Annotated in this window: 48 protein-coding genes and 1 tRNA gene (1 of these 49 running past the window's edge); 22 read left to right on the plus strand and 27 right to left on the minus strand. The window is 73.2% G+C overall.

Annotated elements, in window-relative coordinates; translation table 11 throughout:
* Positions 1-52: 52 nt before the first annotated feature.
* From ACFQ79_RS16930 to ACFQ79_RS16940, 3 genes are read right to left on the minus strand one after another with little or no spacing between them, the layout of a single operon-like run.
* Positions 53-280 (minus strand): hypothetical protein, encoded by a 228-nt coding sequence (locus tag ACFQ79_RS16930; RefSeq protein ID WP_355966457.1) that lies wholly within the window; start codon positions 278-280, stop codon positions 53-55.
* Positions 281-300: 20 nt separating this feature from the next.
* The gene (gene malQ, locus ACFQ79_RS16935) at positions 301-2,421 is read right to left on the minus strand and encodes a 4-alpha-glucanotransferase (protein ID WP_383583952.1); all 2,121 of its coding nucleotides are present in this window, start codon (positions 2,419-2,421) and stop codon (positions 301-303) included.
* A gap of 1 nt (position 2,422) precedes the next feature.
* Entirely contained in the window at positions 2,423-2,620 is a 198-nt protein-coding gene (locus ACFQ79_RS16940) for a hypothetical protein (RefSeq protein WP_187624474.1), read from the minus strand.
* A gap of 238 nt (positions 2,621-2,858) precedes the next feature.
* Here ACFQ79_RS16940 and ACFQ79_RS16945 point away from each other — a divergent pair, with 238 nt between their 5' ends.
* Positions 2,859-6,143 carry a beta-N-acetylglucosaminidase domain-containing protein gene (locus tag ACFQ79_RS16945; RefSeq protein WP_383583954.1) on the plus strand — a complete coding sequence of 1,095 codons (3,285 nt, stop codon included), beginning with the start codon at positions 2,859-2,861 and terminating at the stop codon, positions 6,141-6,143.
* A 79-nt stretch (positions 6,144-6,222) separates the two neighbouring features.
* On the opposite strand, the gene ACFQ79_RS16950 is transcribed toward ACFQ79_RS16945, so the two are convergent.
* The gene (locus ACFQ79_RS16950; protein ID WP_383583956.1) at positions 6,223-6,786 is read right to left on the minus strand and encodes an HNH endonuclease; all 564 of its coding nucleotides are present in this window, start codon (positions 6,784-6,786) and stop codon (positions 6,223-6,225) included.
* Positions 6,787-7,023: 237 nt separating this feature from the next.
* On the opposite strand from ACFQ79_RS16950, the gene ACFQ79_RS16955 reads away from it, so the two are divergent.
* The 14 genes from ACFQ79_RS16955 (at position 7,024) to ACFQ79_RS17020 (ending at position 26,103) form a co-directional block, all read left to right on the plus strand.
* Positions 7,024-8,103, plus strand: coding sequence for a mechanosensitive ion channel family protein (locus ACFQ79_RS16955; RefSeq protein WP_383583958.1), 1,080 nt, complete (start codon positions 7,024-7,026; stop codon positions 8,101-8,103).
* Positions 8,104-8,322: 219 nt separating this feature from the next.
* Positions 8,323-9,537 (plus strand): ROK family protein, encoded by a 1,215-nt coding sequence (locus ACFQ79_RS16960; RefSeq protein ID WP_383583960.1) that lies wholly within the window; start codon positions 8,323-8,325, stop codon positions 9,535-9,537.
* Positions 9,538-9,608: 71 nt separating this feature from the next.
* Entirely contained in the window at positions 9,609-10,952 is a 1,344-nt protein-coding gene (locus ACFQ79_RS16965; RefSeq protein ID WP_383583962.1) for an ABC transporter substrate-binding protein, read from the plus strand.
* A gap of 19 nt (positions 10,953-10,971) precedes the next feature.
* Positions 10,972-11,931, plus strand: a complete 960-nt coding sequence (locus ACFQ79_RS16970; RefSeq protein WP_383583964.1) for a carbohydrate ABC transporter permease — start codon at positions 10,972-10,974, stop codon at positions 11,929-11,931.
* Positions 11,932-11,934: 3 nt separating this feature from the next.
* On the plus strand, positions 11,935-12,831 hold the full coding sequence (locus ACFQ79_RS16975) for a carbohydrate ABC transporter permease (protein ID WP_383583966.1): 897 nt from the start codon (positions 11,935-11,937) through the stop codon (positions 12,829-12,831).
* Between the two features lie 8 nt (positions 12,832-12,839).
* Positions 12,840-14,105, plus strand: coding sequence for a 6-phospho-beta-glucosidase (locus ACFQ79_RS16980; protein WP_383583968.1), 1,266 nt, complete (start codon positions 12,840-12,842; stop codon positions 14,103-14,105).
* Positions 14,096-15,085 (plus strand): N-acetylglucosamine kinase, encoded by a 990-nt coding sequence (locus ACFQ79_RS16985; protein ID WP_383583970.1) that lies wholly within the window; start codon positions 14,096-14,098, stop codon positions 15,083-15,085. The genes ACFQ79_RS16980 and ACFQ79_RS16985 overlap by 10 nt, the downstream gene beginning before the upstream one ends.
* A 306-nt stretch (positions 15,086-15,391) precedes the next feature.
* Entirely contained in the window at positions 15,392-16,828 is a 1,437-nt protein-coding gene (locus ACFQ79_RS16990; protein ID WP_383583972.1) for a hypothetical protein, read from the plus strand.
* Between the two features lie 11 nt (positions 16,829-16,839).
* A complete protein-coding gene (locus ACFQ79_RS16995; RefSeq protein ID WP_383583975.1) occupies positions 16,840-17,877 on the plus strand; it encodes a glutamate ABC transporter substrate-binding protein in 1,038 nt (345 codons plus the stop codon).
* Between the two features lie 53 nt (positions 17,878-17,930).
* Positions 17,931-19,208, plus strand: a complete 1,278-nt coding sequence (locus ACFQ79_RS17000; RefSeq protein WP_383583978.1) for a hypothetical protein — start codon at positions 17,931-17,933, stop codon at positions 19,206-19,208.
* Positions 19,209-19,287: 79 nt separating this feature from the next.
* Complete coding sequence (locus ACFQ79_RS17005; protein WP_383584091.1) at positions 19,288-21,804, plus strand: tetratricopeptide repeat protein; 2,517 nt, start codon at positions 19,288-19,290, stop codon at positions 21,802-21,804.
* 2 nt (positions 21,805-21,806) lie between these two features.
* Complete coding sequence (locus tag ACFQ79_RS17010) at positions 21,807-23,249, plus strand: PP2C family serine/threonine-protein phosphatase (RefSeq protein ID WP_383583982.1); 1,443 nt, start codon at positions 21,807-21,809, stop codon at positions 23,247-23,249.
* Between the two features lie 60 nt (positions 23,250-23,309).
* Positions 23,310-24,641, plus strand: a complete 1,332-nt coding sequence (locus ACFQ79_RS17015) for a VWA domain-containing protein (protein WP_383583985.1) — start codon at positions 23,310-23,312, stop codon at positions 24,639-24,641.
* Between the two features lie 40 nt (positions 24,642-24,681).
* Entirely contained in the window at positions 24,682-26,103 is a 1,422-nt protein-coding gene (locus ACFQ79_RS17020) for an FHA domain-containing protein (RefSeq protein WP_383583988.1), read from the plus strand.
* Here the strand turns inward: ACFQ79_RS17020 and ACFQ79_RS17025 are convergent.
* On the minus strand, positions 26,084-27,058 hold the full coding sequence (locus tag ACFQ79_RS17025) for a methyltransferase domain-containing protein (RefSeq protein WP_383583991.1): 975 nt from the start codon (positions 27,056-27,058) through the stop codon (positions 26,084-26,086). The genes ACFQ79_RS17020 and ACFQ79_RS17025 overlap by 20 nt on opposite strands.
* An 85-nt stretch (positions 27,059-27,143) precedes the next feature.
* Between ACFQ79_RS17025 and ACFQ79_RS17030 the strand changes: the two genes are divergently transcribed.
* From ACFQ79_RS17030 to ACFQ79_RS17050, 5 genes are all read left to right on the plus strand, one after another.
* Positions 27,144-27,548 carry a globin gene (locus ACFQ79_RS17030; protein ID WP_383583994.1) on the plus strand — a complete coding sequence of 135 codons (405 nt, stop codon included), beginning with the start codon at positions 27,144-27,146 and terminating at the stop codon, positions 27,546-27,548.
* 221 nt (positions 27,549-27,769) lie between these two features.
* Positions 27,770-31,126: an FtsX-like permease family protein gene (locus tag ACFQ79_RS17035; protein WP_383583996.1), complete on the plus strand. Its 3,357-nt coding sequence runs from the start codon at positions 27,770-27,772 to the stop codon at positions 31,124-31,126.
* Between the two features lie 89 nt (positions 31,127-31,215).
* Positions 31,216-34,047 carry an FtsX-like permease family protein gene (locus ACFQ79_RS17040; protein WP_383584093.1) on the plus strand — a complete coding sequence of 944 codons (2,832 nt, stop codon included), beginning with the start codon at positions 31,216-31,218 and terminating at the stop codon, positions 34,045-34,047.
* Positions 34,044-35,030 carry an ABC transporter ATP-binding protein gene (locus ACFQ79_RS17045; protein ID WP_383583998.1) on the plus strand — a complete coding sequence of 329 codons (987 nt, stop codon included), beginning with the start codon at positions 34,044-34,046 and terminating at the stop codon, positions 35,028-35,030. The genes ACFQ79_RS17040 and ACFQ79_RS17045 overlap by 4 nt, the downstream gene beginning before the upstream one ends.
* Before the next feature lie 111 nt (positions 35,031-35,141).
* Positions 35,142-35,765, plus strand: a complete 624-nt coding sequence (locus tag ACFQ79_RS17050) for a hypothetical protein (RefSeq protein WP_383584001.1) — start codon at positions 35,142-35,144, stop codon at positions 35,763-35,765.
* Here the strand turns inward: ACFQ79_RS17050 and ACFQ79_RS17055 are convergent.
* The 8 genes from ACFQ79_RS17055 to ACFQ79_RS17090 all read right to left on the minus strand — a co-directional run bounded on the left by ACFQ79_RS17055 (position 35,671) and on the right by ACFQ79_RS17090 (position 45,318).
* Complete coding sequence (locus tag ACFQ79_RS17055) at positions 35,671-36,093, minus strand: GNAT family N-acetyltransferase (RefSeq protein ID WP_383584004.1); 423 nt, start codon at positions 36,091-36,093, stop codon at positions 35,671-35,673. The genes ACFQ79_RS17050 and ACFQ79_RS17055 overlap by 95 nt on opposite strands.
* The gene (locus ACFQ79_RS17060; protein WP_383584007.1) at positions 36,090-36,764 is read right to left on the minus strand and encodes a hypothetical protein; all 675 of its coding nucleotides are present in this window, start codon (positions 36,762-36,764) and stop codon (positions 36,090-36,092) included. The genes ACFQ79_RS17055 and ACFQ79_RS17060 overlap by 4 nt, the downstream gene beginning before the upstream one ends.
* Entirely contained in the window at positions 36,761-37,183 is a 423-nt protein-coding gene (locus ACFQ79_RS17065; protein WP_383584010.1) for an acyl-CoA thioesterase, read from the minus strand. The genes ACFQ79_RS17060 and ACFQ79_RS17065 overlap by 4 nt, the downstream gene beginning before the upstream one ends.
* Before the next feature lie 2 nt (positions 37,184-37,185).
* Positions 37,186-38,850, minus strand: a complete 1,665-nt coding sequence (gene ettA / locus ACFQ79_RS17070) for an energy-dependent translational throttle protein EttA (protein ID WP_383584012.1) — start codon at positions 38,848-38,850, stop codon at positions 37,186-37,188.
* Between the two features lie 297 nt (positions 38,851-39,147).
* The gene (locus ACFQ79_RS17075; RefSeq protein WP_383584015.1) at positions 39,148-40,593 is read right to left on the minus strand and encodes a Cys-Gln thioester bond-forming surface protein; all 1,446 of its coding nucleotides are present in this window, start codon (positions 40,591-40,593) and stop codon (positions 39,148-39,150) included.
* A gap of 227 nt (positions 40,594-40,820) precedes the next feature.
* Positions 40,821-41,393 carry a single-stranded DNA-binding protein gene (locus ACFQ79_RS17080; RefSeq protein ID WP_383584018.1) on the minus strand — a complete coding sequence of 191 codons (573 nt, stop codon included), beginning with the start codon at positions 41,391-41,393 and terminating at the stop codon, positions 40,821-40,823.
* A 195-nt stretch (positions 41,394-41,588) separates the two neighbouring features.
* Complete coding sequence (locus ACFQ79_RS17085) at positions 41,589-43,706, minus strand: GTPase (protein ID WP_383584020.1); 2,118 nt, start codon at positions 43,704-43,706, stop codon at positions 41,589-41,591.
* A 1-nt stretch (position 43,707) separates the two neighbouring features.
* On the minus strand, positions 43,708-45,318 hold the full coding sequence (locus ACFQ79_RS17090) for a dynamin family protein (RefSeq protein WP_383584095.1): 1,611 nt from the start codon (positions 45,316-45,318) through the stop codon (positions 43,708-43,710).
* Between the two features lie 302 nt (positions 45,319-45,620).
* On the opposite strand from ACFQ79_RS17090, the gene ACFQ79_RS17095 reads away from it, so the two are divergent.
* Positions 45,621-45,693, plus strand: a tRNA-Arg gene (locus ACFQ79_RS17095).
* Positions 45,694-45,860: 167 nt separating this feature from the next.
* On the opposite strand, the gene ACFQ79_RS17100 is transcribed toward ACFQ79_RS17095, so the two are convergent.
* The 7 genes from ACFQ79_RS17100 to ACFQ79_RS17130 all read right to left on the minus strand — a co-directional run bounded on the left by ACFQ79_RS17100 (position 45,861) and on the right by ACFQ79_RS17130 (position 51,373).
* Positions 45,861-47,261: a tyrosine-type recombinase/integrase gene (locus ACFQ79_RS17100; protein ID WP_383584023.1), complete on the minus strand. Its 1,401-nt coding sequence runs from the start codon at positions 47,259-47,261 to the stop codon at positions 45,861-45,863.
* A complete protein-coding gene (locus ACFQ79_RS17105) occupies positions 47,261-47,458 on the minus strand; it encodes a helix-turn-helix domain-containing protein (RefSeq protein ID WP_328487240.1) in 198 nt (65 codons plus the stop codon). Before ACFQ79_RS17105 ends, ACFQ79_RS17100 begins: the two co-directional genes overlap by 1 nt.
* A gap of 73 nt (positions 47,459-47,531) precedes the next feature.
* Positions 47,532-48,926 (minus strand): phage/plasmid primase, P4 family, encoded by a 1,395-nt coding sequence (locus ACFQ79_RS17110; RefSeq protein WP_328487241.1) that lies wholly within the window; start codon positions 48,924-48,926, stop codon positions 47,532-47,534.
* Positions 48,923-49,132, minus strand: coding sequence for a hypothetical protein (locus tag ACFQ79_RS17115; protein ID WP_383584027.1), 210 nt, complete (start codon positions 49,130-49,132; stop codon positions 48,923-48,925). Before ACFQ79_RS17115 ends, ACFQ79_RS17110 begins: the two co-directional genes overlap by 4 nt.
* Positions 49,129-50,031 carry a bifunctional DNA primase/polymerase gene (locus ACFQ79_RS17120; RefSeq protein WP_383584029.1) on the minus strand — a complete coding sequence of 301 codons (903 nt, stop codon included), beginning with the start codon at positions 50,029-50,031 and terminating at the stop codon, positions 49,129-49,131. The genes ACFQ79_RS17115 and ACFQ79_RS17120 overlap by 4 nt, the downstream gene beginning before the upstream one ends.
* Positions 50,032-50,507: 476 nt before the next feature.
* A complete protein-coding gene (locus ACFQ79_RS17125) occupies positions 50,508-51,173 on the minus strand; it encodes a hypothetical protein (protein WP_383584032.1) in 666 nt (221 codons plus the stop codon).
* 11 nt (positions 51,174-51,184) lie between these two features.
* Positions 51,185-51,373, minus strand: coding sequence for a hypothetical protein (locus ACFQ79_RS17130; RefSeq protein ID WP_383584035.1), 189 nt, complete (start codon positions 51,371-51,373; stop codon positions 51,185-51,187).
* A gap of 281 nt (positions 51,374-51,654) precedes the next feature.
* On the opposite strand from ACFQ79_RS17130, the gene ACFQ79_RS17135 reads away from it, so the two are divergent.
* Positions 51,655-52,281 (plus strand): DUF6000 family protein, encoded by a 627-nt coding sequence (locus tag ACFQ79_RS17135; RefSeq protein ID WP_383584038.1) that lies wholly within the window; start codon positions 51,655-51,657, stop codon positions 52,279-52,281.
* 13 nt (positions 52,282-52,294) lie between these two features.
* Here the strand turns inward: ACFQ79_RS17135 and ACFQ79_RS17140 are convergent, their stop codons facing one another.
* The 7 genes from ACFQ79_RS17140 to ACFQ79_RS17170 all read right to left on the minus strand — a co-directional run.
* The gene (locus tag ACFQ79_RS17140) at positions 52,295-52,891 is read right to left on the minus strand and encodes a hypothetical protein (protein WP_383584041.1); all 597 of its coding nucleotides are present in this window, start codon (positions 52,889-52,891) and stop codon (positions 52,295-52,297) included.
* A gap of 215 nt (positions 52,892-53,106) precedes the next feature.
* Entirely contained in the window at positions 53,107-54,870 is a 1,764-nt protein-coding gene (locus ACFQ79_RS17145; protein WP_383584043.1) for an FtsK/SpoIIIE domain-containing protein, read from the minus strand.
* A gap of 698 nt (positions 54,871-55,568) precedes the next feature.
* Complete coding sequence (locus tag ACFQ79_RS17150; protein ID WP_383584045.1) at positions 55,569-55,892, minus strand: hypothetical protein; 324 nt, start codon at positions 55,890-55,892, stop codon at positions 55,569-55,571.
* 33 nt (positions 55,893-55,925) lie between these two features.
* A complete protein-coding gene (locus ACFQ79_RS17155; protein WP_383584048.1) occupies positions 55,926-57,122 on the minus strand; it encodes a hypothetical protein in 1,197 nt (398 codons plus the stop codon).
* Positions 57,119-57,361 carry a hypothetical protein gene (locus ACFQ79_RS17160; RefSeq protein WP_383584050.1) on the minus strand — a complete coding sequence of 81 codons (243 nt, stop codon included), beginning with the start codon at positions 57,359-57,361 and terminating at the stop codon, positions 57,119-57,121. The genes ACFQ79_RS17155 and ACFQ79_RS17160 overlap by 4 nt, the downstream gene beginning before the upstream one ends.
* A complete protein-coding gene (locus ACFQ79_RS17165) occupies positions 57,358-57,546 on the minus strand; it encodes a hypothetical protein (protein ID WP_383584052.1) in 189 nt (62 codons plus the stop codon). Before ACFQ79_RS17165 ends, ACFQ79_RS17160 begins: the two co-directional genes overlap by 4 nt.
* Positions 57,543-57,671, minus strand: partial view of a hypothetical protein gene (locus tag ACFQ79_RS17170; RefSeq protein ID WP_383584055.1) — the 3' portion only. Its footprint extends 141 nt past the window's final position; 129 of the gene's 270 nt are visible here — the last part of the coding sequence; the start codon falls outside the window, past its right edge; its stop codon occupies positions 57,543-57,545. The genes ACFQ79_RS17165 and ACFQ79_RS17170 overlap by 4 nt, the downstream gene beginning before the upstream one ends.

Consider the following 57,671-nt stretch of genomic DNA (forward strand, 5'->3'; position numbering starts at 1 on the left):
GCACGGTACGTCGTACCGTGCGGCGCCCTCGGCGGAGCGGAGGAGGAGGCGGTCAGGCCTTCTTGGACTTGTCGAGCAGCATCACGAGACCGGCGATCACCAGGAACAGCACCAGCGGTGCGGCCACGAACAGGCCGAGGGTCTCGATGACCGACAGCTTGGGGGCCGGGTCGTCGCCGTCGTCGCGAGTGAGCGCGAGCGCGGGGGACGACATGAGCAGCATCATCAGCGTCGTACCGGCCGCGAGCGAGCCGGCGCGCAGTGCGTTCTTCTTGTCCACGGTGCAAACGTAGCGAACACCTAATCGGACCGCGCGCCCGGGGGTGCCGTACGGGCGTCGGACGGGGTGGTTCGTGTCTCCGGGAGCGCCGTGCGCGCGTGGAGTTCACGCAGCAGGGCGTGCGCCCGGGGCGAGGCGGCGAGGCGCTCCAGGGTCATCGGCTGCCCGTCCGCGTCCGCGAGCGGCAGCCGCCAGTTGGGGTACTCGTCCCAGGTGCCGGGCAGGTTCTGCGGTCTGCGGTCGCCCACCGCGTCCGGCAGCCAGACGCCCACCATCCGGGCGGGCGTGTCGAGCAGGAACCGGTGGACGGCCCTGATCTCGGCCTCCTCGGCTCCCGGGCCCTCCGGGAGCAGCCCGAGCCGCTGGAACAGGCCGAGCCACTCGGCGGTCTCGGCCGCGTCCGCCGCCCGCTCGCGCGCCAGGTCTCCGGGGAGCAGGCCGAGGCGGTGCCGCAGGGTGACGTGGTCGCCGGAGAGCCGGGCGGCGGTCGGGGGCAGGTCGTGGGTCGTGGCGGTGGCCACGCACTCCGCACGCCAGTCGGCCGGGGCCAGCGGACGGCCGGAGGCCGCCCAGTCCCGCTCGAACCAGAGCACGGAGGTGCCGAACACCCCGCGGGCGGCCAGCTCCTCCCGTACGCCGGACTCGACCGTCCCGAGGTCCTCGCCGATGACGAGGGCGCCGGCGCGGTGGGCCTCCAGGACGAGGACCGCGAGCATCGCCCCGGCGTCGTACCGGACGTAGGTGCCCTCGGTGGGCTCATGGCCCTCCGGCACCCACCAGAGCCGGAACAGGCCCATCACGTGGTCGATGCGCAGCGCGCCCGCGTGGCGCAGGAGTTCGCGCAGGAGACCGCGGTACGGGGCGTAGCCGGCGGCGGCCAGGGCGTCGGGACGCCAGGGCGGCAGGCCCCAGTCCTGGCCGCGGGAGTTGAAGGCGTCGGGCGGGGCGCCGACCGACATGCCGGCCGCGAAGGCGTCCTGCTGGGCCCAGGCGTCGGAGCCCTCCGGGTGGACGCCGACCGCCAGGTCGTGGACGATCCCGACCTCCATCCCGGCCGCGCGGGCGGCCGCGGCGGCGTCGGCGAGCTGCCGGTCCGTCAGCCAGGCGAGCCTGCAGTGGAAGTCGACGCGGGCGGCGAGGGCCGGGTCGTCGCGGACGACGGCCTCCGCCGCGCGCGGGGAACGCAGTTCCTCGGGCCAGGCCCGCCAGTGGTGGCCGTGCCGCTCGGCGAGTGCCTGGTAGGTGGCGTGGTCCTCCAGGGCGCGGCCGCGGGCGGCGAGGAAGTCGTGGAAGTCGGCGCGCCTGCCGGGGCCGGGTTCCACGCCGCCGACGACGATTTCGAGCGCGCGCCGCTTGACCTCCCACACGGCGTCCCGGTCGATCACCGCGCCCTTGCCTAGGACCCGTTCACGCAGGTCGGCGGCCTCGGCGAGGATCAGGTCGAGCTCCTCGCGGTGCTCGGGGCCGACCAGGGCGTACTCGGGGATCTCCTCGATCCGCAGATGGACCGGGTCGGGGAAGCGGCGCGAGGAGGGGCGGTACGGGGAGGGGTCGCTCGGCGCTCCGGGCACGCCCGCGTGGAGCGGGTTGACCTGGACGAAGCCGGCGCCGTGCGTGCGCCCGGCCCAGGTGGCGAGTTCGCGCAGGTCGCCGAGGTCGCCCATGCCCCAGGAGCGGGTGGAGAGCAGCGAGTAGAGCTGGACGAGCAGCCCGTACGCGCGCCGCTCGGGGGCGGGCACGCGCGCGGGGGCGACGATCAGGGTGGCGGTGGCGGTGCGCCCGTCGGGGGCCTGCGCCTCGGCCGCGTGGACGCCGAGCGGAAGGCGCTCCCAGTCCTCGCCGGTGACGACGGCGCCGTCCTCGGTCGTGACCCGGAGCAGGGTGCCGGACGGCAGGTCCGCCGGCGGGTGGGCGGGCTCCGCGCCGCGCCACCGGACCAGGGTCGGGGGCAACAGGCGCTCCCGGTCGGCCCGTTCGGCCGCGTCGAGGGCGGCGGCGACCGCTTCCGGCGTCGCCGCGTCCACGCCGAGGGCGCCGAGGACGGCCACCACGGTGGCGTCCGGCACGGGCACGGTGACCCCCGCGGAGGGGCTGTAGGCGGTAGCGACGCCGTGACGGGCGGCGAGACGGGCCAGGGTCACTTCACACTCCGGGGGACTCCGTGCCCGCACTTCCTGGGGCGGTGGGCTCGCTGGTGAGGGGGGCCGCCACGGTCAGCGGCGGCTCGCTGGTGAGGGGCGCGGCGTCGGGGAGCGGCGGTTCGCTGGTCAGCGGTTCGTCCGTCCTGGCCGGCTGCTGCGGAATCCGTATCCGTCCGAGGTGCGGGGCGGTCGTGGTCACGGGGGTCTCCCGATTCGTCTCGACTGGTGGGACCTGGGTAACGACAGAGGCCTACCCACCGCACCTCGTTTTACCGGCGGAAAGTGGCGAAGTGACGTCACCTCGCCGACGGCTCGCCGGGCAAAGCCGACACATCGGCCATGTGCATTGACACCTCAGTGCGACGGGTGGTGGGCTCGTGACCCACTCGTTACCGAACCGGCGAGCGGCCGGCGGCCCCGGCCGAAGGGAGAACCCCGTGCACCTCGGTCACCTCGGGCGCAGCAGGCGCACCGCGACGGCCGTCGCCGCCGCCGTCATCGGCGGCCTTCTCGGCGGCGCGGTGCCGGGTTCGGCGCAGGCGGTCCCGGGGGCGGCTCCGAACGAGCGCCCGAAGGCCGCGCCGTTCACCCCGACGACGCCGTTCGCCCCGGCAGCACCGTTCGCCCCGGGAGCGCCGGACTCTCCGGCGGACCCGGTCGCTCCCACGGCCTCCTCCCCCACGGCCTCCTCGACCTCGGCCCCCTCGGCCACGGCCTCCGAGACCTCGGCCTCCTCGCCCTCGGCCCCCTCCGCCGGATCCGCGGACAACGCCTCCGCGCGCGTGCCCGCCGTCTGGCCGCGCCCGCAGTCCCTGACCGCTGCCGGGCCCGCCGTACCCCTCGGGGACGAGGTGACGCTGCTCGCGGACGCCGACGCCGATCCGTACGCCCTCGCCGCCCTGCGCGAGCTGCTGCGGGCCGCCGGGGTGCGGACCGTCCACACCGGGCTCCCGGGCCGGGGGCCGCTCTTCCGGGTGGCGGGACCCTCCGGCGAGGCCGCCGAGGACGCCCTGAGCGCCCTGCGGGTGCCCGACCGGCTCGATCTGCCGCGCGGCGGCTACCGGCTCGCCACGGGCCGCCTCGGGGGCCGGGACACGGTCGTCCTGGACGGGGTGGGCGGCGACGGAGCGTTCCACGCCGTGCAGACGCTGCGTCAGCTCCTCGGCGGCGGCCGGGAGATCCCGGGGGTCGTCGTGCGCGACTGGCCGGGCACGGCCGAGCGCGGGATCACCGAGGGCTTCTACGGGACGCCGTGGACGGCGGAACAGCGGCTCGCCCAGATCGACTTCCTGGGCCGGACCAAGCAGAACCTCTATCTGTACGCGCCCGGCGACGACCCGTACCGGGGCGCGCAGTGGCGCGACCCCTACCCGGCCGCGCAGCAGGCCGAGTTCCGCGCGCTCGCGGAACGGGCCCGCGCCAACCACGTGACGCTCGGCTGGGCCGTGGCGCCCGCCCAGTCCATGTGCCTGTCCTCGGGCGGTGACATGGCGGCGCTGACGCGGAAGCTCGACGCGATGTGGGCGCTCGGGGTGCGCTCCTTCCAGCTCCAGTTCCAGGACGCCTCGTACGACGAGTGGCACTGCGACCGGGACGCCGACGCCTTCGGGCGGGGTCCCGAGGCCGCGGCGGCGGCCCACGCGCGCGTGGCGAACACGGTCGCCCGGCACCTCGCCGAGCGGTATCCGGACTCCGAGCCGCTGACGGTGATGCCGACGGAGTACTACCAGGACGGCGCGACCGCCTACCGCACCCGGCTCGGCGAGACGCTCGACTCCGGCGTGCGGGTGGCGTGGACCGGTGTCGGTGTCGTGCCGCGTGCGATCACCGGCGGAGAGCTGGCGCGGACGCGGGAGGCCCTGCGCCATCCGCTGGTCACCATGGACAACTACCCGGTCAACGACTACGCGCAGGACCGGCTGTTCCTCGGCCCCGCGACGGGCCGTGAGCCGGCCGTGGCCGCCGGTTCCGCGGCCTTCCTCGCGCTCGCGATGGAACAGCCCGCGGCCTCCCGCGTCCCGCTCTTCACCACCGCCGACTACGCCTGGAATCCGCGCGGCTACCGGCCCGAGGAGTCCTGGCGGGCGGCCGTCGACGACCTCGCGGGCCCGGAGCCAGCCGCCCGCGAGGCACTGCGGGCACTCGCGGGGAACGGCGCCTCGTCGGTGCTCGACCCGGCGGCCGAATCGGCGTACCTGAAGCCCCTCCTGGCGGCCTTCTGGGCCTCGCGCACGAGCGCGGGGACCGGGGCGAGCCCGGGGCGGGAGAAGGCCGCGCGGGAGCTGCGGGCCGCGTTCACCGTGATGCGCGAGGCGCCCGGGCGGCTCTCGGGCACGGCCGGCGGCACCCTCGACGACGAGACCGGCCCCTGGCTCGAACAGCTCTCCCGGTACGGCCGGGCGGGCGAGACGGCCGTCGACATGCTGGTCGCGCAGGACTCCGGCGACGGGGCGGCGGCCTGGCGGGCGCAGTTGAGCCTGGAGGAGCTGCGGAAGAACCTCGCGGCGGGCCGGGTGACGGTCGGCGCGGGGGTGCTCGATCCGTTCCTCACGCGCGCGGTGGACCGGGCGAAGGCCTGGACCGGCGCCGACCGGACGCCGAAGGCCCGTACCGACCGCGCCACCGACTCGTACACCGTGCGGCTCGACCGAGCGCGGCCCGTGGAGGCCCTGACGGTGATGACGGATCCGGGTGCCGGGGACCCGCGCGACGCGCGCGTGGAGGCGTACGTCGAGGGCGAGGGCTGGCGGCCGCTCGGCCCCCTGTCGGCGTCCGGCTGGACGCAGGCCGAGCTCAAGGGGCTGCGGGCGGAGGCGCTGCGGGTGGTGTGGAGCGGCGACGGGCCGGCGCCCGCGGTGCGCTCGCTGGTGCCGTGGTTCGCGGACGGGCCGCGCGCGGCCCTCGGCCTGGCCCGGACGGAGACGGACGCGGAGATCGGCGGCCCGGCCCAGCGGGTGGACGTGGAGCTGTCGGGCCTGCGCGCGGGCGAGGTGCGGGGGCCGCTGACGGCGAGGGCCCCGAAGGGGATCACCGTCACGCTGCCGGAACAGGCGGTGGTGGAGCGCGGTGCCCGGTCGACGGTGCCGCTCGAGGTGTCGGTGGCGCCGGACGCGCACGCGGGCACGTACCGGGTGCCGGTGTCGTTCGCGGGCGAGGAGCGGGTGCTGACGGTGCGGGCCTTCCCCCGTACGGCGGGCCCCGATCTGGCGCGGACGGCGACGGCCTCCTCCTCGGGCGACGAGACGCCGGACTTCCCGGCCGCCCTCGCGGTGGACGGCGATCCGGCCACCCGCTGGTCCTCTCCGGCGGAGGACGGCGCCTGGTGGCAGCTCGAGCTGCCGGAGCCGGCCCGGATAGGGCAGGTGGTGCTGCACTGGCAGGACGCGTACGCCTCCCGCTACCGGGTCCAGGTCTCGGCCGACGGGCGGGTGTGGCGTACGGCGGCCACGGTCGCGGAGGGCCGGGGCGGCCGGGAGTCGGTGCGGATGGACGCGTCGGACACGCGCTTCCTGCGGGTGCAGGGCGACGCGCGGGCCACCCAGTACGGCTACTCGCTCTGGTCGGTGGAGACCTATGCGGTGGCCGGGCAGAAGCAGCCGGGGCAGCCCGGCCGGCCCGTCGGGAAGCCGACGGACCCGCCGACGGGGGCCGAGGGCGCGGCGCCGGACAAGGCGCCGGAGGGAACGCGGGAGGGCACGCCGGAGGAGCGGCCCGCCCCCTGAGGGGCATGCCGCTCCCGTGCCGGACCCGCCCCCGCGTACGTACGCGCGTGATGCCCCGTACGTACGCGAAAGGCCCGGCTCAACCCGTCGTCAGCGCCCTCGCGGGGGCGTCGGCGACGGAGTCGATCCGGGCCATCACATCCTCGGCGCCGTACGGCTGGAGGTACGGCAGCCAGCGGGGGTCCCGGTGTCCGGTCCCGATGATCCGCCAGGCCAGGCCGGTCGGCGGGGCCGGTTGGTGGCGCAGCCGCCAGCCGATCTCGCGCAGGTGCCGGTCGGCCTTGACGTGGTTGCAGCGGCGGCAGGCCGCCACCACGTTCTCCCAGGCGTGCGTGCCCCCGCGGCTGCGGGGGATGACGTGGTCGACGCTGGTCGCGACGCCCCCGCAGTACATGCAGCGCCCCCCGTCACGTGCGAAGAGGGCTCTGCGGGTCAAGGGAACGGGCCCCCGGTAGGGGACCCGCACGAAGCGCTTCAGTCGCACCACGCTGGGCGCGGGGACGACTTGGGTCTCGCTGTGCAGGAAGGCGCCGGATTCCTCGAGGCAGAGAGCCTTGTTCTCCAGGACGAGGACGAGTGCGCGGCGGAGCGGTACGACGCCGAGCGGCTCGTACGACGCGTTGAGGACCAGGACATGCGGCACGGATGCCTCCTATGACGCCGGCGGCGCGTGGCTCGCGCCGGGACGAACTGCTCTCAGTCTCTCCTCATGCCTGGTCGGAACGCCACCACGTACCGGGATCGGGGTGACGGGCCCGGCGTGTTCTCGACCACATCGGCATGTCTCCTTCTCTTTGCCCGGGTGAGGTCCGTCTCTCCCTCGAACAGGGCTACGGGACCATGTCCGACGCCCCGTTACTGTGGATGCTCTGCGTACGCGATGCCTGGAGGTCCCCCCGTGCTTTGGTCCGTCCCAGCGGCAGCCACCGAACCCGAGCCCATTCCGGTGACCCTCGACGAGGCGGCGGAGAAGGCGACGAACGCGGCGAGCTGGGTGGAGGAGAACTGGTCCACCTGGCTGAACACGGGCCTGCGCATCCTGCTGATCCTGATCGTCGCGCTGCTGCTGCGGATGGCCGTCCGGCGGGCCCTGACCAAGCTGATCGAGCGGATGAACCGTTCGGCGCAGGCGGTGGAGGGGACGGCCCTGGGTGGTCTCCTCGTCAACACCGAGCGCCGGCGGCAGCGCTCGGAGGCGATCGGCTCGGTCCTGCGTTCGGTGGCGTCGTTCCTGATCCTGGGCACGGCCGGGCTGATGATCCTGGGCGCCTTCAAGATCGACCTGGCGCCGCTGCTCGCCTCGGCCGGTGTGGCCGGTGTGGCGATCGGTTTCGGCGCGCGGAACCTGGTGACGGACTTCCTCTCGGGCGTCTTCATGATCCTGGAGGACCAGTACGGCGTGGGTGACTCGGTCGACGCGGGCGTGGCCTCCGGCGAGGTCGTGGAGGTCGGTCTGCGGGTGACCAAGCTGCGCGGCGTGGACGGTGAGATCTGGTACGTGCGCAACGGCGAGATCAAGCGGATAGGGAACCTCAGCCAGGGCTGGGCGACGGCGGGCGTGGACGTGACCGTCCGGCCGACGGAGGACCTGGAGAAGGTCAGGTCCGTGATCGTCGAGGCGGCGGAGGCCATGGCCAAGGAGGAGCCGTGGAACGAGCGCCTCTGGGGTCCGGTGGAGGTGCTCGGTCTGAGCGAGGTGCTGCTCGACTCGATGACCGTCCGGGTCTCGGCGAAGACGATGCCGGGGAAGGCGCTCGGCGTGGAGCGCGAGCTGCGCTGGCGGATCAAGCAGGGCCTGGACCGGGCCGGCATCCGGATCGTGGGCGGGCTTCCGGCGCAGGCCGAGGAGTCGGCCGCGGATCCGACCGCGGGCATGGCGGCGCCGTCGGCCTTCGCCTCGGCGACCTCGCCCCAGTCGGCGGCGGCGACCCCCCTGCCGAAGGCCGACCTGAACAAGTAGCCGCCCGGAAGTACGCACGCGCGTGGACGACGCCCCCGCAGGTAACGCTTTGGTTGCCTTCGGGGGCGTCTCGCGTGCCCGGGTATTGACGGCCCCGTGACGGCCGCCTTATTTTCCTCCCACCGAATAGGAAACTTTCCTAACAGTGAAGTCGGGGAGACGGGCCGCCGCGAGGCAGCAGAATGGCCCGACCAGTAACCGAAGGGCGGGTGCGACCTCATGGCCGGTACGACTCCGGGAACCCCCGGCACGCCGCGCGTGCTGCGCGCCATGAACGACCGCGCCGCCCTGGACCTGCTCCTGGAGCACGGCCCCCTCTCGCGGACCCGCATCGGCAAGCTCACCGGCCTGTCCAAGCCGACCGCCTCCCAGCTGCTCGCCCGCCTGGAAGCGGCCGGTCTCGTCGTCGCCACCGGCACCACCGCGGGCCGCCCCGGACCGAACGCCCAGCTCTACGCGGTGAACGCGCGGGCCGCGTACGCCGCCGGACTCGACGTCAACCCGTTCCGCATCCACGCCGCCGTCGCCGACATCACGGGCGAGATCGTCGGCGAGTACGAGCTCCGCACCCCCGGCCGCGCCGCCTCCGGCGTCGTCCGCCAGGTCACCGACGCCCTCGACGGGGCCGTCAAGGCGGCCGGGATCACCCGCGAGGACGTCCGGCGCCTGGTCATCGGCACCCCCGGCGCCTTCGACCCGGCCACCGGACGGCTGCGGTACGCCTCCCACCTGCCCGGCTGGCACTCCCCCACCCTCCTGGAGGAGCTGGCCGCCGTCCTGCCGATGCCGTTCGAGTACGAGAACGACGTCAACCTCGTCGCCGTCGCCGAGCAGCGCGTCGGCGCGGCCCGCGGTCACGCGGACTTCGCCCTGCTGTGGAACGAGGAGGGCCTCGGCGCCGCCCTCGTCCTCGGCGGGCGGCTGCACCGCGGCTTCACCGGCGGCGCCGGTGAGGTCGGCTTCCTGCCCGTGCCCGGCACCCCGCTCGTACGGCAGGTCACCAAGGCCAACTCCGGCGGCTTCCAGGAGCTCGCCGGCGTCCAGGCGGTGCCGCGGATCGCCCGCGCCATCGGGATCGACACCCCCGAGCAGCCGTACGTGGCGGTCGCGAGCGGACTGCTCGCCCACGCCGCGGAGGCGCACGGCGAGGACCCCCGGTACGCGGAGCTGCTCGACCGCTACGCCGAGCGCGTCGCCATCGGACTCGCCTCGATCGTCGCCGTCCTCGACCCCGAACTCATCGTGCTCTCCGGTGACGTCCTCGTCGCCGGAGGCGAACCCCTCCGCGCGCGCGTGCAGTCCGAGCTCGCCGACCTCGCCGCCTCCCGGCCACGGCTCGTCCTCGCCGCCGTCCCCCGGCGCCCCGTGCTGCGCGGCGCCCTCGAAAGCGCCCTCGCCACCACGCGCGCCGAGGTCTTCGACACCTCGCGCTGACCCACCGACCGTCTCACCGCCCCACGCGTTCCCCTTCCCCCGTAAGCCCTCCGCCACAGGGAGACACCGTCATGCCCGTACGTCCGCGCAGAGCAGCCGCAGCGCTCGCCGCCACCGCCTCGATAGCCCTCTTCGCCTCGGCCTGTACGGGCTCCGCGAACAACGCGGCCGCCGACGACCCCAAGGCCGAGACCACCATCACCTTCTGGCACGGCTGGTCGGCGCCCGCCGAGGTCAAGGCGATCCAGAGCAACATCGACCGCTTCATGAAGGCCCACCCGAACATCAAGGTGAAGGTCGTCGGCGACATCAACGACGCCAAGCTCGGCCAGGCCCTGCGCGCGGGCGGTTCCAACGGGCCGGACGTGGCCGCCTCCTTCACCACGTCCAACGTCGGCAAGTTCTGCCACACCGGCGCCCTCGCGGACCTGAAGCCCTTCCTGGAGAAGGACAAGGTCGACCTCGACAAGACCTTCTCGAAGGTCCTCCAGAACTACACCCGGTTCGAGGGCAAGCGCTGCTCCCTGCCGCTGCTCTCCGACGCCTACGGCCTCTACTACAACAAGGACGCCTTCCGGAAGGCCGGTCTCGACCCCGAGGCCCCGCCGAAGACCTGGACCCAGTTCGCCGAGGTCGCCAAGAAGCTCACCAAGGCCGAGGGCGACAGCTACGAGCAGCTCGGGTTCATGCCGAACTACCTCGGCTACGAGACCGTCCCCAGCCACTACATGTCGCAGTGGGACCACAAGTACTTCGACGAGAGCGGCAGGTCGCTCCTCGGCAAGGACCCCGGCTTCGCCGAGATGCTGACCTACCAGAAGTCGCTGGTGGACGGCCTGGGCGGGTTCGCGAAGCTGGACAAGTACCGCACCACCTTCGGTGACGAGTGGGGCGCCAAGCACCCCTTCCACACCGGCCAGGTCGCCATGCAGCTGGACGGCGAGTGGCGGCTCAACTTCATCAAGGACGCCGGCGTGAAGTTCGACGTCGGTGTCGCGCCGCTGCCCGTCGCCGACGACGAGGTCGCCGAGTACGGCAAGGGCTACCTCTCCGGCACGATCATCGGCATCGCGCCGCAGAGCAAGAAGCAGAACGCGGCCTGGGAACTCGTCAAGTACATGACGATGGACACCGAGGCCGTGGTGAACTTCGCCAACGACATCGGCAACGTCCCCTCCACCCTGGAGGCGCTGAAGTCGCCGGACCTGAAGTTCGACGCGCGCTTCAAGACCTTCCTGGACATCGCCCAGCACCCGCAGTCCACCACCTCCGACGGCGCGCTGAACGGCTCCACGTACCAGGACACCTTCCAGGACTTCGCCCAGAAGTACGAGAAGGGCCAGGTCCCGGACCTGAAGAAGGGTCTCGCGGACACGGCCGCCCAGATCGACCGCGACATCGCCCAGGCGAAGTAAGCCCCGGGACCGGTATCTCATGTCCGACACCCTCGCCGGGCGTCAGGCGGCGCTGCGGTCGAAGCGCGTGCGCAACGCGCTTCGCACCGCGGCGTTCATGTCGCCCTGGCTGATCGGCTTCAGCGTCTTCTTCGCGTACCCGCTCGTCTCGACCGTCTACTTCTCCTTCATGAAGTACGACGGGCTCAACCCGCCGACCTGGCGGGGCCTGGGGAACTGGGACTACGTCTTCTCCGACCTGCCGAAGTTCTGGCCGGCGATGCAGAACACCCTCTGGCTCGCGGTCGTCATGGTCGCCTGCCGGGTCGCGTTCGGCCTCGGCATCGGCCTGCTCGTCACCAGGATCAAGACCGGCGCGGGAGTCTTCCGCACCCTCTTCTACCTGCCGTACCTGGCCCCGCCGGTGGCCGCGACGCTGGCCTTCGTGTTCCTGCTCAACCCGGGCACGGGGCCGGTCAACTCGCTCCTGGAGGCCGTCGGGATCCCCGCGCCCTCCTGGTTCAACGACACCGCGTGGGCCAAGCCGGCCCTGACCGTGCTCGCCGTGTGGGGCGTCGGGGACCTCATGGTCATCTTCATGGCCGCGCTGCTCGACGTACCGAAGGAGCAGTACGAGGCGGCGGAGCTGGACGGGGCCTCGGCCTGGCAGCGCTTCCGCTACGTCACCCTGCCGAACATCTCGCCGATCATCCTCTTCGCGGTGGTCACCGGGATCATCGGCGCGATGCAGTACTACACCCAGCCGATCGTGGCGGCGAAGGTCGCCTCGGGCGTGATGGGCGGCTCCGGCCAGACCTTCGAGCCGGGCTACCCCGACGACTCGACGCTCACGCTGCCGCAGCTGGTCTACGACCTCGGCTTCGGCCGCTTCGACTACGGCGCGGCCAGCGTCGTGGCCCTCGTCCTGTTCGCCCTCTCCATGGCCTGCACGGCGCTGCTCATGCGCCGGCGGGGCGGCCTGATCGGCTCGGGTGACTGATCCATGACCTCCACATCCACCCTCGACCGGCCCGTCCGCCGGGCGTCCGCCGGAGCCGCCGAGAAGACGGCCCGCCGCAAGGCGCTCCTGCACTGGATCGCCGTGCACTCCCTCGGGATAGCCGCGGCCCTGTTCTTCGTGCTGCCGTTCGTCTTCGTCTTCCTGACGTCCGTGATGAGCGACCAGCAGGCACTCACCCGCGACCTCACGCCGAACACCTGGCACTGGGACAACTACGTCCGGGTCTTCGAGACCCCGGGCTTCCTGGACTGGTGGAAGAACTCACTGCTGTACGCCGGCCTCGGCACCGTGCTCGTCGTGGTGTCCTCGGTCCCGGTGGCGTACGCGCTCGCCAAGTTCCGCTTCCGCGGCCGGCATCTGTCGCTGCTGCTCGTCATCTCGATGATGATGCTGCCGCCGCAGGTGATCATCATCCCGATGTACCTGTTCTGGGCCAAGCAGCTGGACCTCTCCGGCACGCTCTGGCCGCTGATCATCCCGATGGCGTTCGGCGACGCCTTCGCGATCTTCCTGCTCCGCCAGTTCCTGCTGACGATCCCGAACGAGTACATCGAGGCCGCCAGGATCGACGGCTGCGGCGAACTGCGCACCCTGCTCAAGGTCGTGCTCCCGATGGCTAAGCCCGGCATCGCCGCCGTGGCCCTGTTCCAGTTCTTCTACTGCTGGAACGACTACTTCGGACCCCAGATCTACACCTCCGAGAACCCGGCGGCCTACACGCTGAGTTACGGACTGGAGTCCTTCAAGGGCGCGCACCACACCGACTGGAATCTGACCATGGCCGCGACCGTCCTGGTCATGGCCCCTGTGATCCTCATCTTCTTCTTCGCCCAGAAGGCGTTCGTCGAGGGAGTCACACTGACCGGAGTGAAGGGCTGACTCACACCATGAAGCTCACTGTCGTGGGGGGCGGTTCCACCTACACCCCCGAACTGATCGACGGATTCGCGCGGCTGCGCGACACCCTGCCCATCACCGAACTCGTCCTCGTCGACCCGGCCGCGGACCGGCTCGACCTGGTCGGCGGTCTCGCCCGGCGGATCTTCGCCAAGCAGGACCACGAAGGGAAGATCACCACCACCTCCGACCTCGACGCCGGGGTCGAGGGCGCCGACGCCGTCCTGCTCCAGCTGCGGGTCGGCGGACAGGCCGCCCGCGAACAGGACGAGACCTGGCCGCTGGAGTGCGGCTGCGTCGGCCAGGAGACCACCGGCGCCGGCGGTCTCGCCAAGGCCCTGCGCACGGTCCCGGTCGTCCTGGACATCGCGGAGCGGGTCCGGCGCGCCAACCCGGACGCCTGGATCATCGACTTCACCAACCCGGTCGGCATCGTCACGCGCGCGCTGCTCCAGGCCGGCCACAAGGCCGTCGGCCTGTGCAACGTGGCGATCGGCTTCCAGCGGAAGTTCGCCGGGCTCCTCGGCGTCGCCCCGTCCGAGGTCCACCTGGACCACGTCGGGCTCAACCACCTGACCTGGGAGCGTGCCGTACGCCTCGGGGGCCCCGAGGGCGAGAACGTGCTGCCCCGGCTGCTCGCCGAGCACGGGGACGCGGTCGCCGACGACCTGCGGCTGCCGCGCCCGGTCCTGGACCGGCTCGGCGTCGTCCCCTCGTACTACCTGCGCTACTTCTACGCGCACGACGAGGTCGTCCGGGAGCTCGGCACCAAGCCCTCGCGGGCCGCCGAGGTCGCCGCGATGGAGAAGGAACTCCTGGAGATGTACGGGGACCCTGCGCTCGACGAGAAGCCGGCCCTGCTCGCCAAGCGCGGCGGCGCCTTCTACTCGGAGGCGGCCGTGGACCTGGCCGCGTCCCTGCTCGGCGGCGGGGGCTCGCCGTACCAGGTGGTCAACACCTACAACAACGGCACGCTGCCGTTCCTGCCGGACGACGCCGTCATCGAGACGCAGGCCGCGGTCGGCGCCCACGGTGCCGCCCCGCTGCCGGTCGCGCCGGTGGACCCGCTGTACGCCGGTCTGATCGCGAACGTCACGGCCTACGAGGACCTGGCGCTCGAAGCGGCGCTGCGCGGCGGCCGGGACCGGGTGTTCAAGGCCCTGCTCGCACACCCGCTGGTGGGTCAGTACGCGTACGCCGACGGGCTCACCGACCGGCTGATCGCGCACAACCGGGAGCACCTCGCGTGGGCGTGAACCCGAACGGCGTGCTCCTCGCGATCGACGCGGGGAACAGCAAGACCGACGTCGCGGTCCTCGCCCAGGACGGCACCGTCCTCGGCGCGGCGCGCGGCGGCGGGTTCCAGCCGCCGGTGGTGGGGGTGGAGACGGCCGTCGACACCCTGGCGGAGATCGTCGGGCGGGCGTGGGCGGAGGCCGGCGGCACCGGACTCTCCCCGGCGTTCGCCCATGTCGCGGCCTGTCTCGCCAATGCCGACCTACCCGTCGAGGAGACCGCCCTCCAGGCCGAACTCCTCCGCAGGGGCTGGAGCCGGTCGGCGCGGGTGCACAACGACACCTTCGCCATACTGCGGGCCGGGCTCGACGAGCCGCGCGGTGTCGCGGTGGTGTGCGGGGCGGGCATCAACTGTGTCGGGATGACCCCGGACGGCCGGACCGCGCGCTTCCCCGCGATCGGCAAGATCTCCGGGGACTGGGGCGGCGGCAGCGGCATGGCCGAGGAGGCGCTCTGGTTCGCGGCGCGCGCCGAGGACGGGCGCGGCGAGCCGTCCGAGCTGGCGCGGGCGCTGCCGGCGCACTTCGGTCTCGAGACGATGTACGCGCTGATCGAGGCGCTGCACCTGGGGCTCGTGCCCTTCGAACGGCGGCACGAGCTGACGCCGGTCCTGTTCCGGGTGAGCGCGGACGGCGACCCGGTCGCGCTGTCGCTGGTGCACCGGCTCGCCGAGGAGGTCGTCGCGCTGTCGGCGGTCGCGCTCGGGCGGCTCGGACTGCTGGAGGAGGAGGCGCCGGTGATGCTGGGCGGCAGCGTGCTCGCCGCACGGCATCCGCAGCTGGAGGAGAGGATCCGTGAACTCCTCGCCGAGCGGGCGCCGAAGGCCGTCATCGGCTTCGTGACGGCGCCGCCGGTCCTCGGCGCGGGGCTGCTCGCCCTGGACGAGGTGGCGGCGGGCCCGGAGGCGGCGGCCCGGCTGCGGGAGCATTACGGGGCCTGAGGCCGGTGGGGGGTGTGGTCGCGGGGCGTCTTCTCTGCCGGAGGAGACGCCCCGCAGGCATGTTCACCTGTTCGAGCGATGGCCGATACGGAACCGATCACGGCTTCGTGACGTATTCAGAGTGAGGGGATTCGCCCCTCGATGCGTGGGGGTTCGCCCCTCGGCGTGAGGGGGTTCGCCCGCGGATGTGCCGGGGGCATACGGCACGATAAGAACAAGATCCAGTCAATCCCGGTGTGCGGACGGCCCCCTGCGGCCATACTGCAGGCCGGACCGGCCGAAGTCGGCGACCCAGGGGGAGGTCACGTGACACACCCGCCGAACGCACCCGCCGCCCCGGCGGCGCGGAGCACGGCGCAGGCGCCCGCGCGCCCGGCCGGCGTGCCCGCGCAGCCCTCGCCAGCGCCGGGCGCCGCCCCGCCCGCGGGGCAGAGCGCCTGGGCCGTGGGACGGGAGCGACTGCGGGTCGCCACGACGACCGAGCCGGGCCGGCTCCAGATCCTCGGGGCCGTTCTCGCGCTGCTCGTCGTCGCGTTCGGGGCCGTCACCGCCTTCCAGGTCGACGACCGGACGACCGCCGCCGACGACGTCGTCAGCCGCAGCCAGCCGCTGTCCGCCGACGCCGCCGCGATCTACCGCTCCCTCGCCGACGCGGACACCACCGCCGCCGGCGGCTTCCTCGCCGGCACGCTGGAGCCCGCGGAGTCCCGCGCGCGCTACGACCGGGACATCGCCACCGCCGCCCGACTGCTCGTCAAGGCCGCGGCGAGCACGGACGGTTCGGGCGAGTCGGCCCGCGAGATCGCCACCCTCAACGAACAGCTCCCGCGCTACACGGGCCTGATCGAGCGCGCCCGCGCCGCCAACCGGCAGGGCCTCCCGCTGGGCGGGGCCTATCTGCGGTACGCCAACCAGCAGATGACCAGCATCCTGCTGCCCGCCGCCGAGCGGCTGTACGAGGCCGAGACCGTACGGCTCCACGAGGACGACGAGTCGGCCCGCACCTGGCCGTTCCTCGCCCTGGGCCTCGGACTCCTCACCCTCGCCGTCCTGGCCTGGGCCCAGCGCCGCACCTACCTGCGGACGAACCGGGTCCTCAACCACGGGCTGCTCGCCGCCACCGCCGCCACGCTGACCGTGCTGCTCTGGCTGCTCGCCGCGCACACCGTCGCCCGCAGCGGCCTCGACAGCGCGCGCACGCACGGGCAGGAGTCCCTCCAGTCGCTCAACACGGCCCGGATCGGCTCGCTCACGGCCCGGGCCAACGAGCTCCTGACCCTGGTCGCCCGGGGCGCCGTCCTCACCGAGGACGGCAAGAACGACAAGTACGAGGCCGAGTACACGTCGAGCACGGGCACCCTGACGGACGCGCTCGCCACGGCGCGGGAGCTGGCCGACGACGACGCCGGCCGCGGCCCCGTCGACGAGGCCGCCTCGCGTACGGCCGAGTGGAAGCAGCGTCACAAGGACGCCCGCGCCAAGGACGAGGCCGGCGACTTCGAGGGCGCCCTCGGCCGCATCGTCGGCGCCAAGGACCCGGCGCAGTCGACCGGGCAGTCATTCGACCAGGTCGACGCCGCCCTGGAGCGTGCCCTGGCGCACGAGCAGACCGAGTTCACCCGCTCCGCCGGGGACGCCAGGGACGCGCTGAAGGCGCTGCCGCTCGGCGCCCTGGCCCTCGGGATCCTGGGCGCGGCGGGCGCCGTGCTCGGCATCAACCGCAGACTGTCGGAGTACCGGTGAGAGGGGGCGGGATGCCGAACGGCACGTACCCGCTGGTGCGGCGGACGGCGCAGCGCTTCCGGGGCTGGGGCGGGGTGGCCGCGATGGCCGTGGCCTGCGGGCTCACCGCCTCGCTCACCCTGCTCCCGCTGGCCCACGAGAGCGGCGACGCGGCGGCCGCGCCCGGCGTCGCGGGGCCGGGGCCCGGCGTCGGCACCGGGGTCCAGGTCAAGGCGGACACCTGCGACAAGCCCTGGGCCTCCCTCACCCCCTCCACGGCGGACGGCCCCTCGATCGAGGCCGTCAAGCAGCGCGGGAAGCTCGTCGTCGGCGTCGACCAGTCCAGCTACCGCTGGGGCTACCGCAACCCGGAGACGCGCGCGCTCGAAGGCTTCGACATCGATCTGGCGCGGGCCATCGCCAAGGACATCCTGGGCAGCCCGGACGCCGTCATCTTCCGGGCGATCCCCACGAACCAGCGGATCGCCGCCCTCGACAGCGGCAAGGTCGACCTCGTCGTGCGCACCATGACGATCAACTGCAAGCGGATCCAGCAGGTCGCCTTCTCCACCGCCTACTTCCAGGCCGGCCAGCAGGTCCTCGCGCCCAAGCTGGCCACGGACATCACCGGTTACGACACCTCGCTGAAGGGCAAGCGGGTCTGCACCGCCGAGGGCTCCACGGCCTACGAGGCCCTGGAGGAGAAGTCCTTCGGCGCGCTCTTCAAGGACGAGGCCGACGGCACCAAGGACGACAAGGACCTGCTGACCGTCCCCAACCAGCTGGACTGCCTGGCCCGGCTTCAGATGGGCGAGGTCGACGCCGTCGTCACCGACAACGCCCTGGCGGCCGGACAGGCCGCCCAGGACCCGGCGGTCGAGCTCAAGGGCACCCCGTTCACCACCGAGTACTACGGCGTGGCCGCCAAGCTCGGCAACGACGACCTGGTCCGCCGGGTCAACCAGGTCCTCGTGGGCTATCGCCAGGGCCCCTGGCAGCAGGCGTACAAGAACTGGCTGGAGAAGGACCTGCCCGGGATAACCGGGCCGCCCGCTCCCCTGTACAAGTAGCGCCGGGCAGCCCCGTACGACCAGCCCTGTACACGGAGAGGAAGAGGTGATCGATGGGCGTCACGGGACCCCCTGGGCCGGTGATGGACCGGGACGAGGTGGACCGTGCGCTGGCGCGCCTCGGAGCCGAGCACAAGGCGGTCGAGGACTCGCTGTTCGCACTCCAGGACCACGCGGGCCGCAGGCTGCTCGAAGGGGCGGAGCTGACCGGCACGACCCGGGACCGCTGGGTGGCGACCGAGCGGACCATCACCCTGCTCTGGACCTGCTTCGACGTGTACACCGGCGCCCTGCGGGACGTCCGCGAGGTGCGTGCCCGGCGCCGCTGGCCCGGCCGTGAGGAGCTCGTGGAGCTGACCGACCGGCTGCGCGGCGAGAGCGTCCACGTGGCGGGCGGGGCGGGCGAACAGGGGCTGCTCGCCGAGCGGTTCACCCTGGAGGGCCTGGTCCGGCGGATGAACGAGCTGTACGCGTCCTCGCTGGACGTGGTGGTGACCGCCGACGCGGTCTGGTCGGCGCTGCCCGCCCGGATAGACCTCCTCGCCGCCGAGCTGGGCCGGACGCGCTCGCTCGCGCACTCGGTCGGCGTACGGCCCGGGGAGCACCCGGCCGGCGACGAGCTGGAGGACATCACCGCCGAGCTGACCGCGCTGCGGTCCCAGGTCGTCACCGATCCGCTGGCCTTCTGGCGCCCGGCGAGCGGGAGTTCGGCGCCCGGCGGGGGCCGTCCCGACACCGAGCGGTACGACCGGGCGGCCCTGGCCCTCGAGGACATCCGGCGGGAGATCGAGGCGGTGCTCGCGGTCCGGCAGGACTCCGAGGACCGGCTGCTCCGGCTGCGGGACGTGCTGTCGCGGGCGGACCGTACGCTCGCCGAGGCGCGGGCCGCGCGGGGCGAGGTGCTCGCGAAGATCGCCGCCTCCGAGGTGCCGGCCGTCAGCGGGCCGCCGATCGTGCTCCAGGAGCGGCTCGCGGCGGCCGCCGAGTACCGCAGGCACGCCCAGTGGCACCGGCTCTCCCCGCTCCTGGACTCCCTGGAGCGGGAGGCGGAGGACGAACTGCTGCGGGCCCGGGAGTCGCTGACCGCGGTCACGGCCCCGCTCGCGGTCCGGGCCGAACTGCGCGGCAGGCTCGACGCGTACAAGGCGAAGGTGGCGCGGCTCGGTGCGGCGGAGGACCCGCTGCTCGTGGAGCGGTACGACGCGGCCCGCCGGATGCTGTGGAGCGCGCCCTGCGATCTGCGGGTCGCGGAACAGGCCGTCCTGCGCTACCAGCAGGCGGCGGCGGACGTACTGTCCGGCCCGAGAGACGCGGGAGGACGACAGTGGTGAGCGGGGAACAGTGGTGAGCGGCGGGGAGACGGGCGTGGGGAGCTGTCAGCGTCCTTCGTGCGAGGGTTCGTACGAGGACATGGGAGGCGGCGAGCTGTACTGCGACACCTGCGGCCTCGCCCCGGTGGTCGCGGCCGGCGGGCTCATCGGCTCGACACCCACGGGGGTGGCCGTGCCGGGCAGGGGCAGCGTCGTCGGGGGCGGCTCCGGCGTCGGGGGGCCGGACTCCAGTTCCTCGCGGAGCAGTTCGCGGGCGTCCTCGCGGGCCTCGTCGCGCTCGTCGACCTCCCGCCGTTCGGTCTCCGGGCGGCTCTCGCGCTCGCTCTCCGGGGCCTCCGCGTCCCGCTCGGTGTCGGTGCGCAGTTCCGGTACGTCGACCGGTCAGTCCGCCCGGAACCGGCTGGGCGCCGGCCTGGTGTCGATCCCCGAGGTGCCGCGGCCCGACCCGCGGGCGGCGGTCATGGAGAACCCCGAGGTTCCCGAGCGGAAGCGTTTCTGCTCCCGTTCCGACTGCGGTGCGCCCGTGGGGCGTTCGCGGGGTGAGCGGCCGGGCCGTACGGAGGGCTTCTGCACCAAGTGCGGGCACCCGTACTCCTTCGTGCCGAAGCTGCGCGGCGGGGACATCGTCCACGGGCAGTACGAGGTCGCGGGCTGTCTCGCGCACGGCGGGCTGGGCTGGATCTACCTCGCCGTCGACCGGGCCGTCTCCGACCGCTGGGTCGTCCTCAAGGGCCTCCTCGACACCGGCGACCAGGACGCCATGGCCGCGGCGATCTCCGAGCGCCGCTTCCTCGCCGAGATCGAGCACTCCAACATCGTCCGCATCTACAACTTCGTCGAGCACCTCGACCAGCGCACCGGCTCCATGGACGGCTACATCGTCATGGAGTACGTCGGCGGCAAGTCCCTCAAGGAGATCGCCAACGACCGGCGCACCCCGGACGGGCGCCGCGATCCGCTGCCGGTCGAGCAGGCCTGCGCGTACGGGATCGAGGCCCTGGAGGCGCTCGGCCACCTGCACAGCCGCAACCTGCTGTACTGCGACTTCAAGGTCGACAACGCCATCCAGTCCGAGGACCAGCTGAAGCTCATCGACATGGGCGCGGTCCGGCGGATGGACGACGACGAGTCCGCGATCTACGGCACCGTCGGCTACCAGGCGCCGGAGGTGGCCGAGGTCGGGCCGTCGGTGGCGAGCGACCTGTACACGGTGGCGCGCACCCTCGCGGTGATGACCTTCGACTTCCAGGGCTACACGAACGTCTTCGTGGACTCGCTGCCCGACCCGGACAACATCGCGGTCTTCCGGACGTACGAGTCGTTCTACCGCTTCCTGGTCCGCGCCACCGACCCGGACCCGGCACGCCGGTTCGCCTCCGCGCAGGAGATGGCGGAGCAGCTGACGGGCGTGCTGCGGGAGGTCGTGGCGCTCCAGTCGGGGCGGCCGCGGCCCGCGCTGTCGACGCTGTTCGGCACGGAGGTCCGGGTCACGGACACGGCCCTGTTCGCCGAGCTGACGGAGGACGTGTCGCTGCTCGGGGCCCGCCGGGGCCGCAGACGGCCCGCGCTGCCCGCCGCCGCGCCGGGCGCCGTGCCCGGCGGCGCGCTGCCCGCCGGGTCTGGAGGAGGGGCACCCGCCACCGCCGCAGTCGCCGGGCTCGGGGCCCTGCTCGCGCCGCTCGACACGCCCGCCACCGCGCTCGCGCTGCCGGTCCCGCGCGTCGACACGGGCGACCCCAACGCCGGCTTCCTCGCCGGTCTCGCCGCCGCCGCGCCCGGCGAGCTGCTCGCCGCGCTGCAGGCCGCGCCCGCGCCCTCCGCCGAGCTGCGGCTGCGCACCCTGCGGGCCGAGCTGGAACTGGGCGACCTGCCGGCCGCCGCCCGGACCCTGGCCGGGCTCGAGGAGCGCGACCCGGACGACTGGCGGGTCGTCTGGTACCGGGGCGTCACCTCCCTGGTGACCGGCGACCACGAGCACGCGGCGCTCGCCTTCGACGCGGTCTACGACGCCTTCCCCGGCGAGCCCTCGCCCAAGCTGGCCCTCGGGATCTGTGCCGAGGTGCTGGGCCAGCTGGACAACGCCGCCGAGTACTACCGCCTGGTGTGGGCCACCGACCCGAGCTTCGTCAGCGCGGCCTTCGGGCTCGCCCGGGTGCAGCTCGCCGCCGGGGACCGGATCGGAGCCGTACAGTCCCTGGAGTCCGTGCCGGAGGCCTCGATCCACTACACGGCGGCGCGGGTCGCCACCGTGCGGGCGCGGCTGCGGCGGCGCCCGGCATCGGAGCCGCTCGCCGCCGATCTGACGGCGGCCGCCGCGCAGGTATCGGCGCTCCAGGGCTTCGGTCTGGACGCCGTGCGCCGGGAGCAGTTGTCGACGGAGGTCCTCGGAACCGCCCTCGACTGGGTACTCTCCGGGAGTCCCGGTGCGGAACCGGGCGGCGGCGCGCTGCTGCTCGGGAGTGAACTGGACGAGCGCGGACTGCGCTTCGGCCTCGAACGCTCGTACCGGGTGCTGGCCCGGCTCGCCCAGCGGGGCGAGGAGAGGATCGAACTGGTGGAGCGGGCCAACCGCTTCCGCCCCCGGACGTGGGTGTGAGGATGTCCCAGAAGCCGAAGCCGTCGCACGGCCTCACCGTCTGCCCGGACTGCGCGGAGCCCCTGGAGTCGGGGGACCGGTTCTGCGGGGCGTGCGGTTACGACCTGACGGCCGTGCCGGTCGCCGGGGTCGAGCCGGACCGCCCGACCGTGGCCATCGGCACCCCCGTGGCCTGGCCGGACGCCCCGCCCCGGGACCCCGGTTCGCTGTCGACCGCCACCCAGCACCCGGGCGACCTCCCGGGTACCGACTCCGGTGGCCGTGACCTGCCCACGATGGCGGTCCGCACGGACGGGCCGGTGCCGCCAGGCGCCGACCCGGCCGGCGAGACCACGACGGGCAGCGGTGACTTCGAGCTGGCCGCGCCGGACCCGCGTGCGGCGGTACGGGTGGACCCGCCGCCGGCCGCACCCGCGTCGGCGCCCGCCCCCGCACCGGCACCGGCACCGGCGGCCCAGGCGCCCGCACCGGCGGCCCAGGCTCCTGCTCCGGATCCGGCCGCCGCCTCCGCCGCCCCCGGCTCCGCCCTGTGCGTGGCCTGCCGGGCCGGGCGGGTGGACACCGACGGCTACTGCGAGAACTGCGGGCACGCGCAGCCCCGCGAACGCGACCACATGGAGCGGGAGCTCGGCAGCGTCGCCGCCGTCTCCGACCGGGGGCTGCGCCACCACCGCAACGAGGACGCGTTCGCCGTATCGGCGACCACGCTCCCCGACGGCTCCCCCGCCACCCTCGCGATCGTCTGCGACGGCGTGTCCTCGGCGACCCGGCCCGACGAGGCGTCCGCCGCCGCCGCCGAGGCGGCCGGCGCCTCCCTGCTCGCCGCGCTGCCCCGGGGAACGCACCCGCAGCAGGCGATGCACGAGGCGATCGTGGCCGCCGCGGAGGCCGTCAACTCCCTCGCGGAGGAGCCCGGCCAGGACGGCGCCGAGCACGACCCGCACCGCCACCGCAACGCCCCGGCCTGCACCATCGTGGGCTCCGTCGTCGCCGACGGCCTGCTCGTCGTCGGCTGGGTCGGCGACAGCCGCGTCTACTGGGTGCCGGACGACCGGGCCACCCCGGCCGCCCGGCTCACCGAGGACGACTCGTGGGCCGCGCAGATGGTCGCGGCCGGTCTGATGAACGAGGCGGAGGCCTACGCGGACGAGCGCGCCCACGCGATCACCGGCTGGCTCGGCGCCGACGCGTACGAACTCGAGCCGCACACGGCCGCGTTCAAGCCCGACCGGTCCGGTGTGGTCGTCGTCTGCACGGACGGCCTGTGGAACTACGCGGAGGGCGCCGACGACATGGCCAGGGTCGTCCCGGCCGACGCGTCCGACCGGCCGCTGCACAGCGCCCAGGTGCTCGTCGGCCACGCCCTGGACGGCGGAGGCCACGACAACATCACGGTCGCGCTCGTGCCGTTCACCGTCGCTCTCCCAGGGGCAGGATCCGCCTGAGCGGCGCCGATCCCCTGTCCCTCCACCGATTGACCGTTGTTGCCCGAGGAGCCGTAACAGATGGCGAACTTCTCCAAGTCGACCGTGCCGCAGTTCTCGGTGGACGTCTACCAGAACGAGTTCCTGCCCGAGGGCGGCCGGGACGTCAGCGCGATCGTCACGGTCACCTCGACCGGCGGCGGCACCACGGGCCGGCAGCGGCTCGCCGGGGCGGGGGGCGGCACGGCCGGCGTCGTGATCATGGTCGACTGCTCCGGCTCGATGGACTACCCCGCCACCAAGATGCGCGGTGCCCGTGAGGCGACCGCCGCCGCCGTCGACACCCTGCGCGACGGCACGGCCTTCGCCGTCGTCGCCGGTACGCACGTGGCGAAGGAGGTCTACCCGGGGAACGGCCGGCTCGCCGTCGCCGACGCCAGGACCCGGGCCGAGGCCAAGGAGTCGCTGCGCCGGCTGAGCGCGGGCGGCGGCACCGCCATCGGCACCTGGCTGCGGCTCGCGGACCGGCTGCTCTCCTCCGACGGCCTCACCATCCGGCACGGCATCCTGCTCACCGACGGCCGCAACGAGCACGAGTCGCCGGAGGAGCTGCGGGCCGCGCTGGACGCCTGCGCCGGCCGCTTCACCTGCGACGCGCGCGGGGTGGGCACCGACTGGGAGGTCAAGGAGGTCACCGGGATCGCCTCGGCGCTCCTCGGCTCCGCCGACATCGTCGCCGACCCGGCCGCCCTCACCGCCGACTTCACGGCGATGATGGAGCAGGCGATGGGCAAGGGCGTGGCGGACGTCTCGCTGCGGCTGTGGACCCCGGTCGGGGTGGAGATCGCCTATGTGAAGCAGGTGGCGCCGACGGTCGAGGACCTGACCGGGCGCCGTACGGAGGCCGGTCCGCGCGCCGGGGACTACCCGACGGGCTCCTGGGGCGACGAGTCCCGCGACTACCACGTGAGCGTGCGGGTCCCGCAGGCCGCGATCGGCCAGGAGATGCTGGCGGCCCGGGTCTCCCTGATCGCACCGGACCCGCTGGGCGGCGACCCGAAGCCGCTGTCCCAAGGACTGGTACGGGCGGTGTGGACCGACGACCTGGCGATGTCGACCTCGATCAACCCGCAGGTCGCCCACTACACGGGCCAGGCCGAGCTCGCGGACGTCATCCAGCAGGGTCTGGATGCCCGCAAATCGGGCGATCACGACGGCGCGACGGCGAAACTGGGCCGCGCCGTGCAGCTCGCGGCGGCCTCCGGCAACGCGGATACGGCGAAACTGCTTTCGAAGGTGGTCGACGTCGTCGATGCGGCGACCGGTACTGTGCGTTTGAAGGCGAAGGTCGCGGAAGCGGACGAGATGACACTCGAGACCCGCTCCACCAAGACCGTTCGCGTCAAGAGGTAGCCCGGCCACGGGCCGGACGACGAGAGGGGGAAGCACCGACATGCCGACCTGCCCGAACGGACACCAGTCGGTCTCCGACGACTGGTGCGAGGTCTGCGGCCATCGCATGGCCGGGGCGGGTGCGCCGACGGGTGCCGTACCGCCGCCTCCCCCGCCGCCGCCCCCCGCGTACGGATATCCCGGCCCCAACAGTCCCGGTGGCTACGACGCCCCCGGTGGCTATGACGCACCTGGTGCCCCCGGTGGCTTCGGCCACGGTGGCGACCCGAACGCGACGGCCCAGGCCGAGCTCTGCCCGCAGTGCCGGACGCCCCGCGAGCACATGGCGCCGTTCTGCGAGGAGTGCCGCTGGAACTTCCTCACGAACACGGCGACCTCGTACACGCCGGTGGCCCCGCAGAACGTGCCGTCCGCGCAGCGCCCGGCGGGTCCCCCGCCCGGTCTGAACCTGCCGCCGGGCTTCCAGTCCACGCCGCCGCCCGCGCCGGGACCGCAGCAGGGCCACCCGGGCCAGCAGCCGGGTCCGCACGGGCAGCCGGGTCCGCACGGGCAGCCCGGTCCGCAGGGCCCGCACGGGCAGCAGGGACCGCCGCCGGGGCAGGACCCGTTCGGCTACCAGGGCTCGCGGCCCTCGCAGGTGAACCGTCCCGCCGAGCCGCTGGGCGGCGACCCCACGCACCACCAGGCCCCGCCGCAGCGTCCGCCGGCGCAGCAGCCGCCCGGCCCGGCCGGTCAGGGCGACCCCTTCGGTCCGCCCGGTCAGCAGCCGCCCGCACCTCCGGCGTACCTCCAGACCCCGTCCGCTCCCCCGGCCGCGCCCCCGGGCGCTCCGGCCCAGGCCCCGGCGCCGCCCGCGCCGCCGCAGCCGCGCGCGGACGACGACTGGGTGCTCTCGCCGCCGTCGCAGCACCAGGCGCCGCCGCAGCCTCCGCAGCACCAGGCTCCTCCGCAGCCGCCGCAGCACCAGGGGCCCCCGCAGCACATGGCACCCCCGCCGCCACAGCAGCAGCACTTCTCGGCGCCCCCGCAGCAGCAGTTCCAGCCGCCGCGACAGCCGCTGACCTGGACCGCGGTCATCGGTCCGGACCGCGAGTACTTCATGGCGATGATGCAGCGCAGCGGCCCGGAGGCCGGTGGGCTGAACCTGCCCGCGTACTCGCCGGACAAGCACCTGCCGCTCCAGGGCAACCAGATCTCCATCGGCCGTCGCCGGCACTCCACCGGCGAGTCCCCGGACATCGACCTGGCGGTGCCGCCGGAGGACCCGGGCGTCTCGCACCAGCACGCCGTGCTCGTGCAGCAGCCGGACGGCTCGTGGGCGGTGGTGGACCAGAACTCCACCAACGGCACCACGATCAACGGCGGCGAGGAGCCGATCCAGCCCTACGTCCCCGTGCAGCTCCAGGACGGCGACCGGGTGCACGTCGGCGCCTGGACGACGATCACGATCCGGGTGGGCTGAGTCCCTCCCTGAGCAGTGGCCAGGCGTACGGCCCCCCGGGGTCGTCCAGCCAGGCCCACTGCCGTTCGCCGCTGACCGTCACACCGAAGCGCTCCCGCTCGGGCCGCCCCTCGCGCAGCCAGAGCGAGAGCGCTTCGTTCCTGTCCAGGGCCTGGTCGACAAGACCCCAGAAGAAGCGGAAGCGCTCGTCCCCGGCCGGGCCGTGGCGCGGGACCCGTCCCGCGACGCCCCGCAGCGCCACGAAGTAGGCCGAGGTCTCGAGGAACCGTCCCTCCGCGTGGGCGGCGTCGTGCACCCGCAGCAGCAGGAGCCCCGTGGAGACCGGGGCGAGCACCAGGGCGCCCGACCTGCACTGGGCGAGCCAGGGGTACGGGACCGAGGGCATCGCGCAGGTGGCCACGATCCGGTCGAAGGGGGCCCGCTCCGGGCAGCCGCGGGCGCCGTCGGCGGCGACCACGGCGGGCCGGTACCCGGCGGCGGCCAGATGGGTCCGGGCGGACTCGGCGATCTCCTCGTCCAGGTCGACGGTGGTGACGTGCTCCGCGCCGAGGCGGTGGCTGAGCAGGGCGGCGTGGTAGCCGGTCCCGGCGCCGATCTCCAGGACGTCGTCCCCCTCGCGGACGTCGAGGGCGTGGAGCATCAGGGCCATCAGGGAGGGCTGGCTGGCGGAGGAGACCAGTTCCCCGTCCCGCACCCGGGTGGCGAGGGCGGTGTCCGCGTAGGCCCCGCCGAGCCAGCGGTCCCGGCGCTCGGGCTCGGGGTCGCCGGACCAGAGCCGCTCGTAGCCGCCGGTGCCGGGGACGTAGTAGTAGGGCACGAAGAGATGGCGCGGGACCTCGGCGAAGGCCTGCCGCCAGCGGGCGTCGGCCAGCGCTCCCTCGGCCTCGATCTCCCGCACGAGCGCCCGTCGCGCCCGCGCGCCGGCCTCGGCGAACTCGTCCCGCCGCTCACCCATGCCTCCACTGTCCCGCCGCCCGGGGGCCCCGGCGAGCGGTCCTGGGCCTCAGGTCCTAGGGCGGGGCATCTGAGACGATGGAACGGTGAACGAGATTCCCGGGGAAACAGTGCAGGAGCAGACCTTCTACGAGCAGGTCGGCGGCGAGGAGACCTTCCGCCGTCTGGTCCGCCGTTTCTACGAGGGCGTCGCGGGGGACCCGCTGCTCCGCCCGATGTACCCGGAGGAGGACCTGGGCCCGGCGGAGGAGCGGCTCGCGCTCTTCCTGATGCAGTACTGGGGCGGCCCCCGCACCTACAGCGACCACCGCGGCCACCCGCGCCTGCGGATGCGCCACGCTCCGTTCACCGTGGACCAGGCGGCCCACGACGCGTGGCTCCGTCATATGCGCGCGGCCCTGGACGACCTCTCCCTGGCCCCGGAGCACGAGGCCGAACTGTGGCGTTACATGACGTACGCGGCGGCGTCGATGGTGAACACGGCCGGCTGACGCACCCTCACACCCCCGCCCTCGGGCCCGTCACCGCCCCCACCTCCACGGACGGACACATTCCGGAGTCGGAACCCCGAATAACGGTCACGATCGGATCAAGGTGCGCCCGCAAGCGGTTTCCAGCGGCACATGCACTCTGAAAGCATCCGAGAGAAGTTTCGGGAGCGTTCGGCACATGTTCGACGGGCGCACCGTGATCAGGGTGGCCAGGGGGATGGGTGACGGGGTTCGTTTTTCTGCGCGTCAGGGCGCACCGGCTGCTGCTCTCCGCGGCACTGCTCGCCGTGCTCCTGACGACCTCGGTGCTCGCCACCCTCGCCTCGTTCTCCGGGACGATCGGGGACGCCGCGCTCCAGGCGGGGCTGCGGGGGCGTTCCGCGGCCGCCGCCTCACTGCTCGTGAGCGGGCAGGTGCCCGCCGCCAAGCGGGCGGACGCCGAGGCGGCCGTCCAGGACGGGATGCGGAAGACCTTCGACGGGCTGCCCGTGACCGTACGGCGGCTCGAGCGCTCGGGGCCGTACGCGCTGCCCCGGAGTCTTCAGCCGCCCTCCGCCCGTAAGGGCGACCCCGACCTGACGCACTTCGCCGCGCTCGACCGCTCGCGGCTCTCCCTCGTCGAGGGCGCCTGGCCCTCGGCCGCCCGTACGGCCGGTGTCGTCGAGACGGCGCTGCCCGAGGAGGCCGCGCGACGGCTCAAGGTCGCGCCCGGGGCGGTGCTCGACCTCACCGACCGGTTCGACGCCCGGAAGCTGAAGGCCCGGGTCACCGGCGTCTACCGGCCCACCGACACCGGCGACCTGTACTGGCAGCTGGATCCCGCCGGTGGGCGCGGTGTGCGGACGGTCGCGTTCACGACGTACGGGCCGCTGCTCGTCGACCCGGCCGTCATCGCCTCCGGGGCGCTGACCGTCGGCGAGACGTCCTGGCTGGGCTCCGCCGACTTCACCGGCTTCACCACCGACCGCATCGACACCCTGCGCGCCACCGCGACCGAGGGGCCGAAGGCGCTGGCCGGTGCCACCGACCGGTTCGGTACGACCGTCGCCGCGTCCACCGCGCTGCCGACCGTCCTGGAACAGACCCAGCGGTCCCTGCTCGTCTCCCGCTCCACCCTGCTGATCGTCGCCGTCCAGCTGATCCTCCTCGCCGCGTACGCGCTGCTGCTCGTCGCCCGGCTGCTCAGCACCGAGCGGTCCGGGGAGACCGCGCTGCTGCGGGCCCGCGGTGGCTCGCGCCGCCGGATCGCCGGGCTCGCCGCCACCGAGGCACTGCTGCTCGCCCTGCCCGCCGCGCTCGCCGCCCCCCTCCTGTCCGGACCGCTGACCCGGCTCTTCGCCGAGCGGTCCGCGCTCTCCTCCCTCGGCGTACGGCTCGACTCGACCCCGTCGCTCCAGGTGTGGCTGGTGGCCGCCGCCGTCGCCCTGTGCTGCGCCGCGGCCGTGGTCGCGCCCGCGCTCGCCGCCGGGGACGGCTCCGCCGTCTCACTGCGCAAGGCCCGCTCGGCCTCGCTGCCCGGCCCCGTACGGGCCGGCGCGGACCTCGGTCTGCTCGCCGTCGCCGCCGTGGCCTACTGGCAGTTGCAGCGGCCCGCCGCCTCGGGCGGCACCCTCGGCACGGACGGGGACGGCGGCGGCTCCATCGACCCGGTGCTCGTCGCCGCACCCGCCCTCGCCCTGCTCGCCGGCACCGTCCTGACGCTGCGTCTGCTGCCGCCCGCCGCCAAACTGGCCGAGCGGCGCGCGGCGGGCGGGCGCGGTCTCTCCGCCGCCCTCGCCGGCTGGCAGTTCAGCCGCCGGCCGCTGCGCGGCGCCGGACCGGTCCTGCTGCTGGTCCTCGCCGTGGCGATGGGCATGCTGGCCATCGGGCAGAGCGGCTCGTGGGAGCGTTCGCAGCGCGACCAGGCCGACTTCCGCGTCGGCGCGGCCGTCCGCGTCCTCAGCGCGGGCCCCGGCGAGCCCACCGAGACCGAGCAGCTGGGCAAGGTGCCGGGCGTCCGCGCCGTGGCCCCGGTGCACCGCACCACCATGGACCTGACCGGGAAGAACGCGACCATCCTGGCCGTGGACACCCGGAACGCCGACGACGGCATGCTGCTCCGCTCCGATCTCGCCGACGTCCCCGCCCGCTCCCTCCTCTCCCCGCTGGCCCCCAAGGCCACCACCCGCCCCGGCCTCCCGCTGCCCGCCGGCACCCGGTCGCTCACCGCCGACCTGCGGCTCGCCGCGCCGAAGGGCGAGGCCCGGGTCACGGCGGTCCTGGAGGACCCGAACGGCGTCCCCTACCGACGGGCCCTGGGGACGCTGCCCGACGACGACCGGACGCACCGGCTGACCCTGGACGTCGGCGCCATGACCGCGGGCCCCGGCAGCACCGGGGGCGACCGGGGCTCCGCCGGGCTGCTCACCCTCGTCGGTCTGGAGTTCACCGGAGAGATCACCGCCGACGCGAAGGGCACCCAGACCCTCCGCGTGGAGCGGTTCGGTGTCGTCGGCGCGGACGGCGGCGAGAAGATCCACTCCCCCGGGACGGTCCTCGGATCCTGGGCGCACACCTTCGAGCAGACCGAGCAGGGCGACCCCCAGAACCCCGTCCCCACCTCCGGCGTGCCCGGCGCCGCCGGGCCGGGCGGCCGCCCCGCCCCGTACGTCCTCACCTTCGGCGTCTCCGGCACGCCCCTGAGCGAGATGTTCTGGTCGGCGGAGGAGTTCGTCGTCCGCATGAAGGCACCCGGGCCCAAGGCGCCGGGCCGCCTCTCGGCCGTGGCCACCCGAACCTTCATGACGGCGGCCGGCGCCAGGCCCGGCGACGTGATCGAGCTCGCCCTCGGCGGCCGCCGGATCGACGTCACCGTCTCCCGCGTCGTCGAGGAACTGCCCACCACCGGTCCCGGCGCCCAGGCCGCGTCCGCGACCAGCCCGGTCGCCACCCCCGAGGACGGCGGCACGATCCTCGTCGACCTGGCCTCCGTCAACCAGTACCTGTCCACCGGCGAGGCCTCGACCGTGGCGGCGACCGAGTGGTGGCTGACCGTCGAACCCGGCCGCGCCGACGACATCGCCGCCGCCCTGCGCGCCCGGCCCAACGCCGACCCCGCCCAGGTCCTCGTACGCGACGAGGTCGCCGCCGAACTGCTCGGCGACCCGCTCGGCGCCGGCCCCAACGCCGCGCTCATGGCGGTCGCCGCCGCTGCCGCCGCGCTCGCCGCCGTCGGCTTCGCGGTCGGCTCGGCCGGCGCCATGCGGGAACGGTCCGCCGAGTTCGGCGTCCTGCGGGCACTCGGCGCACCACGCCGCCGCCTCGCCCGGCTGATCGCCGCCGAACAGGGACTCCTCATCGGCATCGGCCTGCTCATCGGCATCGGACTCGGCGCCGTCCTGGCCCGGGCCGTCGTCCCGCTCGTCGTCCTGACCGGCCAGGCCGCCCGGCCCGTACCCCCGGTCCTGGTCGAACTGCCCCTCGGTCAGGTGGCCCTGCTGCTCGCCGGCGTCGCCGCGCTGCCGCTCGCCATGGTCGCCGTGATCGCCCTGCGACGCACCGACCCTGCCGTGACGCTGCGCCACCAGGGGGAGAACTGATGTCCGGCACGGCCGGGGAGCACCCGGACGAGGGCCCGCGCCGGAAGAAGACCCCCGACACACCCGCCGTACGCAGGAAGGCACCCGACATGTCCCGGTCCCGGTCGCCCCGGTCGCCCCGGTCCGAGAAGCCCGCCCGCGCCGTGGCGCCCTGGGTGCGGACCCGGCTACGGACCGCGCCCTGGGCCGCCGCCTCCCTCGCCGCCCTCGTCCTCGTCACCGCCTACCTCGCGGCCGCGCTGCCGCGCGCCGTCGACGCGTACGAGACCGAGGGGCTGCGGCACGACGTCCGGACCACCGCCCCCCGCAACAGCGTCCTCGAACTGACCGCCGAGCCGCCGGGCCTGGAACTCGACCTGCCCGTCCGCGAGGCGGGCCTGGCCCCGGCCGTGCTGCGGAAGCAGCGCGACGAGGCCCGGGCCCTGCTGCCCGAGCCGCTGCGGACCGACCCGGAACAGACCGTCCACGGCCTGCGCACGGTCAAGCGGGTCGACGGGCTCGACCCGTGGCTGCCCCGGCCGGACGGCATCTCCCCCCAGTTCGTGCTCTCCTCCCCGTCGGACCTGACGGAACACACCACGCTGCGCGCGGGCCGCCTCCCCGCGGGCACGGCCCGCGCGCCGGAAGCGGCGGTGACCGTGAAGACCGCCGAGGCCCTGCGCCTGAAGCCCGGCTCCGTCGTGCACGTACCGGGCCGGGTCAGCGCCGAACCGATCGCCCTGACGATCACCGGGATCGTGGAGCCGCGCGGCCCCGAAGGCCCGTACTGGGCGGTGGAGCCGCTGCTGCGCACCCCGGCGCTCGCTCCCCTGGTCGGCGAGGAGATCAAGTACTACTGGCAGGGAGCGCTGCTGCTCTCCCCCACCTCGGCACCCGCGATGCTCTCCACCACCGGTGAGCCGGAGGTCTTCTTCCGGTACATGCCCACCGTCGGGCACCTCACCGGGCGGGACACCGACCGTCTCGGCGCGGCGCTCGACTCGGCGGCCGGCGGCCCCGATCTGGTCAAGCTGCGCGAGGTCGTGGGACCCACCGGTGCGCTGATCACCGAACTGGACTCGATCGTCGACGCGTACGGCTCGATGCGCGAGGCGATCAATCCGGTCGTGGCCGTCGCCGTCTTCGGGATCGGGGCGGTCGCGGCCGTCGTCCTCGCCATGACCGGCGGGCTCTTCGTCGCCCGCCGGGACAGCGAACTGGCCCTGATCCGTTCCCGGGGCGCCTCGCTCACCGGGATCGGGCTGCGCCTGCTCGGCGAGACCTCGGCGGTCGCCGTACCGGCCGCGGCGCTCGCCCTGGGACTCGCGGTGGTGACCGTACGAGGCCCCGACGGCGGGTCCGGCGGCCCGTTCGGCGGAATCCCGCTGCTCCCCTCGGTCCTCGCCACCGCCGCCGTCGCCCTCGTCGCGATGCTGGTCCTGCCGCTGCGTGCCGTCGTCGTGCACCGGCGCCCGCGGCTGCACGGCGGTCGCGACGACCTGCTCAGCGCCCGCCCCTCCCGGCGCCGTACCGTCTTCGAACTCACCGTGCTCGTGCTGGCCGTGGGCGCGGTCGCCTCGCTGCGGCTCCGCGGCACCGCGGACTCCGGGGACCATCTGGTGAGCGCCGCCCCGGTGCTCGTCGGCCTGATCGCCGCCATGGTGCTCGTACGGATCTATCCGCTGCCCCTGCGGTGGGCGGCCCGCCCGGCCCGCCGGCTGCGCGGGGCCGTCGGCCCGCTGGCCCTGGCCCGCGCCGGACGCACGTCCTCGGCGGGCACGCTGCCCCTGCTCGCGCTCGTCCTCGCCCTGACCACGGCGGCCTTCGGCGGCTCCGTCCTGGCCGGCGTCGCCGACGCCCGCGACCGGGCCGCGCTTCTGGCGACCGGAGCGGACGCCCGGATCGACGGCTCGGTCGAGTGGACCCCGGTGCCGGCGGACCTCACCGAGGCGGTGCGCGGGACGGCGGGCGTACGGGACGTGGCGCCGCTGCAGATCGAGTACGGGGTGTCGCTGCCGTCCCCCGGGAACACCTCCGCCCAGCCGATGAGCTCGGCGCTCGTGGGCGTCGAGCCCGGCTCGTACACGCGGCTCACGCAGCGGACCGGTTTCGGTGCCTTCCCGGCGGCGCTGCTCGCGTCGACGGGCAAGGGCGGCAAGGAGGCCGCGGCGGACACGGAGCGGGTGCTGCCCGCGATCGCCTCGCCCTCGGTCGCTCGGCGGCTCGGCGGCACGCCGCAGGAGATCGTGTCGGCGGCCGGGGTGTTCCGGGTGCGGATCGTCGCCGTCCGGCCGAACACCCCCGCCCTGCAGGGCGCCGACTTCCTGCTGGTCAACGCCGCCGACCTCACCCACCGGACGAACACGGCCCTGCTCGTCACGGGCCCGGAGGACGGTGCCGCGCTGCGGGCCGTGGTGAAGGCGAAGTCCGACGCGCTCCTGGTGTCGATGCGGACCGAGGAGCGGGCCGGCTATGTGGACTCGCCGCTCCAGTCGGGCGCCGAGCGGATGTACCTGGGAGCGATCGGCGCGGGCGCCGGGTTCGCCGTCGTGGCCGTACTGCTCTCGCTGATGCAGAGCGCACCGGAACGGACCACGCTCCTCGCCCGGCTGCGGACGATGGGCCTGACCCGCAGGCAGGGCCGGCGGCTGCTCGGTCTGGAGGCGCTGCCGCAGGCGATCCTCGCGGCGGTCGGCGGCACGCTCGTCGGCTGGGCGACGGTGCCGCTGCTCGCGCCCGGCATCGACCTGTTCCGGCTCGCGCTCGCGACGACACCGGGATTCGCCCCGCTGGACAGCGCGCCGCTGCGGGCGGACCCGTGGTCGCTGGTGGTGCCGGCGGTCGCCGTCGTCCTGATCACTGCGGTGGCGGCGGCCGGACAGGCCTGGTGGGCGGGACGCAAGGGCTCGATCAAGGAACTCAGGGCAGGAGACGCACGATGACGAAGACCGACACGTCGATCCGGGCGGGCGCGGCCGGGTCCGCCTCCGACCCCACCACCCTGGAGGAGCTGGAGCGGAAGGCGACCGCGCGGCGCGACCGGCCCTCGTACGGCCATGACGCGCTCATCGCCTGCGACCGGCTCGTCCGGATCTTCACCACGGACGGAGTGGAGGTACAGGCCCTCCAGGGGCTCGATCTCCTGGTGAAGGAAGGCGAGTTGATGGCCCTGGTCGGCGCCTCCGGCTCCGGCAAGTCGACACTCATGAACATCCTCGCCGGACTGGACGTGCCGACCGCCGGCGCGGCCCGGGTCGCCGGGGCCGATCTGCTCGCGATGGACGGCAAGGCACGGCTGCGCTACCGCCGCGAGGTCGTCGGCTTCGTCTGGCAGCAGACCGCCCGCAACCTCCTCCCCTATCTGACGGCCGCTCAGAACGTGGCGCTGCCGATGCAGTTGAAGGGCCGCGCGAAGCACAAGGCGGAGCGCGCCGAGAAGCTCCTCGGCATGCTGGGCATCGCGGACGCCCGCGACCGGCGACCGCACCAGCTCTCCGGCGGCCAGCAGCAGCGGGTGGCCATCGCGGTCGCGCTGGCCAACAACCCGGCCGTGCTCCTCGCCGACGAGCCGACCGGCGAGCTGGACTCGGCCACCGGCGAGCAGGTCTTCGCGGCCTTCCGCCGCGCCAACGAGGAGCTGGGCACGACGATCGTGATCGTCACCCACGACCAGGCGGTCGCCTCCGAGGTCCGCCGCACGGTCGCCATCCGCGACGGCCGCACCTCCTCGGAGGTGCTGCGCCGCACCGAGGTCGACGAGCAGGGCAAGGAGTCCCTGGTGGCCCGGGAGTACGCGATGCTCGACCGCGCGGGCCGGCTCCAGCTCCCGGCGGACTACACGCAGGCGCTCGGGATGGAGCACCGGGTGGCCCTGGAGCTCGAGCAGGACCACATCGGGGTGTGGCCGGACGACGCGGAGAGCTGAGCAACCGGCGGGCACCGCCGGACGTCCCACCCTGCGGGGGTGATGTCCATGCCATCTACGGGTTCGGGCAGTCCGTCGGGCGCGGGAAGTCGGGCAGGCGCCGGGACCTGGGTGGCCACGCTCCTGCCCGCGTTCTGCGTGGCGGCCGTCCACGCCTGGTCGGCCTGGTCCTTCGGAAGCGCGTCGGCGCCGTCCACCACGGTCGCGGTCTCGGTCGGCGGGGCGGCGGTCCTCGCCTCGGCCGTGGCCTACTACCTGCTCGTCGACGGGGTGGCGGGGTTCTGGGGCGCACTGGCCCTGGTCGGCGCGCTGCTGCTCACGGTGGCCACCGCCGACCAGTGGGCCTCGCGCGGGGCGGTCGCGGACTGTGTCGTGGTGAAGGTCCACGAGGAGCGGCACGCGTCGGTCGGCGAGGGCGGCGGCGAGCGGACCGTGTACCGCCACACCCTGCGCTGCCCTGGCGGCTATCCGTCGGCCCTGGCGGAGAACCGCCGGATCGCCCCGGACGGCGGGGAGGTACGGGTCGCCTACGATCCGCGGCGACGGGTGGCACCGGCGGTGGAGGGCTCGTCCCCGCCCTGGGGCCAGGCGGTCTTCGCCGTACTGCTCCTCGCGGCCGCGACGGCGGGAGCGCGGAAGTTCAGCCGCGCGGGCCGGCGGGAGCGGGAGGCCCGGTCAGATCCATCAGGCCGGCCGCCGTCGGCCGGAAGCCGCAGCGCTCGTGGAAGGCGGTGAGACGGGGCTCGAAGTCCACGTGCAGCCAGTGCGCGCCGCGCCGCCGGGCGGCCTCGGCGGCGGCCCGGACGATGGTGACACCGAGCCCCTGCCGGCGCTCGTCGGGGTGGACGGTGGTGTCGAGGAGGAAGGCGTGCACGCCACCGTCGCCGACGACGTTCACGTACCCGACGAGCCCGTCGGCGCGGCGGGCGGTGACCCGGAGAAGGCTGCGGGCGAGGATGGGGCCGAAGTCGGTGTCCCGGTGCCCGGGCCAGGCGGCGTGGAAGAGGGCGTTGAGCTCGTCGCCGGTGAGCTCCGCGTCGACCTCGACGACGAGGTCCGTCACGCGGGGCCGCCGGGCGTGACGGTCAGCGACATGGACACCGTACGCACGGCGATCGAGCCGTACGGGGTGCGGAGCCGCAGCCAGGGACCGGAGGCGAAGAGCCCGACCGGGGCCTCGGAGTCCGCGGGCGGCAGGAAGCCGAGCGACTGAGCGGCGTGCACGGCCCGCAGCGGGAGACCGGTGGGCCCGAGGGTCCGGGACCAGATCTCGCGGCCGATCCGGTCGCGCTCGGCCGTGGTGCGCCGCCCCTCGGGCAACTCCTCGTCCCGCGACCGGAATTCGGCGACGGCCGCGGCGACCGCGCCGCGCATCTCGGCGGCGCCGGGCAGCCCGGCGACCGGCTGCCAGCCGGCCCGGGGCGGGAGGACACCGGTCCACGGGGGCCCGGTGACGGAGTCCGGGACGACCGCCTTGCCCGCCGACTCCTCGATGCCTTCGAGGAGTTCACCGGCGGAGACGGTGACGTCGAGGTCGACGGCGTCGACCAGCCGGGCCGTACGGATCGCGAGCACCTCGAAGGTCGCGGGCCTGCCGAAGACGGCCAGCGCCCCGCCGCCGGCCTGGAGGCGGACGGCGGCCGCCCGGTCGTAGTGGACGAGCCGGGTCAGGAAGGCGGCGAGGGCCGCCGCCTCCCTGGCGTCGGCGAAGTGCAGCGGCGCGAGCACGGTCATGCTGCGGACGTCATCCCGTCGTCGACGTACTCCTGGAGGAACGAGCGCTCCTCCGCGGAGATCCTGCGCGGCCGCTGCGCCTCCAGGTCGAAGGGCACGACGACCGTGGACGCCCGTACGTACGTGACCTCGGGGTCCTTGATCTCGTACGCGATCGTCAGCGACGCCGCGCCTATCTTCGTCACCCAGGACTCGATGGTCACCGGCTGGTGCCGGTGGACCAGCGGCCGCACGTAGTCGATCTCGTGCCGGGCCACGACGGACCCGCCGGAGAACGAGGGGGAACCGTCCCCCGGCGCGAGCCGGAACATGAAGTCGATCCGCGCCTCTTCCAGGTACCGCAGGAAGACGACGTTGTTGACGTGCCCGAAGGCGTCCATGTCCGACCAGCGCAGGGGACAGCTGTAGATGTGGCGCACGCTCAGCCTCGGGTCAGCTTCTTGTACGTGGCACGGTGCGGGCGGGCCGCGTCCGGGCCGAGACGCTCGACCTTGTTCTTCTCGTACGACTCGAAGTTGCCCTCGAACCAGAACCACTTCGACTCACCCTCGTACGCGAGGATGTGCGTCGCCACTCGGTCCAGGAACCAGCGGTCGTGGGAGATGACCACGGCCGCGCCCGGGAACTCGAGCAGCGCGTTCTCCAGCGAGGAGAGGGTCTCGACGTCGAGGTCGTTGGTGGGCTCGTCGAGGAGCAGCAGGTTGCCGCCCTGCTTGAGGGTGAGCGCGAGGTTCAGACGGTTGCGCTCACCACCGGAGAGCACACCGGCCGGCTTCTGCTGGTCCGGGCCCTTGAAGCCGAACGCGGAGACGTAGGCGCGGGAGGGCATCTCGACGTGGCCGACGTTGATGTAGTCGAGCTCGTCGGAGACGACGGCCCACAGCGTCTTCTTCGGGTCGATGTTGGCGCGGCTCTGGTCGACGTACGAGATCTTGACGGTCTCGCCGACCTTGACGGTGCCGGAGTCCGGGGTCTCCAGACCCTGGAGCATCTTGAAGAGCGTGGTCTTGCCGGCGCCGTTCGGGCCGATGACGCCGACGATGCCGTTGCGCGGCAGGGTGAAGCTCAGGTCGTCGATGAGGACCTTGTCGCCGAAGGCCTTGGAGAGGTTCTCGACCTCGACGACGATGGAGCCCAGACGCGGGCCCGGCGGGATCTGGATCTCCTCGAAGTCCAGCTTCCGCATCTTGTCGGCCTCGGCCGCCATCTCCTCGTAGCGCGCGAGACGGGCCTTGGACTTGGCCTGACGCCCCTTGGCGTTCGACCGCACCCACTCGAGCTCCTCCTTCAGACGCTTCGCACGCTTGGCGTCCTTCTGGCCCTCGACCTTGAGGCGGGTGGCCTTGGTGTCGAGGTAGGTGGAGTAGTTGCCCTCGTACGGGTGGGCGCGACCGCGGTCGAGCTCGAGGATCCACTCGGCCACGTTGTCGAGGAAGTACCGGTCGTGGGTGACGGCGACGACGGTGCCGGGGTACTTGGCGAGGTGCTGCTCCAGCCACTGCACGGACTCGGCGTCCAGGTGGTTGGTGGGCTCGTCGAGGAGGAGCAGGTCGGGCGCCTCGAGCAGCAGCTTGCAGAGCGCGACGCGGCGCTTCTCGCCACCGGAGAGGTTGGTGACGGGCCAGTCGCCGGGCGGGCAGCCCAGGGCGTCCATGGCCTGCTCGAGCTGCGTGTCGAGGTCCCAGGCGTTGGCGTGGTCCAGGTCCTCCTGGAGCTTGCCCATCTCGTCCATGAGCGCGTCCGAGTAGTCGGTCGCCATGAGCTCCGCGACCTCGTTGAAGCGCTTGAGCTTCCCCATGACCTCGGCGGCGCCGTCCTGCACGTTCTCCAGGACGGTCTTCGACTCGTCGAGCGGCGGCTCCTGGAGGAGCATGCCGACGGTGAAGCCGGGCGACAGGAACGCGTCACCGTTGGACGGCTGCTCGAGGCCCGCCATGATCTTCAGAACGGTGGACTTACCGGCACCGTTCGGGCCGACCACACCGATCTTCGCGCCCGGCAGGAAGCTCAGCGTCACGTCATCGAGGATGACCTTGTCGCCGTGCGCCTTGCGCGCCTTGCGCATCGTGTAGATGTACTCAGCCAAGAGAAACCGTCCGGCAAAGAGTGAGTGGGCAGATACACCCCATCTTGCCTGACCGGAACCCTCCGGCGGAAACCGGTAAGGCGGGAACGGGGCCCGGCGGGCGGGAGCCCGGGGGCCGCGGCGGAGCCGTACCGGGCGGTAGCGGGCGGAAACGGAGCCCGGACGTGCGACGACCCCGGACGCTGACGCGTTCCGGGGTCGTGCGGTGATCACGGGATGATCAGGCTGTGACGCGGATCACTCCACGGGATCGGGTGGCTTCCCGGTGCCGGCGGGGCCGGCACCGGGGGCCGGGGATCAGGCGCCGGCGGTCTTCTTCTTGCGGAGGAAGAACACCGCGCCGCCGCCGATCACGACGAGCGCGGCGGCGATGCCGGCGATCATCGGGGTGGCGTTGGAGCTGCCGGTCTCGGCGAGGTCGCCGCCACCGGTGGTGGTGGAGCCGGTGGTGCCGCCCGTGGTGTCACCGGTCGAGGGAGCGGTGGTCGACGGGGAGGGCTCGGTCGACGGCTCGGTCGAGGGCTCCGTGGTGGGGGTCTCGGACGGCTTCGGGCCGGGGGTGGCCGTCTTGCAGTCCAGGACGCCCTCGAAGGTCTCCTCGAAGCCGTTCGGGCCGGTGATGGTGAACTTGTATGCCTCGTCCTCGGCGAGCGGGACCGTGATGGTCTTCTTCTCACCGGCGGCGACGGTGTACGAGGTGCCCTTCAGGTCGAAGGTCCAGGCCTCGTCGCCCTCGTTGGAGGCGATGATCTCGAGGCCGCCCTTGGCGCAGTCCTTGGCGACCGTGACGGCCGGGACGGCACCCTTCTTCGCCCACGTGGCCGAGGCCTCGGCGGTGACGGTCGACTCGCTGGAGCCGGCCAGGATCAGGGTCTGGGACGGGCCGTCGATGGAGACGAAGGCGCGGCCCAGGGAGACCTTGGTGGAGGCCTCGGCGGTCAGAGCGGCGGTGCCGTCGGCGGTGCCGGCGGGAACGTCGAAGAAGACCTGGTCGCCGTTCTTGGCCTCGGTGACGGGCTTGCCGTCCTTGTCCACGATCTTGACGCCGTCCGGGGTGCCCGGGGCGGTCGCCAGCTTGGCGATCTGGGCGTTGGTGGAGACGGTGATCGGGCCGAGGCGGTCACCGGCCTTGCCCGCGACCGAGGACGGGGAGAGCGAGAGGGAGGCCTTCGGCTCCTCGAGCTTGACCGCGTCCTTCAGGAGCTGCTCGGTGAGCTTCCGGGCGTCGGGGCTCTTCGGCGTCGCCGTCACGTCGTCGGACAGGGTCCAGATGGCGGCCTGGGTGGCCGCGGCGGCCTCGTCCTTGGACAGGTCGACGTCGAGCTTCTTGCCGAGCTCCTCGGCGGAGAGCTTCGGGTAGCCGTTCTCGAGGATCCAGAGGATCTTTCCGGCGTTGTCGTTGTTGTGCAGGGAGGACTCGTCCCAGCCGACTTCCTTGTAGTCGAAGTCGTGCTTGGCCGGCGTCCGGAGGTCGATGCAGTAGGTCTGGAGAGTGCCCCCGCCCTCGACCTGCATCTTGAAGAGGCCGCCCTTGACGCCCCACTTCTCGCCGTTCTTCTCGGCGATCACGACGTCGTCCCGGTCGGTCATGCCGCCGAGCTTGGCCGTCACGCCTCCGGTGCCCGGGGCACCGTCGTCGGCCAGCGCCGGACCGGCGGTCGCTATCGCACCGGCCATGACAAGGCCAGAGACGAGGGCGGCTGCGGCGAGACGCGCGGCGCCTCGTCCACGAACTGAATACATTGCTTTCCCCTCCGGGCGAGTCGCTCCACGAACCATGGACTGGTTTCGCGTGGGGGGAGCGCACGCCAGCAGATCACAGACCCGATGGGCTCACGTGCCACATGAGTACCCGGGAATCCTAGGGATGCGGAACCCCCCGGTGCCCGGCCATACGGTCAGATAACCATTCCGAATCGGAATCGTTATCACGCAGGGCGAGTTGGTCGACAAATCGTCACAACACAAGGTCAGGGCACGGTCACCAACCGCGTCGCGGACTCCGCCGCGGCCTCCTCCGCCGCCACCGCCCAAGGATCCCGCTCCGGCGCCGGACCGAGCGCCGGAGCTCTCTCCACCGCCCCCACCTGCGGTTCCGTCCGAGGCCCGGTCCCCGGCTCGGCTCCAGGACCGGCTCCCGGCCCCTCTCCCGGCCAAGCTCCAGGCTGTGCCTCGGCGCTGAGCGGCCGTGCCGCCCGCCGGAAGGCCGCCGTACCCCGGCTCAGATCGTGGCCCACGGCGAGCGCCGCCACGTCCACGAAGGTCTTGCGCTGCCCGTCCCGCTCGTCCTCACGCACCCTCAGCCTGCCGTGCACCACGAGCGGTTCCCCGACGGACACCGAGGCCGCCAGATTGGCCCCGAGGGAACGCCAGGCCGACACCGTGTAGAAGCTGGTGGGCCCGTCGGACCAGAGCCCCTTCTCACGGTCCCAGCGGCGCGCCGTCACCGCGAAGCGGAACCTGGCGACCCCGCCCGTCGCCGTGTCCCGGTACTCCACCGCCGTCGCCACGTTGCCGACGAGCGTCACGGTCGTGTCGTTCATGGTCCGTTCCCCCAACCTGCGTTCACGCTGCTGTCTCTTCACCGGTCGGACACCATCGTGGGGCTCCGGAGAAGACGCCGCCGGGGGCTGTGGACAGGGGCAGGAATGTGGACAACTCCCCCACCCGAAAGGGGGGTACCGGAGGCCTGGCGTCCGGGAGGCCTCCGGTGAGAGCCTCCAAGCAAGAGGACGCCGCTACCTCCCCCGTACCCCCGTCCGCGTCGCGCCCAGCCGCCCCGTACCGCCGCGGCTTCCGCCGACGATCCGTGCCGACGGACGCGTGCCCACCACGGTCGCGTACTGCTCGCGCACCTCGCGGTAGCGCATCAGCTCCGCCGCCACCGGGTCGAGCACCCGGGCCCGGCCGCAGGCCGCCGCCGCCTCGCGCAGGCGGCGTTCGGCCTCCTGCCCGTACCGTCGCGCGGGCCCCTTGACGGCCCCCTCGCAGGCCCATTCGACGAGCGGTCCGCCGACGATGCCGCCGAGCATGACGAGGACCGGCGGGAGCAGCCCCGGCTCGACGACGCCGACGATCTGGCCCACCAGCCAGAGCGCGCCGAAGATCTGCAGGAGCGTCATCACGGCCTGGGCGAGGACGGCCGCGGGCCACCAGGCGGGGCGGGGCGGCCGGGCCGCCGCGTCGCCGATGGTGACCGTGAGCTCGTCCAGCGCCTCGGGCAGCCCTTCCGCCCCGCGCGCCGCCGCCTCGCGCACGGCCTGCGCCCAGGAGGCCGGGAGACCGCGGGAGGCCTCGTCGGCGACGACCCGTACCGCCTGCTCCACGCGCTGGCGGGCCGTCAGTTCCTCCTCGACCGGCATGGCGAGGTGCCGGTCGGTGGAGCCGTGCTCACGGACCCGCTCGTACCAGCGGTAGAGGCGCAGCCAGGGGGTGCCGCAGGCACGGATGGCGCCGCGGCGCCAGACCCGTTCGGCGGCCTCTCCGGCGGCCTGGGCGCCGACGGCGGCGGCCAGCCGGTCGGTGAACGCGTCGCGGGCACGCTCGTCGAGCCCGGACCTGCCCTCGCCGAGGTACGCGGGACGGAGTCGGGCCGCCGCGGCGTCGACGTCGGCGGCGAGCCGGCGCTCGGGGGCGGTACGTTCCTGGACGAATCCGGCGACCATGTCCCGCAGTTCGGGTACGCCCTCACCGGTCAGGGCGGAGACGGCGAGGACGGTGGCACCGGGTTCGCCGTGCTCGCCGAGCGCGACGCCGTCCTCGTCGAGGAGCCGGCGGAGGTCGTCGAGGACCAGGTCGGCGGCCTCCGTACCGAGCCGGTCGATCTGGTTGAGGACGACGAACGTGACCTCGGCGTGCCCGGCGAGCGGCCGGAGGTAGCGCTCGTGGAGCGCGGCGTCGGCGTACTTCTCGGGGTCGACGACCCAGATGACGGCGTCGACGAGGCCGAGGACACGGTCGACCTGGTCGCGGTGCGCGGTGACCGCCGAGTCGTGGTCGGGGAGGTCGATGAGGACGAGCCCCTGGAGCCCGGCGTCGGCGGCGCCGCCCGCGAGCGGCCGGCGGCGCAGCCGGCTGGGGACGGCGAGCCGGTCGAGCAGCCCGGCGGCGCCCTCGGACCACGAGAGCGCGATGGGCGCGGAGGTGGTGGGGCGGCGGAGTCCGGTCTCGGACACGGGGACCCCGGCGAGGGCGTTGAAGAGCGTGGACTTGCCGCTGCCGGTGGCGCCCGCGATCGCGATCACGGTGTGCCGGGAGGAGAGCCGCTGCCGGGCGGCGGCCTCGTCGAGCACCCGCCCGGCCTCGGCGAGCGCCTCGCTCTCGACCCGCGTACGGGAGAGCCCGACGAGTTCATGGAGGGCGTCGAGGCGGGCGCGGAGGGGCCCGCCGTAACTCCCGCCGAGGGGCGGCAGGGTGTCGGGCTCCTGCGGGTCGTCCGCGCCGGGAGGCACGTCGGCGACGGCGGCGCTCCGCTCGGCGGCGCGGCGCGCGATCAGCCCGTCGTCCCAGCGGCCGGGCTGGTCGCGACCGCGGCCACGGGCGCTGTCGCCGCGGTCGGCGTGGTCGGCGTGGTCGGCGTGGTCGGCGCCGTCTACGCGGTCCGCCCGGTCTACGTGGTCGGCGCGGTCTGGGCGGTCTGCGCGGTCTAGCCAGGTACGGGCACCGGCCCGGGCGTCGGTCGGGGCACCGGCCCACGCGCCGGTCGGGGCACCGCCTTGAGTCCCGGCCTGGGCACCGGCCTGGGCGCCGGTGCGGGCGTCGGTCGGGGCGCCGGCGCGGGCACCGGTCCGGGCGCCGGCATCCCTTGCTCCCCTCTCGGCACGGGCACCGGCGCGCGACTCGTCGTCGTCCACCACGTCACTTCTCCTTCTGCAGTACGGAGAGCGCGGCGATCAGCTCCGCCTGCGGCTCGGGGGTCACGTCGAGCGCTTGGAGGGGCGCGAGGCGCCGGTCGCGTTCGGCGTGCAGGACTCGGTCGACGTACGAGAGGACGAGTTCGCCGCCCTTGTCGCGCAGGCGCAGGGCGGCCTGGGCGCCGAGGAGTTCGGCGAGGCGGTCGCCCGCGGCCCGGGTCCGGCGGCCGCCGAGGAGGGAGGCGGCGAGGAGCGCGGCGACGGTGTCGGCCTCGGGGACGGCCGTACGGGGGGCGGAGGGGCGCTCGACGGTGCGCACCTCCTCCTCGGCGACCTCCTCCAGGACGCGGCGCCAGCGCCGTACCTCCACGCCGATCCGCTCGGCCGTGTCGCGGTCGCCGCCGGTCCGGGCGGGGCCGAGGGCGTCGGCGGCGGGTTCGCGGCGCCAGGCGTCGCGGACGCGTTCCTCGGCGGCGGAGACGGCGCAGTGGAGGAGGGCGGCGAGGGACTCGGCGAGGGCGTCGAGGAGCTCGTCGGCGGTGCTGTCGCGGGGGTAGGCGCGCCAGCGGGTGCGGGCGTCGCCGGCGAGGACGGCGCCGCGGCCGAGCTGTTCGCGCACCCGCTTGGCCTGTTCGCCGTAGGCGGCTTCGACGGCGCCGCCGAGGCGGACGGAGGCGGCGTACTGCGCGGCGACGGCACCGGCCAGTTCGGGGAGGCGGGCGTCGAGGGAGTCGATGACGCCGGTGGCGGTCCGGGCGGCGGCCTGCTGGCGGGCGGCGGGGTCCTCGGCGCGGTGGGCGAGCCAGCCGCGGAGGGCTGCGACGGCGGAGTCGGGGAGGAGGCCGCTGCCGCCGTCGGTGGACTCGGGGAGCTCGGGGATGGTGAAGCGGGGCACGTCGCCGAGACCGGCCTTGTCGAGGAGGGCCTCGTACTGGCGGGAGACCTCGCCGATGACCTGGTGGGGGACACGGTCGAGGACGGTGACGAGGGTGGCGTCGTACTCCTTGGCGGTACGGAGGAGGTGCCAGGGCACGGCGTCGGCGTACCGCGAGGCGGTGGTGACCATCACCCAGATGTCGGCGGCGCAGATCAACTCGGCGGCGAGGAGCCGGTTCTCGACGACGAGGGAGTCGATGTCGGGCGCGTCGAGGAGGGCGAGGCCGCGGGGCATGGAGGCGGCGGTCTCGACGCGGACCGCGTTCTCCTCTGGGGGTGGGGCGTCGTCGGCGTGGTCGTCGTCGGCCTGGGGCAGCCAGACACGGGTGAGCTGCGGGAGGACCCGCATCCCGGCGAACCAGTGGTGGTCCTCGGGGTGGCAGACGAGCACGGGGGTGCGGGTGGTGGGGCGGAGCACACCGGACTCGCTGACGCGCCGCCCGACAAGGGAGTTGACGAGCGTGGACTTGCCCGCCCCGGTGGACCCGCCGACGACGGCGAGCAGCGGGGCGTCGGGATCTTTGAGCCGGGGCACCAGATAGTCGTCGAGCTGAGCGAGCAGCTCGGCCCGGGTCTGCCGGGCGCGTGGTGTGTCGGGAAGGGGAAGAGGAAGGCGCACGGCGGCGACACGGTCGCGCAGGGCGGAGAGTGCGTCGATCAGCTGAGGCCGTTCGTCCAAGGTCACCACATGCGAAGAATGCCCAATTTATGAGTGTTTTTGAAGCCTATTGCGGCCCTGCGCGCCGAAGAGAGGGGTGGTGACCGGAACCTCAGGCATAACGAGTGCACAACACCCGCCCCGAGCGGTGCGAAAAGCGCTGCGCGAATCGCACCTGCCTGCGATTATCGTTCCGCTTCACCGAACCTCCACATCGTGCCACGCAGGTGAAGCAACCGGGCCAAGGCGATCGGAGCCCTATCCTTGTCCCGGCAGGCCACACCCCACCCACAAGGGGCTCCTGGCCACACGGCCACCACCCGGCCCCCGTAGCTCAGTGGATAGAGCAGGTGCCTTCTAAGCACTTGGCCGCAGGTTCGAGTCCTGCCGGGGGCGCTCCGCGTAAGACCCTCCTTCGGGAGGGTCTTTTTGCTGGTCAGAGCAGGTTTCTAGAAAGCGGGGCGGAGCCGGGTACGTCCCCTGACGGGCAGCGGACATACCCGGCTGGCTCCGGCTCATCCCGCATTTCTGCGGGTGGCCTCGGTGAATACGCGGTGGAGTTTTCAGCCCCTCGCCGCAGCGGGGTCGGGCAGCTCCCCCGCTCCCTCGATCCGCTGCTTCAGGTCGTCGAGCTGGCCGTCGATGCACCGGGCGTAGGTGGCGAGGAGAACGGGGACGCTGTTGCCCGCCCACTCGGCCACGGTCGCGGGCGGTACGCCGGCGTTGAGCCAGTTCGTCAGGCAGGTGTGCCGGAGGTCGTACACGCGGCGGCCAAGCGGGGTCCCGAATTCGTACGAGGTGAGCACCTCCTTTCGGGCCCGCCGCCATGCTCGCCGGATCACGGACCCGGCGAGATCTCCGCCCTTCTCCCCCTGCATCAGGAGGTCGCCGGGCTTCAGCCCCTCCTTCTCGATGTGGGCCCGGAGGATCCGCGTCAGGGCGGGACGGCAGGGCACCGTCCGGGTGTCGTCGGCAGCCCGCCCCTTGAGGCCGCGCTGCTCGCGCACCTCCCCCGTGTCCGTCCACTGCCTGCCGACCTCGGGGTGGGCGGTGTGGAGCAGCAGCTCGCCCCACTGGTCGTCAGCTTCCACATCGGGCAGGCGGACGTCACCGACGTCGATCGCCACGACCTCCTCGGGTCGGGCGCCGGCGTAGTACATCGCGGCGAAGAAGGTGTGCAGCCGCGGGCCGCCCCTCGGCCGGGCATAGACCCAGCCCAGGAGCTTGGCGGCCTGCTCCTTGTTCAGCAGGGAGCGCTTGTCGACGGCCGAGGAGGTCTTGGACGCGGCAGCGCCGGCGCCTTTCCCCTTCGGGAGCGGGTTCTCCTTGAGCACCTTCCTCTTGATGGCGTGCTCGATGAGGACGTTCAGGACCCGCTTGGTGCGCCGCGCCGTGCTGGCGGCCACGGGCGTCCCGTCCAACTTCGTCCCGGCGGCGCGCAGCACCGCCTCCACGGTGCTCTCGTCCTCCCAGGCCGCCATCGTGAGCGAGTTCCGCTCCACCCACCGCAGGATCACCGCGACCTCCGGCGGGGCCTGGCCACGCCGCAGGGTGTTGAAGGCGTACTCACGAAGAGCCCGGCGCACGTCGACGCCCTTGAACGCCGTGGGCTGAGATCGGAGCATGGCGATCGTGACAGGCGTGAGCGCCTTCGCCACGTTCCGCCAGTTGTTCGCGGACGTCCGCGCCCAGAGCTGGTCCACGAACTGAATCGCGAAGTCGAACCACGTCACGCCGGCCGCCTGGGAGGCGTGCGAGACCGGGAGCCCGGTGGAGAGACTGAACGCCTCCCCCTTCCGCGCCGCGGACACCAGCCCGGCCCGGAAGGACTCGGCGAGGGCCGCCGTGACGAACGTCTGGCGGTGCTCCCGACCGTTCAACTCCCAGCGCACGGTGTAGGTGGTCTTCCGCTTGCCCACGTTGACGCCGGTCTTCCAGAACTTCACGTTGTACGTCGTGTCCATCAAGCGGCGTCCTCGTGCTCGTTCAGCCAGAGGTCCAGGTCGACCCGGCGCACTCGGAGGGCGCCGTTCGGGAGCTTGATGCAGCGGGGTGCCCGCCGCTTCAGGCGCCAGTCGTAGAAGGTCGAGCTGCTGATGCCGAGCTCCTCGCAGATCTCGGGGACGGTGAGCATCGCGCGGGTCTTGGGCGTGCCAGCCATCTACTGCCCTCCTCAGGGCGAAAAAGTTGGAGTGACATTGCGCTGGGTCGCGACTCATCGCGACTCAAGGAGCTCAGGAAGTCGGGTTGAGGGTGATTCCGGCGTATGTGGACACCTGCCGGCCGTAGGCGTCGCGGGGCCGAGTGCGGTGGAGCTGAGGGACGACGGAGAGCAGGTTGCGGCCGAAGAGCTGCTTGGTCCCGATGGACTTCACGCCGTTGTCCTCGGCCCACTCGCGCCAGGCGGTCCACAGGATGTCCACGGGGATTTCGTGGGTGGGGCCGGTGGTGCAGCGCTCTCGGACGAACGCGGAGGTGGGCGAGGCGGTGTCCTGCATCATCGTGACGGCGTCCTGCGAGGAGGCGGGCTCGGTGATCCGGCCGGTGCGTTCCAGGCGGGCGAGGCCGTCGAGGGCCCAGTTGATGATGCCGGGCATCTCGGCGGCGAGCTTGCCGGTGAGCCCGGTGTCCTCCTTGCCGAGCCAGGAGACGGTCATGCTGAGGACGATGAACCGGCGGGCGATGACGCCGGAGGAGTCGCCGAAGTTCGGCAGCTCGTTGGTCAGCACCATGAGCCGGGTCGGCAGTTTGCCGGTCCACGGGTCGCGGAACTTCCGGTCGATGTCGATGGTGTCCTCGCCGGAGATCGTGAGCAGCCGCTCGACGACCTGGCCGCCGCCATCCTTGCTCGACAGGCGGGCGTCGGAGATGACAGCAAGCGGCTTGCCGACGAGGGTGGAGAGCCCGAAGTTCGTGCCCAGGCCGGCGAGCGTGGGACCGGCGAGGTTCTCCTTGCCGACCAGCTCCTTCAGGATCCGGGCGATGGTTCCCTTCCCGGAGCGCGAGGGGCCTTTCATGAGCAGGATCTTCTGCTGGTCGGTCCGCCCGGACAGGACGTATCCGAACCACTCCTGCAGGGCGGCGATGGGCTCGGGGTCGTCCGGCCAGATGCCCGCCAGGAACGCCTCCCAGGTGGGGGCGGTTGCCTCGGGGTCGTAGTCATAGGGGACGGAGACCAGGTTGAAGAAGCCCGGGTTGTGCGACAGGAGCTCCCTGTCCCTGATCCTCAGCAGCCCATTGCTGCAGGCGACAATCGGGCTGGCGTCATGTTTGCCGCGCTCTCCGTCGATCCAGGCGGGGGCGTCGGTGTCGGTAGGCAGGAAGGTGATGGCGCTCAGCGCGTCGAGAAGGTTGCTGATCTTCGTCTTGGTCGGCGCCCACGCGCGGGCCTCCGGAAGCCCGTTCTTGTCGAGGCCGGCGCAGAACGTCGTGTGCTCCAGGCGCTTGTAGAGCCCGGCGCGCATCTGCTGCTCGTCGTACTCTCGCCAGCAGGTCCCGTTCCACCGCATCCACGACCCGCGCCAGCGGCGCAGCCGCAGGTGTCCGTCCTCGGTGTGCCAGTCGGGCACGATCCGGCGGGCGACAGCGAGCGGGTTGGACGGCGAGGGCAGTTCCTCCGTGCCGGTCACGCGGCTTCCTTCCCCTCAGTCAGCAGCGGGCAGACGGCGCGGTGGCGGGTGTGGTCTGCGATGAGCGCGGCGACCTTCCGCTGCCCGAACGCCGCCAGGTTCCGGCCGCAGGAGCACCAGGACCGCGCGGAGGGCGTCGTGTCCCGTCCCGGGGCGGAGATCCGCAGCAGGGCGACGATCCGGGGCCCGCCGGCAAAGGCGGTCACGCGGTCGCTCCCAAGGCCGTCTGAAGGCCGTTGGAGACCGCGCGGCGGGCGTAGGGCTCGGGGACGCCGACGGACACGGCGGCGTCGATGAGGTCCTCGCCCAGGGCATCGAGCCCGCACGGCCCGGGGCAGGCGGTGTGCTGCTTGGCGAGGAACCGGGCGGCTCCGTACGCGGCCGTCCCAGCACCCTTCTCGGAGCGGGCCCGGACGTGCTCGACACCGCGGGAGAGGCCGGTGCGGACGTAGGTCTCGGTGTGGCGGCAGCCAGTGGCCACGCTCCGGTCCCACCGGGCCAGGGTCAGGGATGAAGAGTCCACCCCCGCGCGGGGCCGGGTGGTCTCTTCCCTCTCGACGAGCGCGAGGACGACCGGCGGCAGCACCGCCATGGTTCCAGCCCCGGGGCCGAGCCAGCGGGCGTAGGACATCAGCGACTTGATGTCGACGCCGGGGCGGACGTGATTGGAGGAAGGCATCGCGCCCTGGTAGATCCAGTGCTCTCCGCGCGTTGTCGTCACGGTGCGGGTCGGGGGCAGGGTGGTGTGGGCCCAGTCGACGGCGTCAGCGTCGTCGAGGTCGACCACGGTGACCCCGGCGCCGCCCGGGTGGTACCCGACGACCCCGGCGTGCGTCCAGGCGGCCGTCCAGGCCGGGGAGGCAATGACGGCAGGGTCGGTGGTGGCGGCGGCCCAGGCGTGGCACGGGCGCGGGCAGCGGCAGGGCCCGGGGGACTTCATGTTGGGCCGTCCGCCGCACGCGTTGTCCGCGCAGGTGCGGCAGTTGCCGAGCGGTCCTTTCCCTGCTCGCAGGGGCAGGACCGGTAGCCCGCCGGCCGCCAGGTGCAGGGCGAGGCTGAGTCGGCCGGTCCGGTCTTCTCTCCGGATCGGAATGGCATGGGTCATGCTGGGTGTCTCCAGTTCTCTCTAACAGTGGGATGGAGGACCGGGGCGGGCCGAGTCTTTGGCGAGAGGCGGCCCGCCCTAGCCATCGCTAGGTGTTGGTGCAGCACGGGGCGTTGTCCCCGTATAGGTCGCGGTGATCCAGGTCATCTCCCTTCGCATCGCTATGGACGGAGTGGGACTCGGATTCGTTACACGCCCCTCGCGCCCGCGTAGGACGGTCTCACCGGTTCCACGGATGTCCCTTTCCGCAGTTCAGAGGCATGTGCTGGTTCTCGCGGCGAGACCCAGCACTCCTAGTACGTTTTTCCGGCGAATCTGTTACACCTGCGATCCCCAGTGGGGCAGATGGGGGCAAGGGGCGGGTGGAGCTGAGCTCGCGCGCCTGCGCGCGTAGGGGGGTCCAGAAAGTCCAGAAACCTTGGCGCCGGAGCGCTGCGCAGCCACGCGCTTTGGCGAGACAGCCGCCCTCGGCGTAGCTACGGGTGGGTGTGGCGGGCGCGGGTGCCGAGGAGGCTGTAGCGCAGGGCGGATTCGGCGAGGGTGGCGTAGGCGTAGGCGGCGTCCGGAATGCCTCGGGCCTCGGCGTGCGCCTGGTGCATCTCGTTCGCCTCGTGGTCGGCGAGATAGTCCTCGTCGTCGAGGGCGGAGGCGTACTCGCCGGCGGAGTCGCACTCCCACCACCGCTGTCGGGCCTTCTCGAACTTGGCGTTGTCGCACCAGCGGTCCAGGCCTTCGATCGCGGGCGGGACAGGGGCGAGCTCGCCTGGCACGGTCAGATGCCCCTCGGCGCTGAGGCCGAGCTCTACGCGGGGAGGTTCCTGGCCGTCGAGGACGCGAAGGATGGCCCAGGCGGTGCCGTAGGCGTAGCTGAGGGCGGCCTGGTTGTAGAGGTTTTCCATCCGGTGCTCGCAGTTGCGCAGTGCGTCGGCGATGCGGACCACGGCCTGGTCGTGCGGGCGGGAGGCGGAGTAGCGGCCGGTGAGGGTGACCTCGCCGTCGAGGAGCCGGATGCGGTCGAGGTTGTAGTGCGCGCTGGCGGCCTGGGCGGCCTGGTAGGCGGTGCGGGTCTCGCGGGCGGCGGCGCCGAGGGCGAAGATGCTGTCGGTGAGGGAATCGAACCAGGGCAGGGTCTTGCGGGTCATGCGGTGGCTCCTCAGAGGTTGGAGAGGGCGTCGATGACGCTGTCGGTGAGCTGGTTGATGGGGGTGGCGGCACCGGTGGAGGCAAGGAAGAAGCCGAATCCGGTGGCGATGAACGCGGGCCCGTAGGTGAGGCTTCCGGAGCGCAGGAGGAAGTAGAGGACGAGCCCGAAGAGGGCGACGAGCGAGATGGTTATGGCCATGCCGAAACTCCCTTGATCACAAGGTGGGGTGGCTGGGTAGGGTGCGGGTACCTCGGGTGCTGACAAGCTCGGGGACATGGCCGACGGCGCGTCCGCCTAGCTCCTGCAAAGAGCGGGGTACGTCTCATGACGGGCGCCGTCGGCCGCTTCATGCCCAGGGGCAGCGGGTGCCGGCGCGATGGATCGCGCGGCTGTGGTGGATCAGGCACCGTCCGACGGGCCGACCGGGGCGACTGAGAAACGCACTGGTCGAACGGCTTTGTCCAGAGCAGGATGCAGCTATGCGTTACCCCAACGAGGACCCTGAGCTGTTCGCTCTCGTGCACCGCTACGTCGCACCCAACCGGCGCTACCTCAAACTCGGTGGCCGCATCCGGCGCATGAGTGATCCTGAACGCACCGAGTTCGTACGGGCACTGGGCGAAGACGCCGGCGCTATCGCTCCCGACGAGCTGGCCATCCTGCTCGAAGGTGGCTGGCGCGAGCGCAGGACCGCTGCCTGGCTCATCGCCGTGGCCCGCAGAACTGAATTCCGCGAACGCCTCGGCGAACTGCTGCTTGCCAGCGAGGTCGGCTTCGCAGGCTCGGACTACTGCGTGACCTTGGCCAGCTTCGGCACTCCTGCCGACGCGGACCTGCTGGCCGCCTACCTCGACCGCTACCTGCGGCGCCCGGACCTCTACTACGACCAGCCAGCCGCCATGGGCGCGCTCCTCCACCTCGATGCCAAACTCCGTGCCGATCAAGCGGCCCGGTTCCTGTCCCCAGACGGCCTTTGGCATCAGTGGATCGACGGGCCACCCCGCAAGGAGCACCACGGCACAGCAGAGAGCTATCGCGAAGGCATCAGCTGGGCCTGCACCTTCGCCGATGAGAGCGCCGAGCATCTCCCGGCAACGAACCGCTGACGTCGCCCTCCGGTCACGAGCGGACCTCCTGGCGGGCGTGGGTGGCGGCGGTGCGGACGAGGGTGAGGGCTTCCTCGCGGGTGCGGCCGATGGCGTCGTTCCAGCGGTGGTAGGGCTCGGTGATCCCGCGTGCGGCGAGGACGGCCTGCAGGCGGTGGCCGGCGGCCAGGGCGGTGTGCTCGTCGCCGTAGCCGAGGCGGAACAGGACGGCCTGGGCGCCGAGGATGCAGCGGCGGCCGGAGGCGGAGCGGAGTGCGCCGCGGTGCCAGCCGTAGCGCTCGATGACCAGCGCGGTGAGCTCCAGGTGCTCGGCGACGCTGATGTGGCGGCCACCGCCGTGGAGTTGGCGCAGGAGCGGGAAGTTGAGCACCCAGTCGGGCAGGAGGCGCAGTGCGCAGGCCGGGGCGGTGAGGGCCGGCGCGGCCGGTGCCGTGGGGGCGGCGCCGAGGGCTTCGGTGAGGAGTTCGGCGGTGGTCTTGGTGACGAGCGGGTGGGCGGTGGTGCGGACGCGGGCGGTGAGGTACTGCTCGATCTCGCGGACCAGGAGCGCGGCCTCGTCGGCGAGTTCGGGGGCGAGGAGGGCGGGGGCGGTGAGGGTCTGGGCGGTCACGGTGCCTGACTCCTTATGTACCGGTTTGGGCTAGGACGGAGCCCGGATGGCTCCGCGTTGTCGCAGGTCAGAGAGTTGGGTGACTCGGACGGATCCGGGCCCGACCCGGACGCGGCTGTCCGGGTCGGGTGCTCCGGCGTCCGGGATGGAGTTCGGTCCGCCCGGGGCATTGCGGGTCAATCCGGGCGTCTGTCCGGGTTGCGTCCGGGGTGGAATCAGGCGGTAAGTCCGAATCGGGTGGTGGCGGCGGTCTCGACGCGGGCCAGCGGGTAGCCGGTCACGCGCGACCCCTTGGGGCCCCACGGGCGCTTGGTCTTCTCCTCGTCCGTGCGCTGGACGAGGGCGGCGAGCTTCTCGGCGGTGACCTCGACGCACTGCAGCTTGAGGTAGTCGAGGATCACCTGTCCCGGGAGCCAGTGGACGGAGATCTCTGCCTCGGCCTGCTCCCGGTCCATGCCGCCGTTGACGGCCCGCTGCCGGGCGGCGATGTCCTCGACGAAGAAGCAGGAGAGGACCCGGGACAGGATCTCGGCGTCCTTGTCGCCCTCCTCGGCGAGCGTGTTGAGCTGGTCGATGAGCCGGAGTGGAGCCTTGGGCAGCGTCCCGGCCGCGCGGCGCCATTCGGTGGCCCGCTCGATCAGGGCGTTGACCTGCTCGTCGGTGTAGTAGTCGGCGCGGACCATCTGGGGGTTGGTGCCCTCGGCCCACAGCAGGCCGGCGCCCCGCATCTCGGACTGGATCGTCCGCGCGGAGTAGCCGGACGCGGCGGCGCCCTTGCCCAGGATCGTGTCGGACGCTTCCGGGGTGGTGCAGCGCAGTGCCCATCGGATGGAGAGCAGGTCGCGGAGGCTGGTGTCGACGACGTCGGATCCGGGTTTCTGGGTGGCGCAGAAGGTGATGATCCCGGCCGCCCGCCCGCGGCTCACGAGGTTGCGGAGCTTCTTGGTGATCTTCTTTCCGAAGTCGTCGTCGGTCGTGTAGAGCATGAGCTCGTCGACCCACAGGAGCTTCTGCCGCAGCTCGGGGTGCTTGTTGGCGAGCTCCTCGGTGACCTTGCGCTTGCCGAGCTTCTTCAGCAGCGCGTAGCGGGCCTTCATGTCCCGCAGCTCGTCGTCGAGCATCTTGTCGAAGGCCTCGGGGTCGGCGTCTCCTTCATACGCCTCGCAGAGGGACTCGAAGGGCTCCAAGTCGCCGCCGCCCTTGCCGTCGGCCAGGTGCAGGATGACGCGCGGGTCGAGCGCGGCCGCGAGCAGGATCGTGTTGCCCGAGGCGGACTTACCCGCGCCGGGCTCGCCGCCGATCAGGCCGGAGCGCTCCACGACGGAGATGGACTGGTGGATCCCGCGCACGTCGGGGCCAATCGAGATCCGGCCCCAGAAGTTCGCCGGCGACTCCAGCGCGAGGAGCGGCCCGGGGGCGGCCTTGTCGGTGAACGGCAGGTCGCGGGACACGTAGAGCTCGACGCGGCCGGACCGGCCCTTCTTCATGACCGAGACCTGTGCCTCCTCCACGCCGAACGCGGCGGCCAGTTCGTCGGTGGCGCGGATCGCGCGCTTGGCCGGCACACCGGGCGGGAGGTCGAGGATGGCGGTCCAGGCGCCGCGGGTGTCGAGCATCGGCATCTGCACCACCCGCAGCGTCTCCTCGGAGCCGATGACCTTCGCGGCCCGGAAGGCCTGGTCGAGCATCGGGGCGGTCATCCGGTCGCCGTCGCCGAGCGAGCGCCACTCGGTGGTCCAGTCGGCGTCCTCGTCGTACGGCTTGCGGCCGACGAACGCGCCCCCGGCGAAGGTGGACAGGAGGCTGGCGGCGAGGCCGAGGCCGCCGCCCATGACGTAGCCGGTGCCGATGGCGGTGAGCGGCGGGCCGTAGGCGACGCCCGCGCGGAGGTTGCGGGCGCGGTTGCGGTCCTTCTTCGCCTTCTTGTGCAGCGCGACGGCCTCCTCGGCGGCCTTCGTCGCCTTCTCCGCGGCCAGCATCGCCAGCCCCTTCTTCGTCCCGAGGATGCGGGGGGGTGAAGCGGGCGTTGCGGGCGGCGAGGCGGGCCTCGCGAGTCAGGACGTGTGCGGTGTGGGCGGCGGACTGGACGCGGACGCCCTCGAATCCGACGACCCACTCGTGGGCGCGGCGGGTGCCGCGGCCGAACTGGCGGACGTGGCCGTGCTGGGTGGGCTGGCGCCGGACCCAGCGGCGGAAGCCGCGGCGGCGGGCGCGGTAGAAGACTCCGGCCCAGGCGGCCCAGCCCTCGGCCGAGCACATCCACGCGGGGATCAGCGGGGTGTCGCCGTCGAAGTCGTCCAGGTCGACCTTCTCCACCTTCCCGGCCGAGGCCGGGGCGGGGGCGGTGGTCTCCTCGAGGATGACGCGGGCGGTGTCGAGGACCACGGTCCGCTCGTCCGGGCCGGTGACGGTCGGTGCCACGGTCGGCATCGGCGGTGCGGTGGCGCTCGGGTGGCCGTCGTCGGGCAGGTCCGACCACTCCGACCACACGGAACCCGTCCGGGCCTGGGTGGTGGGGTGGAGGAAGGTGACGGTCGCGATCGGCTGCTCGTCGGTCGGGGTGGAGGGGGCGTGGTTTTCGGGCGAGTGCTCGGTCATGCTTGCGGTGCCTCCTGGTGAGGTAGCGGGGCCCGGCCGGTGCTGCCAGGCGAGGGCCGGGCCCCGCGTACGAAGGTGGTCAGGCGCCGAGGTGGGGGCCCGTGACGTGGCGGGCGCCGGCGGCGTCGATGAGCCAGACCTCGGGGGTGGACTCGAAGCGGACGCGGTAGCCGCGGGTCGTGGTCCGCTCGATCTCGCGGCGCTGGCGCAGGGCGCGGGTGACGGCGTCCTGGGGCGAGCGGACGCCCTCGATAAGGACGGTGCGGATGCCGGACGGGGCGACCGGCCAGGTGACCGTGTGCGCGGGCACCGCACGGGTGGTGTTCGGGTCGGCCTGGTCGGCGGCGGCGACGTTCTCGGTGACGAACGTGGGGTCGAGCTGCTTGCGGCTGAACAGACCCATGACGGGGTCCTCCCTCGGGTTCGGTGGGGTGGTTCAGGCGACGTGCAGGCGGCGCTGTTCAATGACGCGGTCACGGAGCTTGAGGGCGTCCTCGCGGCGGATCTGGAGCTTCTTCGCCAGGCCGGTCGCGGAGATCTGCTTGCCCTCGGCGACGAGCTCGGCGGCCGCGCTCAGGGCGTCCGGCAGGAGCGCTTCCAGCTCCTCGCCGGACCGTCCCCGCGGCCCGGTCTCGCGAGGCTTCTCGGCGGGTGGTTCAGGAGGGTTCGACCCAATTCCCGCTTGGGATCCGGGCATCTGGGTCAGCTCGGCGAACGGGTTGAGCCGGGCGGCCTTGAAGCCGGTCTCCAACAGCTCCTCGCGCACGTTGTCGCCGAGCTCGAACGCCGCGCCGAGAGACAGCACGGCGGTGGTCGCGGTGGCATACAGCTCGGCCGACAGGCCCGGCTCGGCACCGGTGTGGATCCGCCACGCGGCGGCGAACGCCGACTCGTCGTCCAGCACCCCGAACGGCAGCGCGGCCTGAAGCTTCACCGCCTGCTCGACGATCTGCGGGTGGTGCTTGCGCCGGGCGGAGACGTGCGCGCGGCGGGCCTTCTCCGCCTGCTTCTCGGTCTTGGTCTTGCCGTGGGAGCCGTGGGTCTTCAGGTCCCAGATGTAGATCGCGAACAGCGAGCTGGCGCCGAGGACGAACGCGACCCAGGGGTGGTCGGCGTAGGCCTCCAGGCCGTGCCAGAAGTTCACCGCGGCCGCCACGGCGGCCACGGCCCAGGTGCCGATCCGGTACTTCCTGGGTTCGCGGCCGGCGTCCTCGGCCTGCTTGCCCATGAACGTGATGGCCCAGGCGCCGCCCTCCAGCATCGCGGCGAGCAGGCCGGCCATCGGCGCCGCCACGCTCGCGCCGGTCAAGGCGCCGATCTGGGAGAGGAGCGCGGGCACGATCGAGGCGACCATCACGAACGCCACGAACAGCGTCGCCGGGTTCGCCTTCAGCCAGCGCATCGCCTTGGCGCGCTTGGCGGCCGAGGCCGCCTTCTTCGCCTGCTGCTTGGCCTGCTTCGCCTTCTTGTCGGCCTGCTCCTGGCGGTGCCTGGCGTCGGCGTCCTTCCGGTTCTCCTCGGCCTGGAGCCGCTTGCCCTCCAGCTGGGCGTCGAGCTCCAGGCGGCGGTCCTCGCGGTCCTGTTCGGCGCGGAGCTGCTGGTCGCGCCGCTTCTCTTCGCGGTAGGTGCTCATCGGGTACCTCCGGCGGGCGTCGTCGTGATCCCGTACAAGACGTCGGCGAGCTCCTTGCGGAGCTTCGGAGAGACCCGAGCGAGCCGGAACCGGCGGGCGAAGGCCTCGTCGAGTCCGGCGACCGCGCGGGCGATCGTCTCCGTGATCAGGCTGATCAGAGCCACCGTCCCGGCCAGCAGGCCGAGCGAGAGTTCCAGGACGGTCAGCGCGAACAGCAGGATCTGGGCGAGCGTCTTCACCACTCCTCACCCGCCTCGGCGAACCCCTCGCACTCGTCGGCGCGGAACAGCAGGCGGTCGACGCCGATCACGCCGAACGAGGCGATGGCCCCGACGAGGCTGACGTCCTGGACGCCGATGACCAGGCCCCAGACCTCGGCACCGAAGCACAGGGCCAGCAGGAGCCAGTAGGCGATGGTGTTCACGCGGCACCCCGCTCGAAGCCGAGGGCGGAGCGGCGGGGGAAGGACAGGACCCGGGCGCCCAGCAGGCTGCGGTAGTGCGCGAGGTCCTCGGCGTCGACGTCGGTGGCGGCCTCGGTCTCCAGGAC

This window comes from Streptomyces sp. NPDC056480 (assembly GCF_042795405.1).
Taxonomy (GTDB): Bacteria; Actinomycetota; Actinomycetes; order Streptomycetales; family Streptomycetaceae; genus Streptomyces.

Excerpts from the sequence above, each read along its gene's own strand:
- ACFQ79_RS16955 (WP_383583958.1), top strand. The coding sequence starts at position 7,024 with ATGCCTGGAGGTCCCCCCGTGCTTTGGTCCGTCCCAGCGGCAGCCACC.
- ACFQ79_RS16960 (WP_383583960.1), top strand. The coding sequence starts at position 8,323 with ATGGCCGGTACGACTCCGGGAACCCCCGGCACGCCGCGCGTGCTGCGC.
- ACFQ79_RS16965 (WP_383583962.1), top strand. The coding sequence starts at position 9,609 with ATGCCCGTACGTCCGCGCAGAGCAGCCGCAGCGCTCGCCGCCACCGCC.
- ACFQ79_RS16970 (WP_383583964.1), top strand. The coding sequence starts at position 10,972 with ATGTCCGACACCCTCGCCGGGCGTCAGGCGGCGCTGCGGTCGAAGCGC.
- ACFQ79_RS16975 (WP_383583966.1), top strand. The coding sequence starts at position 11,935 with ATGACCTCCACATCCACCCTCGACCGGCCCGTCCGCCGGGCGTCCGCC.
- ACFQ79_RS16980 (WP_383583968.1), top strand. The coding sequence starts at position 12,840 with ATGAAGCTCACTGTCGTGGGGGGCGGTTCCACCTACACCCCCGAACTG.
- ACFQ79_RS16995 (WP_383583975.1), top strand. The coding sequence starts at position 16,840 with ATGCCGAACGGCACGTACCCGCTGGTGCGGCGGACGGCGCAGCGCTTC.
- ACFQ79_RS17000 (WP_383583978.1), top strand. The coding sequence starts at position 17,931 with ATGGGCGTCACGGGACCCCCTGGGCCGGTGATGGACCGGGACGAGGTG.
- ACFQ79_RS17005 (WP_383584091.1), top strand. The coding sequence starts at position 19,288 with ATGGGAGGCGGCGAGCTGTACTGCGACACCTGCGGCCTCGCCCCGGTG.
- ACFQ79_RS17010 (WP_383583982.1), top strand. The coding sequence starts at position 21,807 with ATGTCCCAGAAGCCGAAGCCGTCGCACGGCCTCACCGTCTGCCCGGAC.
- ACFQ79_RS17015 (WP_383583985.1), top strand. The coding sequence starts at position 23,310 with ATGGCGAACTTCTCCAAGTCGACCGTGCCGCAGTTCTCGGTGGACGTC.
- ACFQ79_RS17020 (WP_383583988.1), top strand. The coding sequence starts at position 24,682 with ATGCCGACCTGCCCGAACGGACACCAGTCGGTCTCCGACGACTGGTGC.
- ACFQ79_RS17025 (WP_383583991.1), bottom strand. The coding sequence starts at position 27,058 with ATGGGTGAGCGGCGGGACGAGTTCGCCGAGGCCGGCGCGCGGGCGCGA.
- ACFQ79_RS17040 (WP_383584093.1), top strand. The coding sequence starts at position 31,216 with ATGTCCCGGTCCCGGTCGCCCCGGTCGCCCCGGTCCGAGAAGCCCGCC.
- ACFQ79_RS17045 (WP_383583998.1), top strand. The coding sequence starts at position 34,044 with ATGACGAAGACCGACACGTCGATCCGGGCGGGCGCGGCCGGGTCCGCC.
- ACFQ79_RS17060 (WP_383584007.1), bottom strand. The coding sequence starts at position 36,764 with ATGACCGTGCTCGCGCCGCTGCACTTCGCCGACGCCAGGGAGGCGGCG.
- ACFQ79_RS17075 (WP_383584015.1), bottom strand. The coding sequence starts at position 40,593 with ATGTATTCAGTTCGTGGACGAGGCGCCGCGCGTCTCGCCGCAGCCGCC.
- ACFQ79_RS17080 (WP_383584018.1), bottom strand. The coding sequence starts at position 41,393 with ATGAACGACACGACCGTGACGCTCGTCGGCAACGTGGCGACGGCGGTG.
- ACFQ79_RS17100 (WP_383584023.1), bottom strand. The coding sequence starts at position 47,261 with ATGGACACGACGTACAACGTGAAGTTCTGGAAGACCGGCGTCAACGTG.
- ACFQ79_RS17105 (WP_328487240.1), bottom strand. The coding sequence starts at position 47,458 with ATGGCTGGCACGCCCAAGACCCGCGCGATGCTCACCGTCCCCGAGATC.
- ACFQ79_RS17120 (WP_383584029.1), bottom strand. The coding sequence starts at position 50,031 with ATGACCCATGCCATTCCGATCCGGAGAGAAGACCGGACCGGCCGACTC.
- ACFQ79_RS17125 (WP_383584032.1), bottom strand. The coding sequence starts at position 51,173 with ATGACCCGCAAGACCCTGCCCTGGTTCGATTCCCTCACCGACAGCATC.
- ACFQ79_RS17130 (WP_383584035.1), bottom strand. The coding sequence starts at position 51,373 with ATGGCCATAACCATCTCGCTCGTCGCCCTCTTCGGGCTCGTCCTCTAC.
- ACFQ79_RS17135 (WP_383584038.1), top strand. The coding sequence starts at position 51,655 with ATGCGTTACCCCAACGAGGACCCTGAGCTGTTCGCTCTCGTGCACCGC.
- ACFQ79_RS17145 (WP_383584043.1), bottom strand. The coding sequence starts at position 54,870 with ATGCTGGCCGCGGAGAAGGCGACGAAGGCCGCCGAGGAGGCCGTCGCG.
- ACFQ79_RS17150 (WP_383584045.1), bottom strand. The coding sequence starts at position 55,892 with ATGGGTCTGTTCAGCCGCAAGCAGCTCGACCCCACGTTCGTCACCGAG.
- ACFQ79_RS17155 (WP_383584048.1), bottom strand. The coding sequence starts at position 57,122 with ATGAGCACCTACCGCGAAGAGAAGCGGCGCGACCAGCAGCTCCGCGCC.